At 55.8% G+C, this 57671-nt stretch carries 45 protein-coding genes, 1 tRNA gene and 2 pseudogenes (2 of these 48 only partly in view); 25 read left to right on the top strand and 23 right to left on the bottom strand.

All coding sequences use genetic code 11. The features are described from left to right. A protein-coding gene (hpnE, locus tag M3A44_07000; GenBank protein MEQ6341396.1) for a hydroxysqualene dehydroxylase HpnE crosses the window boundary here: on the top strand, positions 1-714 show its 3' portion. It extends 606 nt beyond the left edge of the window; only the last 714 of its 1320 coding nucleotides appear in the window; the start codon falls outside the window, past its left edge; its stop codon occupies positions 712-714. A 98-nt stretch (positions 715-812) separates the two neighbouring features. Here hpnE and rlmB read toward each other — a convergent pair whose 3' ends face one another. Further along, a complete protein-coding gene (rlmB, locus tag M3A44_06995; GenBank protein MEQ6341395.1) occupies positions 813-1553 on the bottom strand; it encodes a 23S rRNA (guanosine(2251)-2'-O)-methyltransferase RlmB in 741 nt (246 codons plus the stop codon). Next, positions 1553-3847 carry a ribonuclease R gene (rnr, locus tag M3A44_06990; GenBank protein MEQ6341394.1) on the bottom strand — a complete coding sequence of 765 codons (2295 nt, stop codon included), beginning with the start codon at positions 3845-3847 and terminating at the stop codon, positions 1553-1555. The genes rlmB and rnr overlap by 1 nt, the downstream gene beginning before the upstream one ends. 284 nt (positions 3848-4131) lie before the next feature. Between rnr and M3A44_06985 the strand changes: the two genes are divergently transcribed. Further along, positions 4132-4218 (top strand) — tRNA-Leu (locus M3A44_06985). Positions 4219-4470: 252 nt separating this feature from the next. On the opposite strand, the gene M3A44_06980 is transcribed toward M3A44_06985, so the two are convergent. From M3A44_06980 to M3A44_06970, 3 genes are all read right to left on the bottom strand, one after another. Continuing rightward, positions 4471-5592: a Fic family protein gene (locus M3A44_06980; protein ID MEQ6341393.1), complete on the bottom strand. Its 1122-nt coding sequence runs from the start codon at positions 5590-5592 to the stop codon at positions 4471-4473. Between the two features lie 390 nt (positions 5593-5982). Then, positions 5983-6798, bottom strand: a complete 816-nt coding sequence (locus M3A44_06975) for a class I SAM-dependent methyltransferase (GenBank protein MEQ6341392.1) — start codon at positions 6796-6798, stop codon at positions 5983-5985. Between the two features lie 37 nt (positions 6799-6835). Then, positions 6836-7129 carry a hypothetical protein gene (locus M3A44_06970; GenBank protein MEQ6341391.1) on the bottom strand — a complete coding sequence of 98 codons (294 nt, stop codon included), beginning with the start codon at positions 7127-7129 and terminating at the stop codon, positions 6836-6838. A 36-nt stretch (positions 7130-7165) separates the two neighbouring features. Between M3A44_06970 and M3A44_06965 the strand changes: the two genes are divergently transcribed. The 4 genes from M3A44_06965 (at position 7166) to M3A44_06950 (ending at position 13139) form a co-directional block, all read left to right on the top strand. After that, positions 7166-7420 carry a YcgL domain-containing protein gene (locus tag M3A44_06965; protein MEQ6341390.1) on the top strand — a complete coding sequence of 85 codons (255 nt, stop codon included), beginning with the start codon at positions 7166-7168 and terminating at the stop codon, positions 7418-7420. 89 nt (positions 7421-7509) lie between these two features. Continuing rightward, positions 7510-7881: a hypothetical protein gene (locus M3A44_06960; protein MEQ6341389.1), complete on the top strand. Its 372-nt coding sequence runs from the start codon at positions 7510-7512 to the stop codon at positions 7879-7881. 253 nt (positions 7882-8134) lie between these two features. Next, positions 8135-8653 (top strand): hypothetical protein, encoded by a 519-nt coding sequence (locus tag M3A44_06955; protein ID MEQ6341388.1) that lies wholly within the window; start codon positions 8135-8137, stop codon positions 8651-8653. A 52-nt stretch (positions 8654-8705) separates the two neighbouring features. Continuing rightward, on the top strand, positions 8706-13139 hold the full coding sequence (locus M3A44_06950; GenBank protein MEQ6341387.1) for a DEAD/DEAH box helicase: 4434 nt from the start codon (positions 8706-8708) through the stop codon (positions 13137-13139). 153 nt (positions 13140-13292) lie between these two features. On the opposite strand, the pseudogene M3A44_06945 reads toward M3A44_06950, so the two are convergent. The 5 genes and pseudogenes from M3A44_06945 to M3A44_06925 form a co-directional block, all read right to left on the bottom strand. Further along, positions 13293-13487: pseudogene (locus M3A44_06945) on the bottom strand (type II toxin-antitoxin system RelE/ParE family toxin). A gap of 11 nt (positions 13488-13498) precedes the next feature. After that, positions 13499-14626 (bottom strand): hypothetical protein, encoded by a 1128-nt coding sequence (locus M3A44_06940; GenBank protein ID MEQ6341386.1) that lies wholly within the window; start codon positions 14624-14626, stop codon positions 13499-13501. A 136-nt stretch (positions 14627-14762) separates the two neighbouring features. Then, the gene (locus tag M3A44_06935) at positions 14763-15620 is read right to left on the bottom strand and encodes a hypothetical protein (GenBank protein MEQ6341385.1); all 858 of its coding nucleotides are present in this window, start codon (positions 15618-15620) and stop codon (positions 14763-14765) included. Positions 15621-15850: 230 nt separating this feature from the next. Next, positions 15851-16561: a hypothetical protein gene (locus M3A44_06930; GenBank protein ID MEQ6341384.1), complete on the bottom strand. Its 711-nt coding sequence runs from the start codon at positions 16559-16561 to the stop codon at positions 15851-15853. A 10-nt stretch (positions 16562-16571) separates the two neighbouring features. Then, on the bottom strand, positions 16572-18023 hold the full coding sequence (locus tag M3A44_06925) for a helix-hairpin-helix domain-containing protein (GenBank protein MEQ6341383.1): 1452 nt from the start codon (positions 18021-18023) through the stop codon (positions 16572-16574). 220 nt (positions 18024-18243) lie between these two features. Between M3A44_06925 and M3A44_06920 the strand changes: the two genes are divergently transcribed. From M3A44_06920 to M3A44_06880, 9 genes and pseudogenes are all read left to right on the top strand, one after another. Further along, on the top strand, positions 18244-19263 hold the full coding sequence (locus M3A44_06920; GenBank protein ID MEQ6341382.1) for an MBL fold metallo-hydrolase: 1020 nt from the start codon (positions 18244-18246) through the stop codon (positions 19261-19263). Position 19264: 1 nt separating this feature from the next. Then, positions 19265-20554, top strand: coding sequence for a phosphoenolpyruvate-protein phosphotransferase (locus M3A44_06915; GenBank protein MEQ6341381.1), 1290 nt, complete (start codon positions 19265-19267; stop codon positions 20552-20554). Between the two features lie 183 nt (positions 20555-20737). Beyond that, positions 20738-20964, top strand: a pseudogene (locus M3A44_06910) (AbrB/MazE/SpoVT family DNA-binding domain-containing protein). Next, complete coding sequence (locus M3A44_06905; GenBank protein ID MEQ6341380.1) at positions 20954-21385, top strand: type II toxin-antitoxin system VapC family toxin; 432 nt, start codon at positions 20954-20956, stop codon at positions 21383-21385. The pseudogene M3A44_06910 and the gene M3A44_06905 overlap by 11 nt, the downstream one beginning before the upstream one ends. Before the next feature lie 20 nt (positions 21386-21405). After that, positions 21406-22602 (top strand): class I SAM-dependent rRNA methyltransferase, encoded by a 1197-nt coding sequence (locus M3A44_06900; GenBank protein ID MEQ6341379.1) that lies wholly within the window; start codon positions 21406-21408, stop codon positions 22600-22602. 52 nt (positions 22603-22654) lie between these two features. Continuing rightward, the gene (gene lgt, locus M3A44_06895) at positions 22655-23458 is read left to right on the top strand and encodes a prolipoprotein diacylglyceryl transferase (protein ID MEQ6341378.1); all 804 of its coding nucleotides are present in this window, start codon (positions 22655-22657) and stop codon (positions 23456-23458) included. Position 23459: 1 nt separating this feature from the next. Beyond that, complete coding sequence (locus tag M3A44_06890; GenBank protein MEQ6341377.1) at positions 23460-24254, top strand: thymidylate synthase; 795 nt, start codon at positions 23460-23462, stop codon at positions 24252-24254. A gap of 7 nt (positions 24255-24261) precedes the next feature. Beyond that, positions 24262-24780 (top strand): type 3 dihydrofolate reductase, encoded by a 519-nt coding sequence (folA, locus tag M3A44_06885; protein ID MEQ6341376.1) that lies wholly within the window; start codon positions 24262-24264, stop codon positions 24778-24780. A gap of 16 nt (positions 24781-24796) precedes the next feature. Next, positions 24797-25948 carry a polysaccharide deacetylase family protein gene (locus M3A44_06880; protein MEQ6341375.1) on the top strand — a complete coding sequence of 384 codons (1152 nt, stop codon included), beginning with the start codon at positions 24797-24799 and terminating at the stop codon, positions 25946-25948. Here the strand turns inward: M3A44_06880 and M3A44_06875 are convergent. Continuing rightward, a complete protein-coding gene (locus M3A44_06875; protein ID MEQ6341374.1) occupies positions 25845-26897 on the bottom strand; it encodes a glucosaminidase domain-containing protein in 1053 nt (350 codons plus the stop codon). The genes M3A44_06880 and M3A44_06875 overlap by 104 nt on opposite strands. 710 nt (positions 26898-27607) lie before the next feature. Here M3A44_06875 and M3A44_06870 point away from each other — a divergent pair. From M3A44_06870 to M3A44_06845, 6 genes are all read left to right on the top strand, one after another. Beyond that, a complete protein-coding gene (locus M3A44_06870) occupies positions 27608-28945 on the top strand; it encodes a DUF389 domain-containing protein (protein ID MEQ6341373.1) in 1338 nt (445 codons plus the stop codon). A 26-nt stretch (positions 28946-28971) separates the two neighbouring features. Further along, positions 28972-31134 (top strand): HAD-IIB family hydrolase, encoded by a 2163-nt coding sequence (locus M3A44_06865; protein ID MEQ6341372.1) that lies wholly within the window; start codon positions 28972-28974, stop codon positions 31132-31134. Between the two features lie 34 nt (positions 31135-31168). Beyond that, entirely contained in the window at positions 31169-32434 is a 1266-nt protein-coding gene (locus M3A44_06860) for a glycosyl transferase family 2 (GenBank protein MEQ6341371.1), read from the top strand. 44 nt (positions 32435-32478) lie between these two features. Next, positions 32479-33180 carry a hypothetical protein gene (locus M3A44_06855; protein ID MEQ6341370.1) on the top strand — a complete coding sequence of 234 codons (702 nt, stop codon included), beginning with the start codon at positions 32479-32481 and terminating at the stop codon, positions 33178-33180. Between the two features lie 99 nt (positions 33181-33279). Then, complete coding sequence (locus M3A44_06850) at positions 33280-34446, top strand: IS4 family transposase (protein MEQ6341369.1); 1167 nt, start codon at positions 33280-33282, stop codon at positions 34444-34446. Positions 34447-34494: 48 nt separating this feature from the next. After that, on the top strand, positions 34495-35703 hold the full coding sequence (locus tag M3A44_06845; GenBank protein ID MEQ6341368.1) for a glycosyl transferase: 1209 nt from the start codon (positions 34495-34497) through the stop codon (positions 35701-35703). Positions 35704-36006: 303 nt separating this feature from the next. Here M3A44_06845 and purL read toward each other — a convergent pair whose 3' ends face one another. Next, a complete protein-coding gene (gene purL, locus M3A44_06840) occupies positions 36007-39912 on the bottom strand; it encodes a phosphoribosylformylglycinamidine synthase (protein ID MEQ6341367.1) in 3906 nt (1301 codons plus the stop codon). A 199-nt stretch (positions 39913-40111) separates the two neighbouring features. Here purL and M3A44_06835 point away from each other — a divergent pair, with 199 nt between their 5' ends. After that, positions 40112-41383, top strand: coding sequence for an NAD(P)/FAD-dependent oxidoreductase (locus M3A44_06835; protein MEQ6341366.1), 1272 nt, complete (start codon positions 40112-40114; stop codon positions 41381-41383). A 53-nt stretch (positions 41384-41436) separates the two neighbouring features. Next, positions 41437-41679: a transposase gene (locus tag M3A44_06830; GenBank protein MEQ6341365.1), complete on the top strand. Its 243-nt coding sequence runs from the start codon at positions 41437-41439 to the stop codon at positions 41677-41679. A 49-nt stretch (positions 41680-41728) separates the two neighbouring features. Here the strand turns inward: M3A44_06830 and glnA are convergent, their stop codons facing one another. Then, positions 41729-43138, bottom strand: coding sequence for a glutamate--ammonia ligase (gene glnA, locus M3A44_06825; protein ID MEQ6341364.1), 1410 nt, complete (start codon positions 43136-43138; stop codon positions 41729-41731). A gap of 337 nt (positions 43139-43475) precedes the next feature. Further along, on the bottom strand, positions 43476-44063 hold the full coding sequence (locus M3A44_06820) for a hypothetical protein (protein ID MEQ6341363.1): 588 nt from the start codon (positions 44061-44063) through the stop codon (positions 43476-43478). A gap of 98 nt (positions 44064-44161) precedes the next feature. Between M3A44_06820 and M3A44_06815 the strand changes: the two genes are divergently transcribed. Continuing rightward, entirely contained in the window at positions 44162-45160 is a 999-nt protein-coding gene (locus M3A44_06815; GenBank protein ID MEQ6341362.1) for a TonB-dependent receptor, read from the top strand. Between the two features lie 3 nt (positions 45161-45163). Here M3A44_06815 and lysS read toward each other — a convergent pair whose 3' ends face one another. The 8 genes from lysS to M3A44_06775 form a co-directional block, all read right to left on the bottom strand. Continuing rightward, complete coding sequence (gene lysS, locus M3A44_06810) at positions 45164-46663, bottom strand: lysine--tRNA ligase (GenBank protein ID MEQ6341361.1); 1500 nt, start codon at positions 46661-46663, stop codon at positions 45164-45166. A 121-nt stretch (positions 46664-46784) separates the two neighbouring features. Continuing rightward, positions 46785-47883 (bottom strand): peptide chain release factor 2 gene (gene prfB, locus M3A44_06805; protein ID MEQ6341360.1). Its coding sequence is split into 2 segments (ribosomal slippage): positions 46785-47807 and positions 47809-47883, totalling 1098 coding nucleotides; the frame shifts between segments, so codons are not numbered across the junction. Between the two features lie 57 nt (positions 47884-47940). Further along, entirely contained in the window at positions 47941-48411 is a 471-nt protein-coding gene (locus tag M3A44_06800; GenBank protein ID MEQ6341359.1) for a chemotaxis protein CheW, read from the bottom strand. 13 nt (positions 48412-48424) lie between these two features. Continuing rightward, the gene (locus M3A44_06795) at positions 48425-53803 is read right to left on the bottom strand and encodes an Hpt domain-containing protein (GenBank protein MEQ6341358.1); all 5379 of its coding nucleotides are present in this window, start codon (positions 53801-53803) and stop codon (positions 48425-48427) included. A gap of 66 nt (positions 53804-53869) precedes the next feature. After that, the gene (locus M3A44_06790) at positions 53870-55636 is read right to left on the bottom strand and encodes a methyl-accepting chemotaxis protein (protein MEQ6341357.1); all 1767 of its coding nucleotides are present in this window, start codon (positions 55634-55636) and stop codon (positions 53870-53872) included. A 42-nt stretch (positions 55637-55678) separates the two neighbouring features. Then, positions 55679-56230: a chemotaxis protein CheW gene (locus tag M3A44_06785; protein ID MEQ6341356.1), complete on the bottom strand. Its 552-nt coding sequence runs from the start codon at positions 56228-56230 to the stop codon at positions 55679-55681. Between the two features lie 4 nt (positions 56231-56234). Further along, positions 56235-56600: a twitching motility response regulator PilH gene (pilH, locus tag M3A44_06780; protein ID MEQ6341355.1), complete on the bottom strand. Its 366-nt coding sequence runs from the start codon at positions 56598-56600 to the stop codon at positions 56235-56237. 142 nt (positions 56601-56742) lie between these two features. Next, positions 56743-57225 (bottom strand): response regulator, encoded by a 483-nt coding sequence (locus tag M3A44_06775; GenBank protein MEQ6341354.1) that lies wholly within the window; start codon positions 57223-57225, stop codon positions 56743-56745. Between the two features lie 49 nt (positions 57226-57274). Between M3A44_06775 and M3A44_06770 the strand changes: the two genes are divergently transcribed. After that, positions 57275-57532 (top strand): hypothetical protein, encoded by a 258-nt coding sequence (locus tag M3A44_06770; GenBank protein MEQ6341353.1) that lies wholly within the window; start codon positions 57275-57277, stop codon positions 57530-57532. A gap of 84 nt (positions 57533-57616) precedes the next feature. Here the strand turns inward: M3A44_06770 and M3A44_06765 are convergent, their stop codons facing one another. Next, on the bottom strand, positions 57617-57671 hold the final stretch of the coding sequence (locus M3A44_06765; GenBank protein ID MEQ6341352.1) for a TIGR00645 family protein. Its footprint extends 464 nt past the window's final position; 55 of the gene's 519 nt are visible here — the last part of the coding sequence; its start codon lies off the right edge, out of view — the gene reads right to left on this strand; its stop codon occupies positions 57617-57619.

Genomic DNA, 57671 nt, shown 5'->3' with positions numbered 1-57671 from the left:
CTTCTCTTGAGTCGCGTTGATTTGGGAAACACATTTCCCGAGCCCGCGCGGCGTTTTATCGAACAACATGGCGGCACGGTCAAACTCAACCATCGCGTAAAAGAACTAACCGTTCAGAATAACGCTGTCCGCAACGTATCCGTGAATGATCATGAAATAGCCGCCGACCATGTGATACTCGCCATCCCGCCCAATGCCTGCCAGCGGCTGATGGAACCCCATCCCACGCTGCACGGCATAGCACAGCGGTTGGCAGAGATAAGCCATGAGCCAATCTGCACTGTCTACCTACAGTATCCACCACAGACACGCCTTGATATGCCGATGATCGGCCTGTTGGATTCGACCACACAATGGGTCTTCGACCGCGCGCTATACGGACAGCCCGGCCTGATGGCGGTCGTCATCAGCGGCCCTGGGCCGCATATGGAGATGAGTAAGAGTGAATTGAGCGCGCACGTAGCATCGGAACTGGCGCGGATCTTTCCGCACTGGGCCACACCGGAACATGGGCCGAAACACAGCCTGGTCATCCGCGAAAAATACGCCACTTTCGCCTGCCGCCCCGGCATCAATATCCTGCGTCCCGGTGCCGCAACATCAGTGCGCGGCTGCTGGCTGGCGGGCGACCACACGGATACTGGCTATCCCGCCACACTGGAAGGCGCGGTACGCAGCGGCGTGGAATGTGCGCGTCGTATTATTTATTGCTGACGGCTGAGAATTATTTGTAGGGTGCGTTCCACGCACCATTATCATTGGTGCGTGGAACGCACCCTACGTATATTGTGAAATGGAATCACCTCAGAACCCTAAGCCCGTCTGCGCAGCGCCTCGAACAGGCAAATACCCGTCGCTACCGAGACGTTCAGACTCTCGACCGCGCCGCACATGGGAATGCGGATCAGCACATCGCAGTGCTCTCTGGTAAGGCGACGCATGCCCTGCCCCTCTGCGCCCATGATCAAGGCCAGCGGACCGCGCAGATCGACATCAAAAAGATCTTTATCGGTCGCAGCATCCGCGCCCACCGTCCACACGCCCCGCTCCTGAAGCATGCGTAGGGTGCGCGCCAGATTGGTGACTTGGATGAAGGGCACGGCTTCCGCCGCGCCGCTGGCGACTTTGCGCACCACGGGGGTGAGGCCCACGGCGCGATCACGTGGGGCGATCACCGCATGCACGCCAGCGGCGTCGGCGGTGCGCAGGCATGCGCCCAGATTGTGGGGATCCTGCACGCCATCGAGCACCAGCAGGAAGGGTGGTTCGGTGAGGCCATCCAGAATGCGCTCAAGATCGTCCTCCTTCCACGCTGCCCGGACCCGGCAGCGCGCCACCACGCCTTGATGGCGCGCCTCTGGTGCCAGTGCATCAAGCTCCTTGCGCACTACACGCTGAATCTCAACGTGGTGCGTGGCCGCCGCATCGACGATGGCCTGCATGCGCGCATCCTTGCGGCTGGCGTCCAGCAAAATAACGGTTACATGCTCCGCGTCACGTTGTAACGCTGCCTGAACGGCATGGAGACCGTAGATCAACTGATCGCCCGCCATTACGAACTCCGCTTCTTCGCCGAGGATTTCCTTCTGCTCTTGCGTTTTGGTTTCGGCTTTACATCTTCCTGGTCCTTGTCCTTATCTTTGACCTTTTCCTTTGCGGGGCTCTGGTCAACTAGATCAAAGTCGATGCGCCTAGTATCGAGATCAGCGCGCATGACCTTCACGCGCACCGGATCTCCCAGCCGGTACACCTTGCCGGTGCGCTCGCCGCGCAGCCGATGTCCGGCGCTGTCATGGTGGTAGTAGTCATTGCTCAGCGCGGTAATATGCACCAGCCCTTCAACATAGATATCGCTCAGCTCGACGAAGATACCAAACGACGTCACGCTAGTGATGAGACCGTCGAACTCCTCGCCCACCTTGTTCATCATGAATTCGCACTTCAGCCAGTCGACGGCGTCGCGCGTGGCATCGTCGGCACGCCGTTCCGCAGTGGAGCAGTGCTCGCCCAGGGCTTCCATGTCTTCAACAGTGTAGGCAAATCCTTTGACCTTGCCTTCTTTGAGAGCATGACGGATGGCGCGATGCACCAGCAGATCGGGATAGCGTCGAATGGGTGAGGTGAAATGCGTGTATGCCTCGTGGGCCAAGCCGAAATGCCCGACGTTATCCGGGGTGTACTTGGCCTGATTGAGAGAGCGCAGCATAACCGTCTGGATGAGGCGAAAGTCAGGGCGTCCGCGCACGATATTGAGTAGCTCGGCATAGTGCTGCGCCTCGGGGTCTTCGCCGCCGCGCAACTGCAATCCAAACTCGCCCAGGAATGTTCGCAGGTCAGTGATCTTCTCCACTTTTGGTGATTCATGCACACGGTATACCGCGGGAATCTTGCGCTTGAGCAGAAAACGCGCCGCCGCGACATTGGCAGCGATCATGCACTCTTCGATTATCTTGTGGGCATCGTTGCGTACCAGTGGCTCGATGCGCTCTATCTTGCGCCCCTCACCGAACACGATGCGTGTCTCGGTGGTGTCAAAATCAATCGCGCCGCGCCGCTGACGCGCGACAAGCAACGCTTTGTACAGCGCGTGCAACTCCACAAGATGCGGCAGTATCACGGCATGTTTTGCGCTTAGTGCCGGCTCTTGCTCTGCTAGCATCGCCGCCACTTCGTCATAGGTCAGTCGTGCGGCGGAACGCATCACCCCTTCAAAAAAGCGATGACGCGTGATCTCGCCATCGGTATCGATAGACATTTCGCACACCATGCACAGGCGGTCGACGTGGGGATTCAGAGAGCATAATCCGTTGGACAAAATTTCGGGCAGCATGGGAATTACGCGCTGCGGGAAATAGACAGAAGTGCCACGTTCCTGCGCCTCTTCATCCAATGCGGTGCGAGGACTCACATATGATGAGACATCGGCGATGGCCACCAGCAACCGCCAGCCACCTGACTTTTTGCGCTCGCAATACACTGCATCATCAAAATCACGCGCGTCGGCGCCGTCAATAGTCACCAGAGGCACATCACGCAAATCCTCGCGGCCCTCCTTGGCCACCTCGGGCACCTCCGGGGTGAGATGGGCAATCTCGCTTTGCACCGCCACCGGCCATGCCAGGGGGATCTCGTGGGCGCGGATGGCAACCTCGATTTCCAGGCCGGGGGCCATGTGATCCCCCAATATTTCAACGACCCGTCCCAGCGGCTTGGCGTGTTTGCTCGGCTGCTCGATAAGCTCCACCACCACGATTTGATCGCGCCGCGCGCCGCCCTGGTAATCCGCAGGCACCAGGATGTCATGGGTAATGCGTTTATTGTCGGGGGTGACGAAGCCGACACGCCCTTCCTGCTGGTAGAAACGCCCTACCACGTGTTGCGTGTTGCGCTCCAGGATTTCAATCAGCACGCCTTCGCGGCGGCCACGGCGGTCAACCCCGGCGATACGCGCCACAGCCCGGTCACCGTGCATACAGAATCCCATCTGGCGCGGCGTAAGAAAAAGATCCTCCCCCCCCTCATCCGGCACCAGAAAACCGAACCCGTCGGGATGGCCGATGACCCGCCCACGCACCAGATCCATCTTTTCTATCAGGCCATAGCCATCGCGGCGGTTGCGCACCAACTGGCCGTCACGCTCCATGGCGTTCAAGCGGCGGCGCAGCGCCTCCAGACTTTCCTCGTCGTGCAAGTCCAACATGTCGACAAGCTGCTTATAGGTGAGCGGCTCACCCTGCGTCTCCAGGAGCTGCATGATGAATTCGCGGCTGGGGATGGGGTTTTCGTATTTTTCCGCCTCGCGGTCAGCGTGAGGATCTTGGTCGGGGTGGGATGGACGTTTGACCATTAGATTACCGCCCCCTGTTTAACCGGCGCGAGTACAGCCTGTGAGAACACATGAATCAACGAGATATTTTCCAACTAAAAACCCTTTATTAAAAACAAGAACATCCAAAGTGTCTTTGGAGTTTCAAAAATCATATCATATACGAGGACTTCCGATCTTCCCGTGAGTCGCCCGAACACTTAATCGCTCATTGTACCGATAAAAAAATCGCCTGTCCGGTTGACAACAAAACCTGCTCCCGGTACAGTGCGCACCTCTTGGTTAATCGTTAACCGGAAACCCTTGCCGGGGTGGCGGAATTGGTAGACGCGCTGGTTTCAGGTATCAGTGGGGGCAACCCCGTGGAGGTTCAAGTCCTCTCTTCGGCACCATCTCAAGAAATCGTTCCAGACCACCTAAAGACCGAATTATACATTGATTTTCAATGAAATTCGCGAAATTTTCAAGCTTTATTGATAGTCTCCAGCCGCCTGAGATTGCCTGCTCGAAGCGTGGGTAGAGCGCGCGCAACCATCAGTTTCACCTCATTCCTAAGCCGATTTCCATCACCATTTGCAAGGTTCGCTATGGGTCGCTTTGGACCATTCACTTTTATCTCAACTGACCTAAAGAGCAGAATACCTTCACAGGTCCAGCTCATAGCGAGTACTACGCCCACCACCAGGCAATTTTCTAAGACAACTCTTCTCCAATAAATCGGCTAATTCCCTTGTGGCCGTTGCTTTACTCACCTTGGCCATGCTCATGTACTTACGTGCATTGATGCCATCAGGAAATTCTTCCGCCTCGCCCCCTTCTGCTGCGGCGGAATCCAACAGTCGATTGAGAACTTTGATCTGGCGCTCACTCAACACAGTCTGAGCATGACTCCGCCAGAAACGTGTTTTCTGCATTACCCTGACAAGGCGTATCAAACCCTGTTGAAGCGCATCTTCCAGGACACTCAGGAACCATTCCAGCCAGGGTGTGATATCCAGCCCACCTTTCTGTGCCCGCTCCAGTTGCAGGTAATACTCTTTGCGCCTGGCCATGATTGCCGCACTGAGAGAATAGAAGCGAACGCTCTGCTGCTCCGCCTGAGCAAGGGCACGATCTGTCACGGCACGAGCGACACGGCCATTGCCGTCTTCGAACGGATGGAGAGTCACCAGCCATAGATGGGCGATACCGGCACGCAACAGGGCATTAAGATTCTTGGGGGAATGATTGAACCAATGAAGAAACTGTTCAACTTCCTCTTCGAGCCCTGCCCTTGGTGGTGCTTCAAAGTGGATCACGGGGCGGTCGATACGCCCAGACACCACCTGCATTGGCGTATCGCCACGCAGCTGGCCAGGGTTCACCTGATTGAGCACTGATGGTTCTGTGAAGAGTGCTGACTGCCAGTTGAGCAGTGTCCGCAATGTCAACACCTCACTGTAATCTCGTGTCGCCTCCAGCAATAACTCCACCAGGGCATCAGCCTGCCGGGTAGGCGGTCCCATGCCCGCCTTTTCAAGCCCAAGGTGGCGTGCTACCGATGAGCGTACCGATTCCACATCGAGATTCTCGCCTTCGATCTCACTGGTACGAATAGCGCTCTGGACCAAGGCATCCATTTGAGCCTGGCGATCCGTATCCTCTGGCTGACCCTCGCTCTTACCAAGCAACCGCCTTTGCAACAGGCGTACAGCATCCAGCCTCGGCTGTAACGCCGCACCGTCCCACCGAAACCTTGGCCAATCTGTTTGTTGCCAGATATACATAACACTCCTGAGCCGATTATCAATCATATTCGGCTCACATTATGAGCCAAATATAGCATTTAATCGGCTCAGGCAGTAACGGAATTTACAGGGCAAGAAACCAGGATTGAACTCAGATTGTCCATTAGGCGAAATAGAGCGCACAACGCCGCTCGTGGTGAGCTTGTCAAACCATGAACGGCCCTTCGACAGGCTCAGGGCGAACGGTTTTGGGGCTAATGGACAATCTGGGTTGAAAAAACTGGACCCCTGGCCTGGTGGCCTACTATGGCGGTTCCGTGGTGGGCAGCGGCTGCGAAAAATCTACGTCGCCAGATCAGGGCCAAAAGATGGGTACGGCATCCAGCCGCTCGAGCTTGGGGTGACGTCCCCCATCCACGCGCCCCAGCCCTATTGCTTGACGCCAACGGTATACAACACGTCCACATTCAACCAAATCCCCTCGCCTGACGCCAGCTCCTGGACTTCTGTCAAATGCTCTTTCTTGAATCTTTCCATGTCGGAAGGAGAAAGCAGGTTAACCAGGCCACGAAAACCCGCAAACCATATAACATCCCACCATTCATCCGCATTTTTCAGGTAGTAGCCGATGTTTTTGCGGTCAACACAAATATCTTGAAGCCCCGCGCTTTGATAAAGTGAGGTGACCTTCTCTTCCGTGCCGATGCGTTTCCATGATAGCGGAGGCCTCTCAATACCATACTGCTGAATGCGATCAAAAAAGATTTCAATGACCGGCAAAAAGGCACTGTCACAAAACCCGCAAATGGCGACCTTACCACCAGGTTTTACCTTGTCCGAGATATGCTTGAGCTGCTGCCCCATGTTTTCAACAAAGAAAATGCCAAAGCCACAAACAGCAGTGTCGAAGTGATTATCAGGGAATTCCAGCACCTGCATATCACATTCAAGAAAATGGACATTGCTGATATTATTAGCTGCTGCTTTGGCCCTGGCCTGAACAAGCATGCCTGTTGAAAAATCAACGCCGGTAACTCGGCCACGAGGCACCTCTTGGCAAACCGCAAGCGCGACATATCCTGTGCCTGTAGCAACATCAAGCACATGTTCGTCGCCCTTGAGATTCAAACATGCAGCCATAATCTTTGCGCTCTCCGAAAAATAGCGCAGCGCATGATTATCGTAACCCGCAGCAACGGTATTGAACGTCTCTTTAATCATCTTCTTGCGTTCATGTTCATTCATGGCTTGTGTTCACCTGTACGCTCAATACGTGACCCGATTATAAACCATCGGGCAACGTGACAAGTGGCGCACTTACCCAATGAAGCTGGTTAAATTCTCGCTGCTGTTCTTGCCCCTCCTGTATTTGATCTTCGGGATAATGTTGCTCACATTGGCGTGCGTTGCGCTCTATGGATGGGCGATGAGCTGGAAACATGATTAATCCTTTTTTTCCTGTAATAACAAAGTGATGAATACAAAATAACCGCTTATGCAGGCCACGTTTTAGTTTACACTCAGGAGATCCAAACCTATCATGTGGCGTTGCCCATCGCTCATTTGCAGCGGCCAAGCTTCTTTCCACAACCCTCAATGAGATCTGCCACCTATGAAATGCGCCATCTACAAGTCGCTGAAAAAAATGGACACGTATTTGTACATGGAACGGGAAGACGACTTTTCCCGCGTTCCAGAGACACTATTGAAATTGCTGGGGCAACTACAGCTTGTGATGAATATTGAATTAACACCTGAGCGGAACCTGGCACAGGCGAATCCCGAAGAGGTCCGCCAACAATTGCAGGCGCAGGGATACTATCTGCAATTGCCGCCAATTGAACCTATGCTGAATGTCAGGCACTAAGTCGTCATAGTCATAGTAAAGATTACCCTTTACCCAGATATATGAACGTGACAAAAGAACGGGTCTGCTGGAAATGTGGCGCTTCGGTTATGGAGCTACCTATACCCTTGAGTCGCCTTGCGGAATGCCCGGCGTGCCGTGCCGATCTGCACGTCTGTCGTCTCTGCGCATTTTACGACCCGCGTGTAAGCAACAGCTGCCGCGAACCTGTTGCAGACGCCGTGAAAGACAAAGAGCGGGCAAATTTTTGTGGCTATTTTCAGGCCCAGTCCGGCGCATATAACCCACGCGCGGATGAGAAGGCCTCAACTGCCAAGGCGCAGCTTGAAGCGATATTCGGATCGGCCTCGCTGGATAGTGGAGAACCCTCCATGAGTAAGGTTGGACAACGCTCGGAGGCAGAAGCTGCGAGGGAACAGCTTGAGCGGCTGTTTGGCTTGGATAACAAGCACAAAGAATGACATGGCATAATAAATATGGCCTTTCATGGTGTTTTATATTTTCTTAAAAAATATGCACATTTTGATATAGATCAAAATGATATTATTAAATTTATGTATTCTGACTATGGAGTGGGTTTACATCTGAGCCGAAAGAATCCCTTGGCGACAATGAGGAATTCTATTTTCAACTATGAGCTTCCGCCATGGATAAGATTTCACATAAAAGCGAGTGAATATATAGCATCGCTACCGCATTACAGGAGATGATACAATGGAAGCTTCCTATGAAGAAATCCTCAAATGCACCGAGCACGACATCTACAAAGAAATATTCGACCGCATAGAATATCATATCAAAATAACGCGTAGACAATGCAGAGTCTACTGGGCTTTGTCCGTGGGCCTTCAATGGTTAATCCCTATCCTTTCGGCAACGCTTGGAATACTTCCCAGCCAAAAAATCATACCTAATAATACACTTGAACTTTTGTCGTTCTTGATAGGCGGCACCGTCGCCATTTTTTCGGTAGTAAACTCGGCAGTTCAACCTTCTAAAAGATTCGCCTTTGCAAAAACCTATGCCAATAAGCTATGGGAATTTCGCATTAATTTAAAATTGAATATGGAAAAAATGCTGGACGATGAATCAAAAAGTAACCAAGAAAGAAAAATAGCCATTAATCGCCTCCTACATGAAAAAAACAAAGAAATAGCCAAGCTAATCGACGAATTCAATAAAGGTCCAGAGCTGAATTTGGTCACAGGGCAATCTCCAGAGACTCAAAGATAAATATAGGGCAGAAACCTCCATTTGAAGGCTTAGCTTTGTGCAAAAAGCACTCATGCATTCAAAATGGCAATTGCCAGATAATCTCATGACCCTCAACCGCTTCCACCCCGCCGTTGCAAACTGGTTCCGCAAGACCTTCCCCGCCCCCACTGCGCCACAGGTGCAGGCCTGGCCGGAGATCCTGGCGGGGCGGCATACCCTGATTGCGGCACCCACCGGTTCGGGCAAGACGCTGGCGGCGTTTCTCGCCGCGATTGATGCGCTATTGCGACAAGGTCTGGCGGGGCAGCTCACGGACCAGACGCAGGTGGTGTATGTTTCGCCGCTCAAGGCGCTCAGCAACGACATCCACAAGAATTTGGAGATCCCGCTCAGCGGCATCCGCGCCGAACTCGAAGCCCTTGGCTTGCCGGACGTTGAGATCCGCACGCTGGTGCGCACCGGTGACACCCCGACGAGCGAACGCCTGGCGATGCGGCGCCGTCCGCCGCATATCGCGGTGACCACGCCGGAATCGCTGTATGTCCTGCTCACCAGCGAGAGTGGGCGCGACATGCTGAAGAGCGTGCACACTGTGATCGTGGACGAGATCCACGCCCTGGCGGCCAATAAACGTGGCGCGCACCTCGCCCTGTCGCTGGAGCGTCTCGAGGCGCTTACGGCCAGGCGGCTCACCCGCATTGGATTATCCGCGACTCAGCGGCCCATCGAGGAAGTGGCGCGTTTTCTGACCGGCGCAAGCGGTATTGCGGCCGATGACGCGCCCGACTGCGCGATCATCGATTCCGGCCATATCCGGCAGCGCGATCTTGCACTGGAAGTGCCGGGATCTCCGCTGGAGGCGGTGATGTCCGGCGAGGTGTGGCAGCAAGTCTATGACCGGCTCGCCGCGTTGAGCCAGGCGCACCGTACCACGCTGATTTTTGTTAATACCCGGCGCATGGCGGAACGCGTCACCCGGCATCTGTCCGAACGGTTGGGCGAGGAGCATGTCGCCTCTCACCACGGCAGCCTGTCGCGTGAGCAACGCCTGGACGCCGAACAGCGCCTCAAGCAGGGGGCGTTGCGCGTGCTGGTGGCCACCGCATCGCTGGAGCTGGGAATCGACATCGGCGATGTGGACCTGGTCTGCCAGCTCGCCTCGCCACGCTCCATCGCGGCCTTTTTACAGCGCGTGGGACGCTCCGGCCACAGTCTGGACGCCATCCCCAAGGGCAGGCTGTTTCCGCTGAGCCGCGATGATCTAGTGGAGTGCGCGGCACTGCTCGATTCGGTACGGCGCGGCGAACTGGACAGTCTGATCATGCCGGAAAAACCGCTCGACGTGCTGGCGCAGCAGATCGTTGCCGAGGTTGCCAGCCGCGAATGGCAGGAAGATGAACTCTATGAATGCCTGCGTCGCGCATGGCCCTACCACGATCTGTCGCGCGCGGACTTCGATGCCCTGATCCACATGCTGGCGGAGGGATTCAGCACCCGCCACGGACGCAGATCCGCCTACCTGCACCGTGACAGTGTAAACCGGCAACTGCGCGCCCGGCGCGGCGCACGGCTGACGGCCCTCACCTCGGGCGGCACGATTCCTGATAACGCCGATTATCAGGTGATCCTCGAGCCGGAGGGTCATTTCATCGGCACGCTCAATGAAGACTTCGCCGTGGAGAGCATGGCGGGCGACATCTTCCAGCTCGGCAATCATTCCTACCGCATCCTGCGCATCGAGGCCGGACGAGTGCGGGTGGAGGATGCCCACGGGCAGCCGCCCACCATCCCGTTCTGGATCGGCGAGGCGCCGAGCCGCAGCGATCAGCTGTCGCTTGCCGTTTCGCGCCTGCGCAACGAGATGGCACAGCGGCTCACGATATCTACGGATGACGCCCTACGCTGGCTGGCGCAAGAAGTGGAGATTACGGGTGCGGCCGCCGCGCAACTCGTCGAATACCTCGCCTCCGCCCAGGCGGCGCTGGGCGTGTTACCGAGCCAGGATACTGTAGTGCTGGAGCGCTTTTTCGATGAATCCGGCGGCATGCAGCTGATTGTGCATTCGCCGTTCGGCAGCCGCATCAATCGCGCCTGGGGGCTCGCTTTGCGCAAGCGCTTTTGCCGTACCTTCAATTTCGAACTGCAGGCCGCCGCCACCGAAGACGCCATTGTGCTTTCGCTGACCGCCACCCACAGCTTTGCGCTCGACGAGGTGGCCCGACACCTGAACGCCAAGACAGTGCGGCCGCTGCTGGTGCAGGCGCTGCTCGATGCCCCGATGTTCACCACGCGCTGGCGCTGGGACGCCTCCATCGCCCTGGCCCTGCCGCGCTTTCGCGGCGGAAAGAAAACACCACCGCAGTTGCAGCGCATGATCGCCGAAGATCTGATCGCGCTGGTGTTCCCCGATCAGCGCGCCTGCTTGGAGAACATCGTCGGCGACCGCGAGATCCCCGATCACCCGCTGGTGCGTCAGACCATCCACGACTGCCTGCACGAGGCCATGGACATTGAAGGGCTGGAGCGGCTGCTCGCCGCGCTGGAACGCGGCGATATCCGCGCCGTGGCGCGTGACCTCGCTGGGCCTTCACCCCTGGCACAGGAAATCCTCACCGCACGCCCTTACGCCTATCTCGACGATGCACCTCTGGAAGAGCGGCGCACTCAGGCCGTCATGGCGCGCCGCTGGCTCGATCCCGAAACCGCTTCCGATCTGGGCCGTCTCGACCCCGAGGCTATCCAGCGGGTGCGCGATGAGGTATGGCCAGAAGCGGCAAGCGCCGATGAACTGCATGACGCGCTGGTGACATTGGGCTTTGTGACCGCACAAGAAGGCATGAGCGGCAGCGCGGACTGGCGGCCGTATCTCGCAGACTTGTCCAAAGCCGGGCGGGCCACCGTGGTCCATACAGCGCCGGATCAACCCGCGCTGTGGATCGCGGTTGAGCGGCTGCCCCAGTTCCAGGCCATCTATAACGAACCGCGCCTGACACTGGAGATCACCCCGCCATCTGAATACCTCACGCACACCTGGAGCCGCGAATCCGCGCTGGTTGAGATTGTGCGCGGGCGGCTCGAAGGACTTGGGCCGGTCACCGTGGCCCAACTCGCACAGCCGCTGGGGTTGCCTGTCCGCGATATTGAAGCCGCACTGCTGGCCCTCGAAGGCGAGGGTTTTGTATTACGCGGAAGCTTCACGTCCAGAATAGGCGATACTGCGAATGATACTGAATGGTGCGAACGCCGTCTGCTCGCGCGCATCCATCGCTACACCCTCAAGCGTCTGCGTCAGGAAATCGAGCCGGTCAGCAGCGCGGATTTCATGCGCTTTCTGTTCCACTGGCAGCGCGTCATTCCCGAACTGCGCGGCGAAGGGGGCGAGGCCTTGTCGGCCATCATCGAACAACTGGAAGGATTCGAGGCGCAAGCGGCAGCGTGGGAAGGCGACATCCTGCCAGCCCGCATAAACAGCTATGAATCATCATTCATAGACAGCTTATGCCTGTCTGGCCGTATCGTCTGGGCAAGGCTCACCCCGCCGCGCACCATGACAGACAAAACCGCAGGAAGTGGGCCGGTGCGCACCACACCCATCGCCCTGCTCAGCCGCCACAATCTTGCAGTCTGGAATGCGCTGGCGTCAGAGTCACCGGATAAACCAACCAACCTCTCGGCATCGGCGCACAAGGTGGCGGATTATCTTACCGCGCATGGCGCATCGTTCTTCGATGACCTTGCGGGCCACGCGGGGCTGCTGCAATCGCAACTGGAAGAAGCCCTTGGCGAACTAGTGGCGGCAGGTCAGGTGAGCGCCGACAGCTTCAGCGGACTGCGCGCCCTGCTCACACCCGCCGATCGCCGCCGCCCGCTCGCGGGAGGCAGACGCCATCATCGCGGCACTCCCTTTGGTCTTGCTGAGGCCGGGCGCTGGGGCTTGCTCAAACGCAACGGCACGGCACGCGTGCCCGAACCGGCAGGGGCGCAACCACGTCCATGGAGCGGCGGCCAGCACGATCCCGAAACCGTCGAATTCATCGCACACACCCTGTTGCGCCGCTACGGTATCGTGTTCCGGCGCGTGATCGAGCGCGAGGCTGGCTGGCTACCACCCTGGCGTGAACTGCTGTGGGTATACCGGCGCCTGGAGGCGCGCGGCGAGATCCGCGGCGGACGCTTCGTGGCCGGATTCTCCGGCGAACAATATGCACTGCCCGAAGCGGTGGGTTCGCTGCGCGACATCCGCCGCCAGGCCAAGGATGGCGCCACCATCGCCCTGTGCGGCGCCGACCCGCTGAATCTCGCCGGCATCATCACCCCCGGCCCCAAGATCCCCGCACTCGCCGCCAACCGCGTGCTGTACCGTGACGGCGTGCCGGTCGCCATTCAAATTGCGGGTGAAGTGCGTTTCATGGATACTGTAAATGCAAACGAGCAATGGGATCTGAAGAATACCTTGCTCAAATGCCGTGTCACACCCAGATTGGGCGGTTATTCAGCACGCTGAGAATATGGTTCTGCCGCAAAGTTTGCGATTCCGCCGAGGCTGGGTATCCCACCAGGCAACAAATCGAGGCCCTGTTTTCTATGGTGTTTGACAAATAACGTAATTACGAAAGCCTTGCCCCCGTTTTCGCGTTCACTCCCGGAAGCCGATACGCTACACGCCAAGCATTCTGCGCGATAACAGCGCCTGCATATCGCGCCTGCCGTCTGCAATCATGTAGATAAGCGCTAATTGCCCAATCACCCGATAGATGATCCGGTAAGGTTTGAAGTGCGCCTGGCGATATTCGCGGATACCAAGCACGAGCAGCTCTTTTAGATAGGAGCCGCGCACCCATCGGGAGGGGGCCATATTCTCGCCTAAATTTCTTTACCTTGCCCCAAGTAAAAATTGTAGAACTTTTCCACTGACCACTTTGGTTTGCCCGGAACGATCCCATGCGATTTTTGCAGCAAGATCAGGTTACTGCTCGGGTGCAGCTTAGCGATGAAACGCTCCTTGTGCTCCAGGCCCTCGAGGTTGTAAGCGACTGCGTCCTTCGCCACAAAGTTGGTATGCTCCCACACGAAATACACTTCATTCAGACCCAGTATATCCTCGCCTTTGAGCCACTCCTCGGGCGCAAGCAATTTCCATAGGTACCCGGAATATAGGTCAGTCTTCGCGCCTTTCGGTCGCGAAATCTTGTGTTGCGGTTTGGCGTCCTCAACTGAGATGTAATAGTCGTGAGAATCTCGCTTAACGTTTTTCGGCAGCTTCTTATCGAATTGGTATCGGTGACCCAGCCGTCCAACAATTACGGCCTCGAACCCGCCCCAGCTATCCTGAAATTCGTCTCTCAGTTTTTGCGCCTTTTCAGTCCCGATGATTACCGGCAATGAATCGGCTTCATCGCCTTCGGTAAGTTGTGCAATGTAGTAGCGCTTCTCATCGTGTTTCGGGTCCGCGGCGCCCCAGCAGATGTCCCAGGATGGTGCCCAGAGATCGAAACCTCTGAACAGCCATTCCTGGAGGGGATTTTTCCATTCGATCTTGAGCGACGCCGTTTCCTGTTGCTTTCGCTCCCACCATCCTTCCGTGAGCAGTGCCGCAGGAAAAAGCGTTCCTCGCACCTTTATGAGCACCGGCTTCTCTAATGTCGCCCCCTCCTTGAGCTTCTCTCGAAGCTCTTTGATGGTTCCTACCGACTCCGGTGATGTGTTCTCGGTGTGAGTCGATGTAATCAGGAACTTCTTCAGATGCTCCAATCTGCCGCCGAGGTAGTCTTTCGTGCCGCTTTGCACTTTGTCGAGCAGTTGCTTGAGCGCGCTCATCAACTTCTCGTCTCTGCGCTGCTGTAATAGCTTGACCACCTCATGGGCGCGTGTGGCGATCATTTTTTGGCTAATAAATTCAGCCGGCAAGTGCAGGTGCTGTTCGATATAGCTGAGCTGGCCCTCGTTACAATCGCACAACCGCTCATACAGCTCTTCCCATGTCACGGCCACTGTCATGCTCCTACTTGCGAATGAGGATCGCCGTCCGACGTCCTGGTGAGGGTGCCCCCTATGCGAGCCTCGGGCGGGGCGCGACCCGTGATCAGATTGTTCATGTGACTTGCCATGTCACGGACCGGCATTCGTGTTACGCCAGCAACTTGTCGAGCTGATCGCGGAACTGACGTTTCAGATGCTCGACGTTGTCGTAACGGGTAAAAAAATGCCCGAGGGTCGCGAGTTTTTTCTGGAATACCCATAGCGATTGCATGTCTTCCTCTCGCGTGCTGCCGGTTTTGATCTCTGCATTCTTGAAGAATGTGTAAATGAGCGGGCGACCGGTCTCCTTGAACTGGCGGTGCGCGGTATCAAACTCTTCCTCGGTGAACTTGCCGGTTTTGGTGAAAAATAGGCTGACAAACACATCGCAGTCGCGCACTGCCTTGTTGTACTCGTCCTGCGAGCGCGTTCCGGACATCGCGTCGAGAAAGTTCTCCCAGCGATTGATTTCCAGATAGAAGCCTCTCTTGCGGAACTGATCGTTCTGCTGCCGGAAGTACAGCTCGAATTCGTCACGTTCTTGGCGCAGCTCCTCTGACGATGCCAGAAAGATCCGGATGGTCCGGAGCTGGGTCGTGTGCCCTCCGGGGACTAACCACGGATCCATCGTTCGTTCGGCGCTCGAGGGTGGAACGGCGTTCGGCTTGGCGGACAACACGGTCTGGAGGTGCGACTTGGCCGGCTTCGAGACTTTGTCCGTGTCGCGCTTCTGTTTGGTCTTCGGCGCCGGTTTTAGGCCTAATGCCGCGGTAAGGGTTTTTTCCAAAGCGGTGAAGCCTCTCACACCTCGCGGCTTGATCAACTTTAGCATGGCGCTCGCCCGCGTGGCCACCGACTCGCCGGATCCAGGCAAAAACGCGTCATTCAGTTGCAACTTGACCGTGATGTAGTCCAACTGAGAAGGGTTACATCGAGTCAACAAATCGTAGAGATCTTCCTCATTCATAGGCCTGCCCGTGGACCTGCTTAAGACCGGCTGGCAGATTCAAGGCCCCACCTGGAGCAGGTTGGCGTAAGTAGCAACGAGCCGTAACGATTAATGAGGTCAGATACGATTTAGCGCACAAGCTTGTCCCTTGTCGCTCCATCACATTACACCTTATCCATGTGCGAATAATCTTCAGTAACGCACCAAACATAGCCTTACTCCTACTTACGATCAGCCCTCACTCCTGCCTACTGCCCGACCTGATACCGTTCAATCTTCTTCTCCCCCGCACTGGGCGAGACATAGACGATGGCATCATCCTCGCGCTTGAGTTCGCCGTCGGGGACGATGAGCTTGTGCCAGCCGGTGGACTCGCGTTCCGGCAGGCACTCGATGAGCGTGGTCGTCTGGCCCTTTTTCACCTTGAGTACGGGTGTGGTGAGGCGTTCGGCCTTGCCGGCCTTGATCTCCTCTTTGGCGGGCGGTTCGCCGAGGGTATGGTCGAGGCGTTGCGCGATGGCACTGACATCCACGGTCTTGTCGCCCACGCTGCTGATGGTGATCGAGACATTGCCCAGACTGAAGACGAGGCTGGCGACGCGCGTGCCGCCCGGCTCCTGGCCAGCGTAGTTGACGTCGCCGACCGCGGCGAGCTTGCCGGCGCCACGGGGGATATCGGGGCGCATGCTGTGGCGCAGTTGCTCGTGCAGTTGAGATTGGGCGGCGCGCCAGTCGTCGGCCTCGGCGATGCCGATGCGCACCAGCTCCTGGCCGTCGCTGCCCTTCTTTTCCCAGAGGTAGACGGTTTCGTGGTGTCTCGGTGTGTTCTCCATCGGGACGACGTTGATGAGTTCCCAGCCGCGCAGTTCGTCGCCGCTCATGCGGTAGTTGTAGTTGTAGAGGCGGCGCCCGCGGGTGGTGGCGTCGGCCCAGGCTTGGAGATCGTAGGGGGTGTCCATGGCGCGCGTCCTAGAGGATGGGCCGGCGCTGACGCGTCGTGGCCGGTTGCGGTTGGCAGGCGGCGCAGCCGCTGGCGGTAGGCGGACAGAGCCGCAGCCGGTAGTTCAGGGTGGTGCAGTCGCCGAACAGCATGTTGGTCGGCAGCAGAGGGGTGTGCTGCGCATCGGCGGCGGTGGGGTCGACGTCGCCGTCGACCTTGAGGCAGCCGTCGAACACGTTGTCGTTGGCGGTGCACGCCCCCTTCCACGCCACCTCGTGGTAGCTGAAGCCGCCATTGAAGGGCACGGCCCAGGTGGTGTAGCCGATGGCGATGAGGGGGTTGAGATCGAAGTACCAACCCATCCGCGACTGCCACAGGTCGCAGCCGACGAGATTGGCCAGCGTCGAGACGGTGTTGGCGCTGTCGGTGCAATTGACCTTGCCGCCCAGACCGGGGCCGCCATTGAGACGGTTGAGCATCTGGGTGAGTTGATAGCTGACAAAGCCATAGAAGGTGGCGCCCGACACGATGTCGTAGGAGACCCGGCCGCAGCCGTTGTAGTGTTCGGTGATCTTGGCGGCGGCGGTATCTTTATCGGTGGCGCCGTTCGCCCAGGTGCAGGCGATCTCGAGGGCATCGGTCCAGGGCAGAGAGGTGCTGCCCGTCGTCTGCACCCACGGCAAGGTGGGGGCGCGCAGGATCACGAACAGGCGATGGCGGGTGAGCATGAGTTCTCGCCAGGGATCAGTGCTCTGGCGTCGCCACTGCCAGCGCCACAGGATGTTATAGGCATTGACGCCGTGGGCATGGAAGCTGGGGTTGGTGAGGGGGAAGGTCTCCAGGCCAGAGAGGCCGGCGCTGTCGAAGCTGACCCACTTCTCCCCTACCCCGCCCAGGCGCCCGCCGCCGATGGCGCGCACATAGGCGCCGCTCAGGCCATTGGCCTTGAGGCGCACACGGATGCCAAGTGGGTTGCCTTGCGTCTCTTTGATGGCGTAGGCAGCGGGCGAATCGGTATAGGTATGGGACAGGCCCTTGCGCCAGGAGGGTGATGGCGCGGCGGTGGTAGCGTTCTTGCGGAGGTTGAGGGCGTCGTTGCTGATTGATGCGTGGTGGTAATTGAAATCGATGCTCGATATCTCATGGACCGTGGTGGTGAACGCGTACAGCAGGTCGTTGAACTTGTCCGGGCCGAGGCCGGTGATATGGCCGAGCTGGGTGAGGCTGGTGTAACTGCCGATGCTGGCGCGCTTGGTGAGGATGCGCTGCGCGACCGTGATGCCGATGTCGTAGTCGCGGATCTGATCACCCCAGCCGTAGGCGGGGTCATCGACGATCGGCCCTTCCACCGGCTCTACCCCGGCGAGTGCAGTGGCATCCGGCACGGTGTTGAGGAAGTCGAGGATGATGGCCTTGGTCGCAGCGGTGGTGCCTGTGGCCGCGAGCTTGGCGAGGATGTACGAGGAAGTGAGGCCGCTCATGGTCTTGCTGTCCTTGTCCTGAGTGAAATGCTGCCCTTGCAAATTCACATTACGCCTCGCGCTGGAGTGGTGTCAAGGCGCGGCAACCCCTATTTACAGCAATAAAATACCGCGCCCCGATTGATGATCAAACAAATCCAAGGGGCTTGCCGTTGACATAGGGCTCGCCGCATCTTAAGAATGGTAATCTGCTGAAATCCGACGGGTACTCACAACAGCCATGAAACCTCTCTTCCTTCCCCAGTTGGTCAATAATCCTTTCGGAGACCCAGGGCTTTACGTGGAATATCTGTTCGAGAAGCGGTCTTTTCTCTTTGACCTGGGAGACCTGCAAGCGCTTGCATCGCGCAAGATTCTGCGCATCAGCGATATCTTTGTCTCCCACACCCATATGGACCATTTCGTGGGATTCGACCAATTATTGCGGATCAGCCTGGGCAGGGAGAAAAACCTGCGCCTGTTCGGGCCGCCGGAGTTTGTCGCCCAGGTGGAACACAAACTGGCGGCGTACACCTGGAACCTGGTGCGGAACTACCCCACCGACTTCACCATCGAAGCCATCGAGATACATCCCGGTGGCGCGGCCACAAAAGCCCGTTTCCGCTGCCAGAAGGCTTTCCGGCGCGAGGGCGAGAAAACCATTTCTTTCCCCGATGGGGTGCTCCTCAACGAAGAGACTTTCAGGGTGCGCAGCGTCTTCCTTGACCATAAGATTCCCTGCCTTGCGTTCACACTGGAGGAGAAAATCCATGTCAATGTCTGGAAAAACCGGCTGGCGGAGATGGGGTTCCCCATCGGACCCTGGCTGCGGGAATTAAAGCAGGCGGTGCTGCGCGGAGAAGAAGAGGATAGCCCCTTTCGCGTGTGGTGGCGCGAGGAAGGGATGATCCACGAAAAATACGTCCCATTGGGAGTGCTGAAGGCCGGAATTCTGCACATCGTGCCCGGCCAGAAGATCACCTATGTGACCGATGTGGTTTACCATGAGGAGAATGCGCGCAAGATCATCGAGCTGGCGCGCGAATCGGATTTGCTGTTCATCGAGTCCACCTTTCTTCATGCGGATGCCCGACGTGCAGCGGAAAAGTTTCATCTCACGGCTTATCAGGCCGGCGTGATCGCCCGTGAGGCGGGCGTCAAAAGAGTGATTCCATTTCACTTTTCACCCAAATATGCCGAGCAAGAAGAATGTTTGCGGCAGGAGCTTGAAGAGGCTTTTTCAGGAATGAGACAAAGCTGAAATGAGGCAAATCCAGACCGTTCCTTACATCCCAGGCCGCGCCCGCGGCATGCTGCGCTATCGCCTGGAGGATTGCACCCCCGGCTGCATCCTGGTACTCAATCAGGAGGCGCTCGTCTCGAACAACCTGGAGCGGGTGAAATCTGCCGCAGGGCTGGTCGTTGCAGGTGCGGCGCGCTTCTCCCATGCGCTGGCGCGCCTTTTCACCTTGGGCACTCCTGCCGTGCTGATAAGACCTGATCAGCTTGCGCTGCTGCCGGAAGGAATGGCGGCGCTGATAGACGGGAACACCGGATTGATCACCCTCAACCCACCTCTTACAGAAATATGGCAAGAGCAAATTCCACCAGCCGTAATAAACGGGATGGTGCGCAGCATGGATGGCATTCCAGTAGAGCTTCGCGCCGGTGTACCAAGCGCCAATGCGGCACTACAGGCGGTTAGACAAGGCGCCAGCCGCATTGGCCTGCTGCGCTCGGAGTTCCTGGAACCGCTGGGGGGGCGTATCCCAGACCAACAATTCTATCTGGCCGCGCTACGCGAGGTTTTTGAGGCGGCTCGGCCTCTGGGTGTCACCGTCCGGCTGCTGGATATCGCACCCGACAAATGTCCCGCCTGGCTGCACAATGGGCCTGCCACCCCATTAGGGCTGCAAGGCTGCCGCCTTTATGACCGTGAGCCGGTAAAAAGCGTCTTTCGCGCCCAGGTAGCGGCAATTTCGGAACTTGCAGCGGAATATGAGCTGGCCCTGCTGCTTCCCTATGTTACACATCCCTGGGAATTCGCCCACTGGCGGGGTGAAATCGACGCGATCACCGGCGGACGCTTACCGGTAGGCGTCATGCTGGAGACGCCCGCCAGCGCCCTGTGCGTAAGCGAGTGGCGAGCACTGGCGGATTTCGCAGCCATAGGGAGCAACGACCTGATGCAGACCCTCTGTGCCGCCGACCGGCGCTTGCCTGAGATGGCCGACTGGCTTGACCCTTGCTCACCCGCCCTGTTGCGCTTCCTCCGGCAGCTGGCTGATGATCTTGATGCCTATACCCTCCCCACCCAATTCTGCGGTCAGATGCCCCTTTACCCGGGGATGCTTCCCGTGCTGCTCGGCTTGGGTTTCCGCATTTTTTCGGTAGAACCCCTTGCGATTCCGCATCTGGCACAAATAATAGCCAATACGGATATCAGCACTCTTCATGAACTATCCATCCAAGCCTGCAAATCACCGGATGCGCGCGCTGTGCAACGGTTATTGGGCCTTACCCAGCGAGATAGCCTGGACGGGATGGAGTGAAGTGAAATCCGAGATTGTCTGTTGCCTGAACCGGCGCTGTCCTCGATTACGCCATGCTTCATCGAGGCTACACGGCGTCGCCTCCAGATCGGGTGGTTATTCGGCACGCTGACAAACACCCGCGCCAGTAAAGGTAAGGAGTCTTGACGCCACGCCCATCAACTCCTACTCTTAGATGCAACCATGCACATCACCAGCAAAGGCCAGGTCACCATTCCCATTGAAATTCGCAATAAATTAGGTCTATTGCCTGACACTGAAGTAGAATTCAGCATTGAAAACAATGCGGTGGTGCTGCGCAAGGCGGGCAAAACCTCCGTACGCGGCAAACGATTGATTCAGGCCTGCGCGGCAAAGCCACCACGCGCATGAGCACAGATGAGATCATGGCGCTGACGCGTGAACGCTAAGCAACACACGAGCAACACTCATGAGGTGCTGGTAGACAGCAATATTATTCTTGATATCGTGACCCATGACGTACAATGGTACGATTGGTCTGCTGGTCAATTAGAAACCTTGACCGAGGATCACATCATGATCATTAACCCGATCATCTACTGCGAAGTCTCTATCGGTTTTGACCGGATTGAAGATCTGGATGAGGCGTTGCCCACGGAATTTTTTCGCCGTGAGGATTTACCGTGGGAAGCGGGCTTTCTGGCGGGTAAATGTTTTATCAAATATCGTAAATCTGGCGGTACGCGACGCTCACCCTTGCCGGACTTTTACATTGGCGCCCATGCGGCGATACGCAGCATTCCGCTCATAACACGCGACACGCAGCGTTACAGCAGCTATTTTCCAAAGTTAACGCTGATTTCACCCTAATCATAACCAGGCCTTTCATCATGACTCTCCCCCCTCTCCGCCTCAAAAAAAACGAAGACCGTCGCCTGCGCGCCGGTCATTTATGGGTATTTAGCAACGAGGTGGACACCGCTAAAACACCGCTCACCGCCTTCGAAGCAGGCCACAAAATTGAAATCCAGGATTACCGGGGCGAGGTGATCGGCAACGGTTATGTGAATCCGCATTCACTGATCTGCGCGCGACTGGTTAGCCGTGATCCGGAACGGGTATTGAACAAGTCACTGCTGGTGCATCGCCTCAATATGGCGCTATCACTGCGCGAGGCGTTGTTCGACAAACCCTATTATCGCCTGGCATTCGGTGACAGCGATGGCCTCCCCGGCTTGGTGGTGGATCGCTTTGGCGACGTACTGGTAGCGCAGATCACCACGGCGGGCATGGAGCGGTGCAAAGACGAAATCGTGGCGGCGTTGGATCAGGTGATCAAACCTTCGTGCATCGTGCTGCGCAACGACACCAGCAGCCGCGCCATGGAGGGATTGGACAGCTATGTGGAAACGGTCCTGGGCACCGCTCCCGAAACGGTGACATTGGAGGAAAATGGCGTGCAATTCGTTGCACCGCTGCTCGCGGGGCAAAAGACAGGCTGGTTCTACGATCACCGCCTCAACCGCGCGCGCATGCAGCAGTATGTGCGCGGCAAGCGCGTGCTTGACGTATTTAGCTATATCGGTGGCTGGGGCGTGCAAGCCGCGGCAGCGGGCGCCAGCGAGGTGACATGCGTCGACAGCTCCGAGGCAGCACTTGCTGCCGCGCAGCACAATGCCGCACTCAACGGTGCCGCCGAACGTGTCAAAGGTATGCATGGCGACGCCTTCGAGGTACTTAAAGCCCTGCGTGCTGAGCGTGAGAAATTCGATGTCGTTATTCTCGACCCACCCGCGTTCATCAAACGAAAAAAGGACATGCGTGCCGGCCTTGAGGCCTATCAGCGCATCAACCAGCAAGCGATGCAAGTGCTCGGCAAGGATGGCATCATCATCTCGGCCTCCTGCTCATTTCACCTGCCGCGCCCTGCCTTGATGGACGCCATGTTACGTGCCTCGCGTCATATCGACCGTAACCTGCAAATCATCGAACAAGGGCATCAGGGACCAGATCATCCCGTGCATCCGGCAATCCCGGAAACCAATTACCTCAAGATGTTTATTGGGCGGGTATTGCCGAGCGCGTGAAGAAGATCATTCGCGGTCAACCGCCGCTCTCAGAATGGTATAATTGTTCCCTATGCTAACGTATCCAAACATCGACCCCATCGCCATCCAGCTCGGCCCGCTCAAGGTCCACTGGTATGGCCTGATGTATCTGCTGGGTTTCGGCGCGGCCTGGTGGCTGGGCCGGTTGCGCGCCAGCCGCCCCGGCTCGGGATGGACTGCCGAACAGGTCAGCGACATGGTGTTTTATGGGGCGCTGGGCGCGGTGCTGGGCGGGCGTATCGGCTATATCCTGTTTTATGATCTACCCGTCTATCTTGATGCCCCGCTGAAAATGCTCAAGGTTTGGGAAGGCGGCATGTCGTTTCACGGCGGGATGCTAGGCGTATTTGTGGCGATGTGGCTATTGGGCCGCAAAACCGGCAAAACCTTTTTCCAGGTGACCGATTTTCTCGCGCCGCTGGTGCCCATCGGCCTGGGCGCAGGGCGCATTGGCAACTTCATCAACGGCGAGCTGTGGGGCAAGGTCAGCGATGCGCCGTGGGCCATGGTCTTCCCCTTTGGCGGGCCGCTGCCGCGCCATCCTTCCCAGCTTTATCAGGCCTTCCTCGAAGGCATAGTGCTATTCCTGATTTTATGGTTTTTCTCCCGAAAGCCCCGTCCGGCAATGGCTGTCTCCGGGATGTTTCTGGTCTTTTACGGCCTGTTCCGCTTTCTAGCAGAATTCGTGCGCGAACCCGACGCGCAACTGGGCTACCTCGCCTTCGGCTGGTTGACGATGGGGCAAGTGCTATCCACCCCCATGATTCTGGCGGGCATCGGCCTGCTGTGGTGGGCCTATACCAAAAACCTGAAACTTCAAAGCAAGGGCTTGTGACATGCGGCAATACCTGGACCTCATGCGCCATGTAAAAACATACGGGGTACGCAAGGAAGACCGCACCGGCACCGGCACACTGAGTGTTTTCGGCCATCAAATGCGCTTCGACCTGAGCCACGATTTCCCGGTGGTAACCACCAAAAAGCTCCACCTGAAATCCATCATCCACGAACTGCTGTGGTTTCTGCGCGGCGAGACCAACATCCACTATCTCAAAGAAAATGGTGTGAGCATCTGGAATGAGTGGGCTGATGAAAATGGCGAGCTAGGCCCCATCTATGGTTATCAATGGCGATCCTGGCCCACGCCCGATGGCCGCCATATCGACCAGATCAGCCAGGTCATCGAACAGATCAAGGCCAAGCCGGATTCGCGCCGCCTCATCGTCAGCGCCTGGAACGTAGGCGAGATCGACAACATGGCCCTACCGCCCTGCCACGCCTTTTTCCAGTTTTACGTCGCCGAAGGCCGCTTGTCGTGCCAACTTTATCAACGTAGCGCCGATATCTTTTTGGGCGTGCCGTTCAACATCGCCTCCTATGCCCTGCTCACCCTGATGGTCGCGCAGGTCACCGGCTTGCAACCCGGTGAATTCATCTGGACGGGCGGGGACTGCCATCTCTACTCGAACCACCTCGAACAGGTGGACCTGCAACTCGCACGCGAACCTTATCCCCTGCCGCAGATGAAGCTCAATCCCGAGGTCACCTCGATTTTCGATTTCAAGTATGAGGACTTCGAATTAGTGGGCTACCAGTCGCACGCCGCCATCAAGGCACCCGTGGCGGTCTGAGCGGATGATCATTTCTCTCATTGCCGCGATGGGCAACAACCGTGTCATCGGTATCAACAACACCCTGCCGTGGCGCCTGCCCGCCGACCTAAAACATTTCAAGAAGATCACGATGGGCAAACCGATTCTCATGGGCCGCAAAACCTATGAGTCCATCGGCAAACCGCTGCCTGGGCGTACTAACATCATCGTCACCAATGACCGCGATTATCAGGCACCGGGCTGTGTCGTCACCCACACCGTCGACGAGGCCCTCGCCGCCGCGCAAGGGCGCGCAGGAACAACTGCGACGAACGGCGAGGAAATCATGGTGATCGGCGGCGCGTCATTCTATGAGCAACTGCTGCCAAGGGCGCAACGGCTCTATCTAACACTGATTCATGAAGACTTTGCCGGAGACGCCTGGTTTCCGGCGTTTAACCACGCAGAATGGAGCGAAGTCGAACATACCGATTGTGAACCGGATGAGGCAAACCCCTATCATTACAGCTTTGTGGTACTGGAAAGAAAGCACCCTGTCCGATAGGAACAAGACAACTTCAATGAAACGGTGGCTGACAAGCTCTCTGCTGTTGCTATGTGCCTCCGCCACACTCGCCGCGCAGGGACGCGCAGAAACGGCCGCTGCGCCGTTACCCTCGGAATCCCACGCGGCGGTTTTTATGTACAATCATTTCGGTGTATCAAAGTACCCCGACACCAACGTGCGCCTGGAGCAATTCGATGCGCACCTGGATTTTCTGGCGCGGGCCGGGTATCAAGTGTGGCCGCTGGAGCGGATTGTCGAGCATCTGCGCACCGCCAAGCCTATCCCGGATAAAACGGTGGCCATCACTATAGACGACGGCCCCATTTCCACCTACACGCAGGCCTATCCGCGCCTGCGCAAGCGTGGCTGGCCGTTTACCGTGTTTATTTACACCAACGCAATAGACCAGCGCCTGCCCGCCTATATCAGCTGGAATCAAATGCGCGAAATGCAAAAGCACGGCGGCAGCTTCGCCAATCAATCGACCCGGCACGATCACATGATCCGCAAACACAAGGGAGAAAACGCAGGGGCTTGGGAGGCGCGTATGCGCGCGGATATCGTTCATGCGCAGCGGCGCATCGAAAAGGAACTGGGCGCGGCACCCATGCTCTTTTCCTATCCCTATGGTGAGTACAACACGGCCCTTGCAGAGATCGTAAAAGACCTCAGCTATGCGGGCATCGGGGAACAGTCAGGGCCGGTGGGGACATATTCCGATCTGCGCGTGCTGCCGCGCTATCCGGTCTCCGAGACCCATGCAGACATCGAGGAATTCCGCACCAAGGCGGCGAGCCTGGCATTACCGGTAAGCGAGGTGGAACCGTGGGATCCGGTATTAGGCACGGATGACCGGCCCCGCATGGTGGCGACGCTCGCGCCAAGCGATGCGCGCTTGGAGAAACTCGCCTGTTTTGTCAGTGGACAGGGCGAAGCAAAGATAGAATGGATAGATAAAAGCGCGCGGCGCTTTGCGGTGCGCGCGGCACGCCCATTAGGCGCAGGGCGCAACCGCTACAACTGCTCGGCGCCGGCCATGGAAGCTGGCCGGCACTACTGGTTCAGCCATCTTTGGATTGGTGGCGCTTCCCTGAAGCAGCCACCAGCTCAGCGGCATCGGCCAACTTCAGCTCAGGGCGCAGATCAACATGGCGCAACAAAGTAGTTAACCGGTTGTTGCGGATAATAGTGCGGATATCATCGATATAATCCTGCCCACGCACCGAATAACTCATTAGCCCTGCCGCGAGCGGCATCGGGTCGAGGAATGAAGCGGTAACCCGCATGCGCTCACGCAAACGCCACAGCTCGCTGTAGACGCGGCTGGTGTTGAGATTGCTCACGTAGGCACGCACCGACTCTCTCACTGTGGGAAAGGTGCGCATCGCATGGGTCAACCCCTCAGGGCGCGCCGTTGGCACCATGCCCTTGCTTGCATTCGAGGTGACATGGCCAAACAGGTTATTCCCCTGCTGCGCGAAGCGCGACATGCCCCAGCCGCTTTCGCTGGCGGCCTGGGCCAATGCCAGCGAGGTTGGCACAACATCGAGCCGTTGCAGCAGCTGATCGCGCACCGCCTTGTGTTCAAGCGAACCACGGATACGGTAACGCGTTAGACGCTCATCCAGCCATTCCCGTCGGGGTGTGCCAGCCTCGGGCACGCCATTCTCCAGCAAGTGTAGGGCGTAATCGCGCTCCTGGCGGACATGATCGTTTTCCGCCAGCACAATCGGCAAAAGAGCACGGAAGAAAAGCGACTTTTTCTGGCGTGAATCGCCAACACGATCCAAATCGGCGGGAAACGCCTCAACAGCGATGCGCGGCACGGTCTTGCCCGCCTGCGGCGGCCAAGTATAATCGAGCGAATCGAACAGGCGCTCCAGCTCAGCGGCGCTGGAAACCTTGACCTTCTGCAGCTCAATCCGTGATGGCTGAGCCATTTGGGGAACTACTGCTGTAGTTGATCCAGCGGACTGGGTGGCCTGGACAGGATATTTAGCGCCTGAATCATTCCACTGTGCGAGCCAGATCGCAGTTGCAATCAGCATGGCTGCGGTAACGGCCGGAAAAAACATTGAACCAGTGCTGAAAAACGGACGAGTATCCCGCTTCATACTGTTTACCTCTCAAAAAACCCTTCGGATGCGGCATAGGGTGTACCGCAAAAAAATCGTGTGCAAAAGGCACGTCGATTTTCGGAGAAAAGACAAAATCGCGTTTTGTCTTTTCGTTCTGAAGAACCTTACTAATGCGGTTCTTCAGAGGTTCCCCGGATAAAACCATATCAGACCTATGGGGCCTCCTTGCAGGCTATAAGGGCGTATTGTACCGGAAAAGGGGGGCGACAGGAACCCCAGCGCCTGAAAAGGGGTGGGTGGCACATCATAACTGATGCTAATTTCCATCAATTTCGGCTAATTTACATTATTTGCAGCGATCTACAGTTATTCAGAAATAGTAGTAATGGACGAGACCAAACCCTCTATTTCCGGAACTTAGGGTTCTCTCAATATCGGACATGGCCGCATCAAGCAATATCGACCATGCTGTCGGACGGTCTTGATCAAGCACGTGCGCCAGGCGTTCGCGGTGATTGCCAAGGATGATATGATTGATTACAGACGGCATTTGGCCTAAAACATGAAGATTTTCGCGAGGAATTTTCTGCCTATCTGACGACATTGATATGCAAAGCATTGACAGCATGCCGCAAGCTGCCACGACATACCCTGATATACCATTCTGAGGCATACGAAAACCCGCCGTGACCCGAGAACACCTTTTTTTACTCGAATTCCGTAAGCTCTTTGATCTGCGCGAGGACATGGATGAGCCGGGCGACATCGAGGCCAGCATCCGTCAGGGTGTCAAAACTCGTGGAACCAACCTGTGGATTCTTATGTTCGCCATCCTGATAGCATCCATAGGACTTAACGTTAACTCCACAGCTGTCATCATTGGCGCCATGCTCATCTCCCCCCTGATGGGTCCCATCATGGGGATAGGATATGGAGCCGGTGTGCATGATTTCCAACTGATTCGACAGTCGGTTCGCAGCTTGGGGATATTCATTTTCCTCAGCCTGCTGACCTCTACCCTCTATTTTCTGCTTACCCCCCTGACTCAGGCGCAATCAGAATTACTTGCCCGCACCGCGCCCAACCTGTGGGATGTATTAATTGCGCTGTTTGGCGGTATGGCCGGAATTATCGCCGTGACCCGCCGGGAAAAAAGTACCGTCATTCCCGGCGTGGCCATCGCGACGGCCCTGATGCCGCCGCTATGCACCGCCGGCTATGGCATTGCCACAGGCCAGCCCATGTTCTTTCTGGGGGCATTTTATCTGTTCACCATCAATGCCGTCTATATTGCACTGTCGGCGCTGATTTTTACAAAGTTGCTGCGATTGCCGCAGCACAGTTTTCCTTCGTCTGCCAGCCAGAAACAGGCGCGGCTGATTATCACCGCAGCCATCATGATCACTATCATTCCCAGCGTTTATCTGGCCTACCAGCTAGTGCAGCATGAAGTATTCAAAACCGAGGCAAACCATTATCTGGAAGCAATAAGACACACAGAAAGAAATCTGTTCGTTATAGAAAAAAACATCAATCCAGTCAGCCAGGAAATCACCCTGACACTCGCCGGAACAGCGTTGGACAAGGGTACGCTGGAGCGTCTCAATGCCAAGCTTGGGCAATATTCTCTGGGCTCCGCGAAATTGAAAGTACATACCTTTCAACAGAAAAACGATGTAGTGGATTTAAGCCTGATAAAAACTGAAATGCAGCAAGATCTTTACCGCAACAGCCTGCTTTTGCTGGAAAGCAAGAATGCAAAAATTCAGCAACTGGAAGACATCATCCGCAAAGAAAAGGATCAACAGAACAAACAAACAGAACGACTGAGCGAGTACGATCAGGTACGTGAAGAGTTGCGCGCTCAATACCCGGAATTTATAAATGCGCTTATCACTCACGGAAAAAAGATGCCGGTGGGAAATGAAGCTTCCGCCACAGCAGAAGCAGTGCCTGATGACACTTTAATTGTTTATCTGGAAGCACGAGAGACCATCTCTCACACAACTCAAAATCGTATTCGCGATTGGCTTAAAGCCCGCTTCAAACTGGAGTATGTTTATGTCGTCAGCAAGCGAGTTTAAGCCGGTGGAAAATATCAGGGAGGAAAATGAAGAAAACACTCGTATTTAGTGACCTGGACGGAACCTTGCTCGATCCAACGGGGTATTCCTTCAATGACGCGCTACCTGCCTTAAGCCTGATCCAGACTCTCGACGTTCCGCTGGTTCTCTGTTCCAGCAAAACGCGCGCTGAAATCGAAGCTTGTCGCCAGCGAATGCACAATTTCCACCCTTTCATTACTGAAAACGGTGGCGGAATCTTCATTCCCCAGGGCTACTTCTCCGCGCCGATTGACCAAGTGGACAGCTATCAGCGCATAACGCTCGGCACGCCCTATGCTGAGATCAGGCGCCACTTCGTTGCTCTCCGTGAACAGCTTGGGGCAAGCGTACGCGGCTTTGCTGACATGACGACAGAAGAGGTCGCCGAGTTGACCGGCCTCTCTTGCGATGACGCGATTCTGGCCATGCAGCGTGATTTCGACGAACCTTTCGTATTCGATGGCGCACCTGACGCGCGTTTTCTGCAAGCCATAAAAGATGCCGGCCTGCACTGGACCCAGGGGCGGATTTTTCACATTATGGGCGAACACGATAAGGGCCTTGCAGTAAAAACCCTAAAAGCTCTCTACGAGCGCGAATATGGTGCTGTCGCAAGTATCGGGCTAGGTGACAGCCTTAACGACCTGCCATTGCTCCAGGCCGTGGACCGTCCGGTGCTGATCCGGCACGAGGACGGAAGTTTTGATTCCCGCATAGCCATAGCCGGGCTAATGAAGACGCAACACCCCGGCCCCCAGGGCTGGAACGAAGCGGTGATTCAACTGCTATCAGCCGGGAACGTCAGAGAACAAGCACTACCATCTATTCTAGCCAGTATTTTTAGCGCCGCCCTTGCCGCAGTCGACCCATATGATGCAGTACTCAGCGCCGCAAAACTTGAAAATGACTGCCTGAGTGTTGCGGATACCACGTATAAGCTGGAAGATTTTAGCCGCATTGTCGTGGTCGGCGCAGGAAAGGCCACGGCGCGCATGGCATTGGCCATGGAAGAATTACTCCGGGACCGAATTTCCGCCGGGCTGATTATCGTAAAAGAAGCTCATACAGAAAAACTTGGTATGATTGAACAGATAGAGGCTTCCCACCCTGTACCAAACGAGTCCGGGGTAATGGGTGCACAGAAAATATTGGAAATGGTGCGGGTCTCTGACGAGAGGACGTTGATTATCTGTCTGCTTTCGGGCGGAGCATCAGCTCTATTGGTCGCGCCTGTCGCTGGTGTGACTCTGCAAGACAAGCAAGGTGTGACATCCTTGCTGCTGAAAGCGGGCGCGACCATCGGCGAACTGAATGCCGTACGCAAGCATCTTTCCGCCGTTAAGGGCGGCAGACTGGCGCAGGCAGCATACCCGGCGAGGATGGTGACGATGATCCTTTCCGACGTTATCGGTGACCGGCTCGATGTCATAGCGTCTGGGCCAACCGCACCAGATAAAACAAACTTTGCCGATGCCTGGGATGTAATCGAAAAATACGGGCTGAAGGAGCTGATACCCTTACGCGTCGCGAATTATCTGCAACGAGGTATCGCTGGACTAGAGCCCGAAACAGTCAAAGACAGGGAGCCCTGCTTGCTCGGAACCCTAAACGTGGTTATTGGCGGAATCAGCAGGGCTCTGGTGGCAGCGGCTGAGGCATGCCAACATCTCGGATTTGCCGCAAAGCTCATAACCACAGAACTTCAGGGTGAAGCGCGTGATGCCGCAAGCTTCCTGGCGCATACCGCACAAATGACACAATCAGGTTTGAAAGCAGGTGAACGTTGCTGCCTGCTCTTTGGCGGCGAAACTACAGTCACCGTCAGAGGAACGGGAAAAGGGGGCAGAAACCAGGAGCTTGCCTTGGCTTTTGCCCTGGAGATTGACGGGCAGGAAGGGATATCCCTACTTTCCGCTGGCACAGACGGAAACGATGGGCCGACCGATGCCGCTGGCGCGCTTGTCGACGGCAACACGGTTGGGCGGGCACGCCGGCTTGGAATAGAGCCTGCCGCATACCTTGGCAACAACGATTCCTATGGATTTTTTCAGCTACTTGATGTCTTATCAGGAGAACGCAGCCATTTCATGACAGGGCCGACGGGAACGAACGTCATGGACATCCAGATCATTCTATTGGAAAAAACGACATACGCGCCCCGACCGTAAACAATGCAAAAAAACGAGGGGGACTTTCCGGCCCATGAATGTCTTTTCTTTTAGAGGCGACGTAGACGAGCAGATCAAGAAGATTGGAGCTGCCGACATAATTGTTGGCATCCCAAGCTTCAATAATGCCCGAACTATCGGTCATGTCGTTCGTGCGGCACAGGCGGGGTTGGCAAAATACTTCCCCTCTCACCGTGCAGTGATCGTGAATTCCGATGGCGGCTCAAACGACGGCGCCAGTGATGCGGTACTGAATATTTCTGCAGTAGATTTTAACACCATTCTTCTTCACCACCGTGTGGAACCCATATCCAAGATAGTGTTCCCCTATTCAGGAATCCCCGGCAAGGGGAGCGCCCTTCGAAGCATATTCGAAATTGCCCAGGCGCTGGATGCGAAGGCCTGCGTAGTCGTTGATTCGGATCTTAGAAGCATCACTCCAGAGTGGATCGAGCTTCTCGTGAAGCCGGTATTACACGGTGGCTTTGACTATGTTGCCCCGCTCTACCACCGGCACAAGTTCGACGGGACGATCACCAACAGCATCGTCTACCCTCTGACCCGGACGCTCTATGGTAAGCGCGTGCGGCAGCCCATAGGCGGGGATTTCGGCTTTTCCGGAAAACTCGCACAGTTCTATCTAAGCAAGGACGTCTGGCAATCGGATGTTGCGCGCTTCGGCATCGACATCTGGATGACCACAACAGCGATCGCGAATGGATTCAAAATCGCCCAATCTTTTCTTGGCGCAAAAATCCATGACGCCAAGGATCCTGGCGCAGATCTGAGCAGTATGCTCTACCAGGTAGTGAGCGCCACCTTCGACCTGACGGAGGGCTATGCTGACGTATGGAATCCCATCCGAGGGTCAGAGGCCGTAACAACCTTCGGCTTCGAATATACAGTCGGACTAGAACACGTCAACGTCAATGCCGCAAGGATGTTGAACCTGTTTCGGGAAGGCCTTAAAAACCTGCGTGAGATTTGGCTCAACATCCTTGGTGCCGGTGACTTCATGGAAGTAGAACGATTGGGCGCCTTGGCCGATAACGAGTTTTGCTTCCCCATAGGATTGTGGACACGGGTCATATACGATTACACCATCGCTTTCCACAAAAAGAAACTGCCCGCAGAGCACCTGATAAAGTCCCTCACACCACTTTACGTAGGGAAAACCGCATCGTTCATCCTGGCAGCGGAACACATGGATGGAACTGAAGTGGAGACCGAGATAGAAAAACTTTGCATCGAATTTGAAAACAACAAGGATTACCTCGTAACTCGCTGGAAACAATACTAAGGAGATAAGCCATGACAGATTTTTTGAGTCTGATACGCGACCCCTTGCAAGATGTTTTTTCAAAGTTCGAGGTTTTTTTGCCCAACCTTCTCGCCATGCTTGTGATCCTGATATCGGGAATTGTTCTGGCCCGGGTCGTCAGGTTCATGGTCGTAAAATCCCTTACAGCCATCAACTTCGACAGGTGGTCTGACCGGACGGGCTTTACCACGCTTATGCGCAAAGGGGGCATCTGGGCCAAACCTTCGGCCACACTCGGCACGATCATTTTCTGGTTGCTGATAATCATCACGCTGATGATTGGCCTGAGCGCCCTCAATACACGGACAATCGACAATCTGGTTGAGCAGTTCTTCGGTTATATGCCTCGCGTTTTTTCTGCTGCCATGATCCTGATTTTCGGCTATGTACTTGCCGGATTCATCAGCCAAGGGATATTGATTGCCGCTGTAAATAGTGGTTATCACTATGCCAAACTCCTTGCTCAGGCCATACGCACCTTGCTGATTGTTTTGATTCTGGCCATGCCCATGGAACAGCTCCAGATTGCACCCAGTATCGTGCACGCCGCCTTTTCGATCATCTTCGGCGGCATTGTGATCGCTCTCGCGATTTCTTTCGGTGTAGGTGGCATTGATGCGGCAAGACGGATGATAGAAAGGGAGTCCACAGAAAAGCGGGCTGAGGAAAAAAAGAATGGTATCGAACCAGAAGTGTCCGGCAATTTCGCAAAGACGGCTATATAACATGATGATGTTGAATAGGAAAGTGTGTGTTTAGGGGTGTCACCGACTTGAACGTGAATTTTTTGGGAAACTGGGGCTTTCCCCCCAGGAGTTTCCGTCATGTATTCAGGCCAGTTGGTGTTCGCACAACTCATGGAGCATTTGCCCCTTCACACATTCCGTCGCTGCGTGCAGCGCTACCCTTCCAAATATCCCACCAAGACTTTTTCGCATCTCGATCAATTTCTCTGCATGGCGTTCGCGCAGCTGACTTACCGCGAAAGCCTGCGCGACATCGAAACCTGTCTGCGCGCCCACCAAGCCAAGCTCTATCACTTGGGCATACGAGGCAACATCGCCAAGAGCACGCTGGCCGATGCCAACGAGCAACGCGACCGTCGCATCTACGCGGATTTCGCGATGAGCTTAATCCAGACCGCCAGAAAGCTTTACGCCAGCGACAGCTTTGCGGTCGAACTGGAACAGACGGTCTACGCACTCGATACCACGACCATCGACCTGTGCTTGAGCGTCTTTCCGTGGGCACGCTTCCGCTCCACCAAAGCTGCCGTCAAGATGCATACGCTGCTCGACCTGCGCGGCAACATTCCAACCTTCATCCACATCAGCGATGGCAAGATGCACGAGGTCAATGTGCTCGATATCCTGATACCCGAAGCCGGCAGCTTTTACATCATGGATCGTGGCTTCACCGACTTCGCTCGCTGGTTCACCCTGCATCAAGCACAGGCGTTCTTTGTCATCCGTGGCAAATCCAATCTGCTCTTTCGTCGCGTCTACTCTCGCACCGTGGACAAGTCCACTGGACTGCGCTGCGACCAGACCATTGCATTGACTGCTCGCAAGGCCAGCAAGGATTACCCGCAGCACCTGCGACGCATCAAGTTCTACGATGCCGAACACGACAGGTTTCTGGTCTTTCTGACCAACAACTTCGACCTGCCTGCGCTGACCATCGCTCAGCTTTATCGTTGCCGCTGGCAGGTCGAGCTATTCTTCAAGTGGATCAAACAGCATCTTCGAATCAAGCGGTTCTATGGCACCACCGAGAATGCAGTCAAGACGCAAATATGGATCGCCATCGCGGTTTACGTCTTGGTCGCCATCGTGAAAAAGCGGCTCAATACCGAGGCTTCGCTTTACACAATCCTACAGATTTTGAGCCTGACTCTTTTCGAGAAAACGCCACTCGATCAATTACTTAAAAATGCGGAGACGCAAATGAGCATGCAGAAAGACAATAACCAATTGAATCTATTCAATTAAATTACCGGACACTTCTGGTATCGAACATATTTAACGAGAGGATCAACTATGTCTGATTTTTACCAGTCAGGCATCATTACAACACTCCATCAGCTTGGAAAACCCTCCTTAGAGAGGCTGGAGTCTGAACTGTATGGATTTTCGAAAACTAGGCCTGTGGCCCTGGTCTTGCCGTCGCTTTATTCGGAGTTTGAAGGGCCGGCCATGCCCGGGATAGTCCAGGAACTTACCAAGGTAAAATATTTGAATGAAATTGTGCTTATCTTGGATAAAGCCTCAGTGAAAGATTTTCAGCGAGTCCGTGAGTTCATGTCGCCGATATCAACGGAAGTCAAGATCATCCACAATGACGGCAATAAGATAAGCGAAATATATAAGACATTCGCCAGGAACGGGTTTGACGTGGGGGAGCGCGGCAAGGGGCGTTCCGCCTGGTTGGCCTATGGATATGTGCTCGCCCGCGGGAGGTCTGATGTCATTGCCCTGCATGATTGCGATATCGTCACATACAGCCGCGAACTACTTGCACGATTGTGCTACCCCGTGGTTAATCCCAACCTGGACTATGTGTTCTGCAAGGGCTATTACAGCCGAGTCTCAAACAAAATTCACGGACGGGTCACCCGGCTATTGGTCACACCCCTGATTCGATCTCTCCAGCAGCTCGTTGGGCCGCATGGGTTTCTCACTTTCCTCGACAGCTTCCGTTACCCCCTGGCAGGGGAGTTCTGCATGACCACGGACTTGGCACGGGTGAACAGAATTCCATGGGACTGGGGGCTAGAGGTTGGCTCCCTTGCCGAGGTGTACCGGAACTATTCGCCACGGCGTGTTTGTCAGGTGGATATCGCCGCCAATTACGAACACAAGCACCAAGCTCTCTCTGCCGATGACGCGGGGAAAGGATTAATGCGGATGACTGTTGATATCTGCAAATCCATCTTCAGAACTTTGGCATCGGAGGGAGTCATACTTTCTGACAGCTTATTCAAGTCCCTGCTCGTATCCTATTTGCGGCAAGCCGAAGACACCATCATGAAATACGAGGCTGATGCTGCAATCAACGGGCTCAAATTTGACAGACACGAGGAGGCAATGGCGGTAGAAGCATTTACCAGAGCCATTGCCATGGCAACCCAGGCGTTTATAGAAAATCCAATGACCACGCCACTCATCCCGAACTGGAACCGAGTGACCTCAGCCATTCCGGATATTTTTGAGATGCTAAAAATGGCCGTGGACGCGGATAACGCTTAACCCGAATGTTTCATAAATTTGCGTGATGATCGCGCCGGATTTTGATTGATAGGGGAATTTTGTGAAGGAGCGCCGTAGTGATTCATACGGTCGACTGAGCAAAATTATCATAGCGATCAAAAGACCAGCGAGGGCACGTGTAATTTATGAAATATTCGGGTTAATACAACCTAGAAAGATGTCGATGTGCTGATGAACACCACATACCACCCCAACGTCTGATCATAAAGTGCAATTGAGCGCCACACTATTTGCGCTGGCCCACAACCTGATGCGCATGGCCGGCCGAGATGGCTCTCAAAACTATCCCACCCACTTGCGCGCATTACGGAACAACCGCAACCAGGCGCCCTCCTCGCCCCACGCCTCGGGATGCCAGGAATTTTGAACAGTACGGAATACACGTTCCGGATGGGGCATCAAGATAGTGAAGCGGCCATCAGGGGTGGTTAGGCCCGTGATGCCCAAAGGGGAGCCGTTGGGATTGGCGGGGTAGGTTTCGGCAGGTCGGCCATAATTATCGACATAGCGCAGCGCTACCAGACCCAGATCGAGGGCCTGCTGAGGACTGGCGCCGTCGCGGAATTCGGTGCGGCCCTCGCCGTGGGCAACGGTGATGGGCAGACGCGAACCGGCCATGCCCTGGAAGAACAGCGAAGGCGACTCGGGCACCTCCACCAGCGCGAAGCGCGCCTCGAACTGTTCCGAAGTGTTACGCTCAAAACGCGGCCACAGTGCGGCGCCGGTGATGAGATCGTGAAGGTGGGACATCATCTGGCAGCCGTTGCACACCCCCAATCCGAAGCTGTCCATCCTTCCAAAAAAGGCGGCGAATTCGTCGCGGGCGCGCGCATTATAAAGGATGGACTTCGCCCAACCCGCGCCCGCGCCCAGCACGTCGCCGTAGGAAAATCCGCCGCACGCCGCGATGCCCTGAAAATCGCGCAGACTGACATCGCCGCTGATGATGTCGCTCATGTGTACATCGAAGGCAGCGAAACCGGCATGATCGAAAGCGGCAGCCATCTCTACCTGGCCGTTGACGCCCTGCTCACGCAGGATCGCCACACGCGGTCTGGCGCCACGCTTTATATAAGGGGCGGCAATATTCTCCTCGGGGTCAAAGGTAAGCACCGCATTCAGGCCGGGGTCGTTTTCATCCAGAAGGCGGTCGTATTCCTGCTGCGCGCAGCGGGGATTGTCACGTAGCGTCTGCATGCGCCAGGTGGTCTCGGACCAGGCGCGCTGGAAATCGACACGACGCCCGACCAGCACCTCGCGGCGGTCATGGGTGAAGACGATGCGGTCATCGTCGCGCAACTCGCCGATGACGTGGCTGTGTTTGCCCAGACCTGCGCCGTGCAGCCAGTCGAGCACGGTATCCGTATCGCTGTGCCGGACTTGCAGCACAGCGCCCAGCTCTTCGCAGAACAGGGCGGCTGCAATGTCATCCCCCAAGTCGTCCAAGGCTATGGTGACGCCTGTATGCCCGGCAAACGCCATCTCGCACACGGTGGCAAACAGGCCACCGTCGGAGCGATCGTGGTAAGCCAGGATCAGCCCTTCCTCGTTGAACGCTTGCACTGCCGCGAAAAATGCCTTGAATGCCTGCGGATCGTCAAGATCCGGGGCATGGTGACCCACTTGCTTGTAGACCTGCGTCAGCGCCGAGCCACCGAGGCGGTTGCGCCCCTTGCCGAGGTCGATAAGGATCAGGTCGGTATCGCCCTGATCCGTGCGCAGTTGCGGGGTAAGCGTCTTGCGGCAGTCCGATACACGCGCAAAGGCGCTAATGATGAGGGACAGCGGCGCAGTCATGCGCTGCTCCTGCCCCTGTTCGTCTCGCCACACGGTCTTCATGGACAAAGAATCCTTGCCCACCGGAATGGCGATACCCAACGCCGGGCACAGCTCCATGCCCACCGCCTTGACGGTATCGTACAGCCCGGCATCCTCACCGGGGTGGCCGGAGGCGGCCATCCAGTTGGCCGACAACTTGATCTCACTGATATCATCAATGCGTGCGGCGGCGATATTGGTGAGCGCCTCGCCGATGGCCAAGCGCCCCGATGCGGCGTGGTCTATCAGCGCGACAGGGGAACGCTCTCCCATCGCCATTGCTTCACCGGTGTAGCCAACAAAGCCGCTGGTGGTGACGGCTACATCGGCCACCGGCACCTGCCATGGGCCGACCATCTGATCGCGCGTCACCAGTCCAGTGACACTGCGGTCGCCAATGGTGATAAGAAAGGTTTTGTCCGCCACGGCGGGCAGGCGCAGGATGCGTAGCGCGGCCTCGTGCAGATCAATGCCGTGCGTGTCGAACTCCGGCTTACTGAAGGGATGATGCCGGACATCGCGGAACATTTTGGGCGGCTTACCGAGCAGCAGCGCCATGGGCATATCGACCGGCGTGTTATCGAAGTGGGCGTCCCCCACGATCAGTTGCGGATCTTCGTTGGTGGCCTCACCAATTACGGCATAGGGGCAGCGTTCGCGCTCACAGATCGCCTGGAACAAATCGAGATGCTCGGGCTGTATCGCCAGCACATAACGCTCCTGCGCCTCGTTGCACCAGATCTGCATCGGCGACATGCCGGGGTCGTCATTGGGGATGGCGCGCAGCTCGACACGTGCGCCACGGCCACTCTCGTTCACCAGTTCCGGCAGGGCGTTGGACAGCCCGCCCGCGCCGACATCGTGGATCGAAACGATGGGGTTTGCATCGCCCATCTGCCAGCAACAGTCAATAACTTCCTGGCAGCGCCGCTCCATTTCAGGATTGCCACGCTGCACAGAGGCAAAATCCAGCGCTTCCGTGCTCTCTCCACTGGCTACTGAGGAAGCTGCGCTACCACCCAGACCGATCAGCATCGCCGGCCCGCCCAGCACAACGAGTTGCGCACCCACCGGGATCACATTTTTCTCGACATGGCCGGGGCGGATCGAGCCAACGCCACCGGCGATCATGATCGGCTTGTGATATCCGCGCAATTCCTTCCCCTGCGGGCCGGGCACACGCTCTTCATAGGTGCGGAAATAACCGCACAGCACGGGGCGGCCGAATTCATTGTTGAATGCCGCCGCCCCGAGCGGACCTTCGATCATGATATCCAGCGCCGAAGCGATGCGCGCAGGTTTGCCGTGATCAGCTTCCCAAGGCTGCACCGCACCCGGCAAGCGCAGATTCGAAACCGAGAAGCCGCTCAAGCCAGCCTTGGGCTTGGAGCCGCGCCCGGTCGCACCCTCGTCACGGATCTCCCCGCCCGAGCCGGTGGCCGCGCCGGGGAAAGGAGAAATCGCAGTGGGGTGGTTGTGCGTTTCAACCTTCATGAGGATGTGGGCATCTTCATGCAGGGATGTGTATTCGCGTGTCACATGATCGGGGAAGAAACGGGTGGTGGCGTGGCCCTCAATGACCGAGGAGTTGTCCTTGTAGACTGACAGCAAACCTTCAGGGCTTTGCTTGGCGGTGTTGCGGATCATGGCGAACAGGCTATGCGCCTGCGGGTGACCGTCGATGGCCCAGTCCGCGTTGAAAATCTTGTGGCGGCAGTGCTCGGAGTTGGCCTGCGCAAACATCATCAGATCGACATCGCTAGGGTTGCGCCGCAGCGCCGTAAAGCTCTCCAGCAGGTAATCAATCTCGTCAGCGCTCAGTGCCAAGCCCATCGTGCGATCCGCCGCAACCAATGCCTCCCTGCCGCCTCCCAGCACGTCCACCATAACCAGCGGCGCAGGCTGGGCCTGCAAAAACAGGCCCTCGGCATCGTCCATACTGGTCAGCACGGTCTCGGTCATACGGTCATAAATCAAGGCCGCCAGCCCCGCACGCTCATCGAAGGTCAAAGCCGCGCCATTGGCCTTGGCAAAATAATAGGCAACGCCGCGCTCCACACGCCCCACCGATTGCAGTCCGCAATTATGGACAATATCAGTGGCCTTGCTCGACCAGGGTGAGAGTGTACCCATCCGAGGCACAACCAGCATCAGCTCCCCCTGCGGCAGTGTCGCCTCGCGTTGCGCGTCATAATCGAGGATCTTCGCCAGCAGATCGAGTTCAACAGGTGTCAGCGTCCTTTCCAGATCGGCGAAATGGACATATTCGGTCTGAATATTGGCAATTTCGGGTACGCACTCACGTGCAGCGGCCATCAATTTTTCGAGGCGGAACGGGGAAAGGGCAACGGTGCCGCGCAGTCGGAGCATGGGTGTCTCTCAGGTGAGTTTGAATAATGGCACATTTTAACACTGCACACCCCGGCAGGATATCCGCCACCGTACTATTGGTATATCGTAGGATCTCCGTAAAGGTATCTGTTTGCATGACCGTCGATAATTATATTAATATTTTCTAATATTTAAGGCGTAGCTTTTTCACTCTGATCAAACATGGAGGAGTACTATCATGGCACACATCGTTATCATCGGCGCCAGTACCGGCGGGCTACCCGCCGCCTATGAGATCAAGGAAGCCGTGGGGCCACAACACCGCGTCACGGTCATCTCCAATACCGACACCTTCCACTTCGTACCCTCCAATCCCTGGGTCGCCGTCGGCTGGCGCTCACGCAAGGACACTGCCTTCGCACTGGCGCCCCCACTCCGCAAAAAGGGCATTGAATTCATTGCCGTGGGTGCACAGGAGATCAAACCCGCCGACAACAAGATCGTGCTCGCTGATGGACAGATTGTCGATTACGACTACCTGGTGATCGCCACTGGGCCGAAGCTGGCCTTCGATGAGGTGCCGGGGCTGGGGCCCAACGGCTTTACACACTCGGTATGTACCATCGGTCATGCCGAGGAGGCCTATGAACGCTGGAAGCATTTCCTGGCAGACCCCGGGCCGATTGTTGTGGGTGCGGCACAGGGTGCATCATGCTTCGGCCCAGCCTACGAATTTGCCTTTATCATGGACACCGACCTGCGGCGCAAAAAATTGCGCAACCGCGTGCCCATGACCTTTGTCACCTCAGAGCCCTACATCGGCCATCTTGGCCTGGGTGGTGTAGGCGACTCCAAAGGCCTGCTGGAACACGAGCTGCGCCAGCATGACATCAAATGGATCACCAATGCCAAAACCACCAAAGTGGAAGATGGCGTAATGTTTGTAACTGAACACAACGACAAGGGCGAACCGATCAAGGAACATCAGTTGCCCTTCAAGTTCTCGATGATGCTCCCCGCCTTCAAGGGCGTCGATGCCGTGGCGGCACTGGGTGAGCAGATGGTGAATCCACGCGGCTTCGTCAAGGTCGATAAATACCAGCGCAGCCCCGCCTGGCCCAACATCTATTCCGTAGGCGTGTGCATCGCCATCCCGCCGGTGGAGGCCACCCCCGTACCGACCGGCGCACCCAAGACCGGCTACATGATCGAATCCATGGTCACCGCCACAACCCACAACATCAGGGACGCTATTGCGGGCATCGAACCCAGCCACGAGGCCACCTGGAACGCCATCTGCCTTGCCGACATGGGCGACACCGGCGCCGCCTTCGTCGCCATGCCACAGATCCCGCCCCGTAACGTGGCATGGATGAAGAAGGGCAAGTGGGTGCATCTGGCCAAGGTCGCATTCGAAAAGTACTTCATCGGCAAAATGAAGAAAGGATCAACAGAACCGATTTATGAAAAATATATTCTTAAATCGCTGGGGATAGAGAAATTGAAGTAAGGGTGGGCCTTGCGCCTGTGCATTAACCAGATCTCACCCATAAACGTAACAATTTGATATTTTTAATAAAAGAGCGCAAGCGCCACATCATCGTTGATACGCTGGGGAATTTACTGCACGTCATGGCCCATGACGCCAACACGCATGGCACGAAAGCAGCGCCCACGGCATTCGAGCGGGTTTCGGAAAAATATGATGCCATAACGGCGTTCTCGGGCGATGCGGGTTACCGGGGAACCGCTGGGACGTTTGTAAAAAACACATTAGGGCTGGAATTACATATAAAAAACCCCTGAATGCCAAAGCATACAGGGGCGAAAAGACAGATGAGGTAAAAAAAACGTATTACAGGCTGTAATACATGTCGTACTCAACCGGATGGGTGGTCATGCGGAAGCGTGTGACTTCCTTCATCTTCAGGTCAATATAGGCGTCGATCATCTCGTTAGAGAACACGCCACCTGCGGTGAGGAAGGCACGGTCGTTGTCGAGCGCGTCCAGGGCCATGTCCAGCGAATGGCACACGGTGGGGATCTTCTTCGCCTCTTCTGCCGGCAGATCGTACAAATCCTTGTCCATAGCCTCACCGGGATGGATCTTGTTTTGAATACCATCAAGACCCGCCATCATCATTGCAGCAAAGGCCAGGTAAGGATTGCTGCTGGCGTCCGGGAAGCGCAGCTCAATACGACGTGCTTTCGGGCTGGGCACGTACGGAATACGCACCGAAGCGGAGCGGTTGCGGGCCGAGTAGGCGAGCATGGTCGGCGCCTCGAAGCCCGGCACCAAGCGCTTGTAGCTGTTGGTGGTGGAATTGGTGATGGCGTTCAACGCGCGGGCGTGCTTGAAGATACCGCCGATGTAGAAAAGCGCCATCTCGGACAGGCCACCGTACAGATTGCCGCCGAACAGATTATCACCACCCTTGGAAAGCGACTGGTGCACGTGCATACCGCTGCCGTTGTCGCCGACGATGGGCTTGGGCATGAAGGTGACTGTCTTGCCATAGGCGTGCGCTACGTTCTGGATGACGTATTTGAGGATCTGAACCTCATCAGCCTTTTTAACCAGGGTGCTGAAGCGGGTGCCGATTTCGCACTGGCCGGCGGTTGCCACTTCGTGGTGATGGGTTTCAACGGACAACCCCATATCTTCCAGCGCCAGGCACATGGCGGAACGAAGATCCTGGAACTGATCCACCGGCGGCACGGGGAAATAGCCGCCCTTCACGCCGGGGCGATGCCCCATGTTGCCATCCGGGTATACCTTCTCGGAGTTCCACGCAGCCGCTTCCGAGTCGATCTTGCAGAACGAGCCGCTCATGTCCGCGCCCCAACGCACGTCGTCGAAGATAAAGAATTCAGGCTCCGGGCCAAAAAACGCGGTGTCGGCAATGCCGGTGGACTGCAGATAGGCCTCAGCACGCTTCGCCAGCGAACGTGGGTCACGGTCGTAACCCTTCATGGTATGGGGTTCCAGAATGTCGCAACGCAGAATCAGTGTGCTCTCGTCGAAGAACGGATCCATCACTGCGGTATCGGCATCAGGCATCAGAATCATGTCGGACTCTTCAATGCCCTTCCAGCCAGCAATGGAAGATCCGTCGAACATCTTGCCCTCACTAAAAGCATCGGCATCAAGCGTGGAAGCCGGCACGGATACATGCTGCTCTTTTCCACGAGTATCGGTGAAACGGAAATCAACGAATTTCACTTCGTTGTCTGTAATCATTTTGAGAACTGTTTCTGCGGACATTTAAACTCCCCTCCAAAGGGCAATCTGGGTTTAGTTATGAGCTAATCTAGGTCGGCAAAAGCACGAAGCATGCCATAAAAAATTAATTAGTTACTTCAGCAGGTTGAAAGCCGCAACAGCCATAAGCAAGCTATCGAACGCACCATTAATGTGCACACTTAAACAGAAAATGCACCGTAATAGAGCAAATTATCGCGGCCTTTATTTATATCAGGACTTGAAGTGTGCTGCCGACTAACAAAAAATTACGGGGTGTCGCCATAAGAACTCCCGGATCGGCGAAGATTACCGCTGGAAGAGTACCGCTGGCAAGAGTTTTGATGATATTTTTGTGAGATTAGTGAGACTTTTGTTTTCCGCCGCCCCCGCTCGTCTTCACTGGCAATGCACTAGCGCCATCACACATGGACCTGTAAATATGGCGAGCACCGGTGTCATTCCACAGGTCATAGGCGGCCAAAGGGCCGAGCAACGAGGTACTATTACCGCCGAGAGTGCGCATATTCTGCAGCACATCCATCAATGCTATAAAATCCTGCGCAAGATGAACATAGGTGTCCGCCGCGCTATTATGCAGATACCCGGCAAGCTGCAAGTAAGCACTACGCCCAAGATCAACAAAATAGCTCACTGCAACGCGGCGGCGCTCCGCCTGCACTGGAAACAGACCGGCATGGATCAGACACAGATCGCCAATATCTCGCAATTTTCCCTGCCGGACGCGGCCCATCTCATTCATGGCGTGCAAATAGTCCAGCGCAAGAACTTTTTTTGCCGCCCCTGCCTCACCCATAAAACGCATCAGCAGAAAGACCAGATAGCTTTCCGTCTCCTCATTGAGTCGACGATCTGCGGCGGACTCAGCCTCAAGAACCAATGCTTGCCACTGCGCTGTAGCTGTTGGATGTATCACCAGGGGTTCCATAAACGCATCCTTTTTTCATCTATTACTAAAGCTATCGGCAGAATGTCCGATGTTTTTAGCAGGAAGATTAAGGAAAACGGTCTGTCAGGAAGCGCACCATGAAAATTTACTACCGTAGGGCGGCATGCATTGCCGCATTCGCAGCTAGCCTGCCCCAAGCACAAGCGGAACCAATGAAACAAGACCTGCAATATGCACTGCTTTTAGGGCTCGCCGCCGCGCCGCCCGCCGTACACGCATCCCCTAACGTACAAATGGAAGGCTCGCTAAGCGCGGGCTACCGTCAAGACAGGCTCAATTGGAGTATTGCCGGCACATCAGTGGGAACAAACCCCAACATCCTGTCTGAACTTAGCTGGGACAACCTGAACATTGCCCAGCTACGGGCGGGCGGCAAAATAACCTACAAGAACGATTGGGTCATGCGCGGGGCAGCAAGCTACGGAGAAATCATCACAGGCCGAAATCAGGACTCAGATTATCTGGGCGACAACCGCACCATGGAGTTTTCCCGCTCCAACAACAAGGCGGGTGGTAATGTGCGCGATGCAAGCTTGGGCGTGGGACATACCTTCCGTTTTTTTGATAAAACGGTCGGAAAATTTATCAATCTCACCCCGCTGGCGGGTTATTCTCTCAACCAGCAAAACTTGATCATGACCGACGGTTACCAGACTTGGCCGCCCACCGGCGCCTTTCCCGGTCTGAACACCACATACAACGCCGAGTGGAAAGGCCCCTGGGTGGGTATGGACGCCTGGCTACAGGCGGGGCCGAAACTGGCCGTCATCGCCAGCCTCGAATACCACTGGGTGGATTACTCCGCCGAAGCCAACTGGAATTTGCGGGACGAATTCGCCCGTCCCTTGAGCTTTACCCATTATGCGCGAGGCAATGGCTATACCGCATCACTGGGGGGATCGTATTCCATCGCCAGGAGTTTTCTACTCAATGTCACACTGGAGCACCGCAAATGGACTACCGATCCAGGCAAGGACGTGACCTACTTTGCTGATGGCAAAATAGGTCACACACAGTTCAATCAGGCAAATTGGGAGTCGATGGCTGCGATGGTAGAGGCGGTGGTTCGGTTTTAAAAACTATCCCTCCGGCCGCATATGCGGAAACAGCAGCACGTCGCGGATTGACGGCGCGTCGGCAAACAGCATAGTCAATCTATCAATACCGATGCCCTCGCCTGCGGTGGGCGGCATGCCATGTTCCAGGGCGCAGATGTAGTCGGCGTCGAAATGCATGGCTTCGTCATCGCCCGCATCTTTTTCCTGCACCTGTTTGCGAAAACGTTCAGCCTGATCCTCGGCGTCGTTCAACTCCGAAAAGCCATTGGCGATCTCGCGCCCGCCAACAAAGAATTCGAAGCGATCGGTGATGGACGGGTCATCATCGTTACGGCGCGCCAGCGGCGAAACCTCGGTGGGATAGGCGGTGATGAAAGTCGGGTTTTTCAGGCGGTGTTCGACGGTCTTTTCAAAGATCTCCACTTGCACCTTGCCCAGGCCATAGCTGTCCTTGAGCGGGATTTTGAGGTCTTGCGCAACGGCGCGGGCCGTACCCAGATCTTCCAGCGCCGATGGCGTGATCTCCGGGTTGAAATGCAGGATGGAATCCTTCAGGGTCATGCGCACAAACGGCTTACCGAACTCGTATTGTTCGCCCTGATAAGTGATTATTGTTGTACCCAGCAGTGTTTGCGCCATACCACGCAGCAGTTCTTCGGTGAGGTCCATCAGATCGCGGTAATCCGCGTAAGCCTCATAAAACTCCAGCATGGTGAATTCGGGATTGTGGCGCGTGGACAGACCTTCGTTGCGGAAATTGCGATTGATCTCGTAGACCTTCTCGAAACCGCCGACCACTAGGCGTTTCAGGTATAACTCCGGCGCAATACGCAAAAATAACTGCATGTCCAGCGCATGGTGATGAGTAGTGAAGGGGCGCGCCGTTGCTCCACCGGGAATCACCTGCATCATCGGCGTTTCCACTTCGAGAAAATCACGCTGATTCAGGAAGGCGCGAATATAATCGACAATCGCCGTGCGCATGCGAAAAGTGTTGCGTGTTACCTCGTTGACGATCAGGTCGAGGTAACGCTGACGGTAACGGGTTTCCTGATCGGCCAGGCCGTGGAATTTCTCCGGCAATGGGCGCAACGCCTTGGTCAGTAGGCGGATCTCTTCGACTTTTACGGAAAGCTCGCCCGTCTTGGTGCGGAACAACACACCCTCGGTGCCGAGGATATCGCCGACATCCCATGCCTTGAACTCTTCGTAAACACCTTCGGGCAGAGTGTCGCGCTGCAGAAACAATTGGATGCGGCCAGACATGTCCTGCAATTGGGTAAAGCTCGCCTTGCCCATGAGCCGCTTGGCCATCATGCGCCCGGCAACTTTCACACGTACCGGCTGCGCTTCAAAAAAGTCATTGTCCTTATCGCCATACTTGGCGTGCAGTTCACCCGCCACGACGTTGCGCCGAAAATCGGTGGGGAAGGCAATGCCTTTTTCACGCAATACGGCCAGTTTGGCGCGGCGGTTTGCGATGAGCTGGTGTTCGTCTTGTATTGGGTCTTGATCAGTCATTCTTGTAATTCCGGGTTCGAGTTGTAGGGTGCGTCTCACGCACCACGTTCAGGACGTTTCTTTAGCGCTCAATTCTCATAATTAATGTGGTGCGTGTAACGCACCCTACACTGACCTTTTTTCACAGGCCGCTTTTTAAGCTGGCCTCGATGAAATCATCCAGATCGCCATCCAGCACTGCCTGGGTATTGCCGGTTTCGACGCCGGTGCGCAGATCCTTGATGCGCGACTGGTCGAGCACATAGGAGCGAATCTGGCTGCCCCAGCCGATATCGGACTTGCTATCCTCCAGTATCTGCTGGGTTGCGCGGCGCTTTTGCATCTCCATCTCATACAGCTTGGCTTGCAACTGCTTCATGGCGGTGGAACGGTTCTTGTGCTGGGAACGGTCGCTCTGACACGCCACAACAATGCCGCTAGGCATATGTGTGATGCGGATCGCGGATTCTGTGCGGTTGACGTGCTGCCCACCCGCGCCACTGGCACGGTAGGTGTCAACCCTAAGATCGGCTGGATTGATGTCGATCTCGATACTGTCATCAACCTCGGGCGAGACAAACACCGAAGAGAACGAGGTATGGCGACGGTTGCCGGAGTCAAACGGCGATTTGCGCACCAGGCGGTGCACGCCGGTCTCGGTGCGCAGCCAGCCGTAAGCGTATTCGCCCTCAAAACGGATCGTGGCGCTCTTGATGCCCGCGACTTCGGCAGGCGACACTTCAATCAGCTCGGTGACAAATCCACGCCGTTCGCCCCAGCGCAAATACATGCGCAGCAGCATGTTGGCCCAATCCTGCGCCTCTGTGCCGCCGGAGCCGGACTGGATTTCAAGGAAGGCGTTGTTGTGATCCATCTCACCGGAGAACATGCGACGAAATTCCAGTTCGGCGAGTTTTTTTTCCAACTTGTCTAGATCGGCGACCACCGCATCGACTGTGGCCTGATCGTCCTCTTCGCCCGCCATCTCGACCAGCGCCTGCGCGTCCGTCAGGCTCTCGCCCAGACCACTCAGTGTGTCGACGATCTGGAGCAACTGGACACGCTCACGCCCCAGCTCCTGGGCGCGTTCGGGGTTGTTCCAGATGGCGGGATTTTCGAGCTCGCGCTCAACCTCGGTCAGGCGTTCTTTTTTGACATCATAGTCAAAGATACCCCCTCAGAGCATCGGAACGCCCCTGCATATCTTTGATGTGTTTTACGACTGGATTGATTTCGAGCATGGATATTCTGCTTTGTGTGCTAAAAGCGGAATTTTACTACATACTCGTACAGTATCGCTAATTATTAACCGTATGCAGCGCTGCTTTAATCGCGTTTTCCAGGGCATCAAGATTGGGGAGGTATGCAGCTTGCCCGTTGATATGAATATGTTTCAGGATCAGCGGAACGGATGACTCATCGGCCTCGGCGCTCAAGGCATCCGCGTCCACCTTGATGGCACGCGGCAGACCTTGCATCACCAGGGCGATGAATGGCAGATCAGGGTCTTCACCCAAGGTTTTCAACACAACGATCTTTTGCTCAGCGGGCGCGGCGACGGGCAAGGAATCTCCGCAAGCCCCCTCAAAAAACACCAGAGGGATGCGCGCGCCCCGCCAGGACAGCATGCCTGCCAGCCAGACTGGAGCATGCGGCACCGGTTCAGCGGCACTATAGGGAACGACTTCCGCAACTGTGGCGTGCGGCAGCAGCATTTTTCCATGTACCGGCAGCAACAGGCTGTGAATCATATTTAATGTTGTAGCCATCCGTCCTCTCCTTTTAGACTGCCATGCTCAAGTCGTTATTCGCTGCCTGGCCGCCGGCCAGTGCGCGAATATGATCGAGCAATTCATTTTCCTGGTAGGGCTTGCCCAGATACTCGTTCACGCCGATGCGCCTGGCGTGCTCGCGATGTTTTTCGCCGGTACGCGAGGTGATCATGATAATGGGGATGTGTTTGAGGCGTTCATCATTGCGAATCACCGAGGCCAGCTCATAACCATCCATGCGCGGCATTTCGATATCCAACAGCATGACATCGGGTATCTGATGCTGTAGCGATTCCAGCGCATCCACCCCGTCTTTGGCGGTGAACACCCGCATCTGATTGCGTTCCAGCAGGCGCGAGGTAACTTTGCGCACGGTAATTGAATCGTCCACCACCATGACGTTGATAATCCCGCTTCCCGATGGCGGCGCGGCGCCTTGTATCGCAACTTTCGTCTCTGGCGTCAACCCCTGTGACTGCTCGGCAATCAAACCCAGACGCAGCAATACGGGGATATCCAGAATCAATACCACACCACCATCACCCATGATGGTAGCGCCCATGATACCGCGCACCGTACTCAACTGCGGCCCCAAGGATTTGACCACGATTTCGCGATTTTCCATGACCGAATTCACCCACAACGCAGCGCGCTGGCCGCTGCCATGCACCATCAACAACAGATGCCGGGCCTCTTTTTCAGGAAGGGGAGACACGCCACCGCTCAACAGCCCGCTTAACGATTGCAGTGCGTAATGGGCACCGCCGTATTCAAATGTGGAAGCACCACGCTCATGTGCCTGCATGAGCATTTCGTAGCTGACGCGCATTACACCATCGATACTGGAGTGAGGGATGGCGTACATGTGCTCGCCTGCTCCGACGATCAGCGCCTGGGTGATGGACAACGCCACAGGCAGGCGTACTGTGAACCGGCTGCCACTGCCCGCGACGGATTCAATCTGCAGGCTGCCGCCAAGCTGTTTGATCTCGTTATTCACCACATCCATACCCACACCGCGCCCGGAAATCTGCGTAACTTGCGCGGCAGTGCTGAAGCCTGATTCGAGCACGAACTGCATCAGATTGTAGTCATCAATCACCGTGTTTTCGCCCAGCAGACCACGTTCAATGGCCTTGCGGCGGATTGCCGCCAGATCCAGGCCGCGCCCGTCGTCAGCCAGCAGTAGCACCATTTCTGTGCCTTCCTTGGCAAGTTGCAGGGTAATCACGCCCATCTCGGGCTTGCCCTGAGCGCGCCGGGTGGCTGCATCTTCAACACCGTGGTCGACAGCGTTGCGTACCATGTGCTCCAGGGGACCCGCCATTCTATCGAGCACGGTGCGGTCCATTTCAAGGTCTTCACCGACGACCTGCAATTCAATCGGCTTTCCCACCTCTCGCGCCGTTTGCCGCACTACCCGACGCAGGCGTGATGCCATGCCCGCGAAGGGTAACATGCGGGTGCGCATCATGCCTTCCTGCAACTCGGTATTGAGACGCGCCTGTTGCAGCAGCACGGTTTCCGAATCGCCAGCCTGCTTTTCCAGTTGATCCTGAATACTGGCAAGGTCGGCGGTTGATTCCATCATGCTGCGCGACAACTGTTGCAACATCGAGAAACGATCAAATTCCAGCGGATCGAAATCCTGGCCCTGAAATCCTGCTTCCTGGTGACGGAACAGAATTTGCGCCTCGGTTTCCATATCGAGCTTGCGCAGTTGATCACGCAAGCGGACAACCGTCTGCTTCATTTCCGTCAAGCCCGTGTGGAAGCCATTAATCTGTTGCTCCAGGCGAGAACGGGAAATGCTCAACTCTCCTGCCTGGTTCACCAGATTGTCCAGCAGATCGGCACGCACACGGATTTGTTCGGTGGATGGCTTGGGGATCAGCCATGCCGGCTCTGCCGGGGTGCCATCCGGCGCAGTAGTAGCATCTGCCAAGGGTTCTTCTGTCACCATTGAGGCGGGGATATCTATCGAATCTGCAACAGGCAACGGGGCATCGTCCTCTGGAGCAGGATCGAAAACTGCCTCTGCCTGCGCACCGCCGGTAACTGCTTCCGGCATTGCAGAGGAAAGAATAATGCTCTCGTCTTCATCCCCCGCCAGCGATAAATCATGCGATTGAGCCGGCTCAATGCTTTCATGCCTGGCCAATGCTTCCATCCTGGCAATCAGATCGGGAGCCGCAGCCACCGGCAAGTGCAACAGCGCCGGTTCCAGCATCGTTTGCAGCCGGTCATGGGCTTGCTCGAATGTCTGGAAAATCTCATCAGTAGCGGCAACATCACCGGCCACGATGGCGCTCAGTAAAGATTCGAAGCTATGGCTAAGATCACCCATGGCGCTGATTCCCGCCATGCGTGCGCCGCCTTTAAAGGTATGCAGTTCGCGCTCCAGCCTCGCAACCGGCCCGAGCACGTCGGGCGCGTGAATCCAGCTTTGCAGCAGGGATTCCGTATTACCCAGAATTTCCGCCGCCTCTTCGAGAAAAATCTCGCGCACTTCATCGTTGTCATTGCCCGATATACCATCATTCAAGGCATTATGCGCATCGGTGTCCATAGAAGTGCCGGTTTCGATAACAGCAGCATCAAGGAAGTGCTGTACGCGGCGCGTCAGGAAAGAAATTTTCTCCAGTGCCGCTGTCTTTTCCGGGGACTCCGCGAGCGGATTCTCCAAGTGCAGCATGTCATGGAACACTTCGCTAAAATCACCTAAAGCGAGTAACTCCGCCTCCGCCACCTCACCGTGATTACGGTGAATCGCATTGACCAGCTTTTCGAACAAGCTACCGAGATCGCCGATATCCTTAAAGCCCGCCATATGCGCGCTGCCTTGCAGGGTATGCAAATTGCGCATCAGCGGTTCCGTCACCTGACCTTTTTTGGACTGGCCGCAGACATCAATAAACCGCCGCACCTCCTCCAAGCGCCCCTTGGATTCAGCCCTGAAGATCTCCAGCAGCACAGGGTCAATCACTGCCTCCTGCTCCACGGAAGGGGCAGCTGCAGCGGCCTCCTGCTGTATTGCCATCGCCGCATCGGGAGCGCTATTAACATGCTCTTTAAGACTCGCAGCGGGGGAAGTTAGCGCCTGTGCCTGGTCTATCAATGCCTGGATATCCGTGTCGATATCCATCTTTGTTTTAATACGCTGAAATTGTTGCAGCAGCCCAGGCATAACCGCTTGGGCTTGCTCCACCACATCGAACAGTGGCGGCGTGACGGGGACTTCGCCATCAATCACTTTATTCAACAAATGCTCAATGGCCCAGGCAACCTCGCCAATCACATTCGCACCCACCAGCCTACCGCTGCCTTTCAGAGTATGGAATGAGCGGCGAATATTCTTGAGCGGCTCATTATTGTTCGTATCCTGCTTCCACCGAGGATAATGTTGTGCGATAGAAGTCAGCTCCTCGCCTACTTCCTCGATAAAAACCTCCATCACCTCGTCTGCGTCTTCTTCCTCCTGTGTGCGCGCGACAGGTAATAGTTGAACTGTCTCGATAGCACCAGCCATAACGGGATTTTCAGCTAGATCGGCCCTGTCCATGTCCAGGACGATACTGTCTGGATCCGGTTGCTGCGAGATAACCTCATCAGCGCTTTCTGCCAAAGAAATGATTTCAACAATAGTAGGTTCAGCTGGCGCCGCAACTTTGATCGCAGCCTCCAGCGGGTAGTCATCCACTTCATCAACCGGATAACCTAAAGTAACCGCATTGTTTTCAGCCAGATCCAGCAGGGAATCAAGATTCATCTGACTTTCGGCCAGGGTATCCAGGTAAAATTCGATGCCGGTCAACATGTCGGCCAAGGTATCTAGCGCCTCAAGGGATGGCGAGATCTTGCGCTCGATCAACTCGCGCCGGATATAGTGATAACCTGCTTTCAACAAGTCCGCCGGGCGCTTCAGGGACAGCATCGTCAAACTACCAACAATACGATGCAGCACGGCGGGCGCGGAACTGATCAACTCATGCTGATCGGACGCTTTGGCAAGGGCAATGATGTCGTCCTTCACCTTACCCATATCAACCATTACCTCGCGGATAACAGCGCGGCACAAATCGTGGTACTCCGCGGTCACGGCTTTTACAGCTCCCGGGTTGCCCGCGGGCTTGCCGGAGGCGCTTTCAGAAACCGCCGCATCCGGCATCTGGACATCGCGCAACAGCGATTCCACATATAGCAAGGCGTTGGCCACTTCCATAAGGCGGGGGTCGTTGAGGATAGCGCCCCCTTCCAGCATCGCATCGAGCACGCCAGTCTGCTGCCGCACGCGCTGACGCAGCTCCCAGCGGCCCAGCATATCCAGGGTATTTGACACCCTGGCCAAGACGCCGGCTATAACACGCAATTCTTGCGGGGTATGACGTCCACCGGCACGCGCGAAGCTGTCCAACTTGGTCTTGGCCCATGCCAGTTCATCCTTGACTGCACCTGCGGCAATTTCCAGCAAGCCGGGGTTGGCAACGTTCGCTCCATCGCGAGTATTCTGTAACATATCGGTACCGGCAGAAACAGCCATACCTCTGGTCTGCTCGCTTTGCGTGTCGGCATAGGCAATATAAAAGAGCAGGTTTTTTATAAGGTCAGCGGGTGGGTGATCGCGCAACTCCTCCGCTCCCGCTGCCATGACCCGTCCGATCTGGCGCTCCACTTGTCCCAGCAGCAACTTGATGGCATTGTTGGGTTCAAGTGTTTCAGCCAGCAACCGTTCAATCAACGCCTCGGCTACTCTCCACAGGCCTTCTTCAGGACACACTTGCTGCAACTGCACAGCCACCTGCAATAGCCGCCGCAATGCCGCTTTATTGCCGGTATCACGGTACCACACCAGCAAGCCCGCCTGATACACCGGACGTAGCTGATGGGCCAACGCCTTGACATCCCGCGCCAGCGTGTCTTGCATGTCGGGGCTGTGTGGAGAAACAGTAGGGATAACCGCCGGACCAAACACCATGCTCTCGGAGAGCACCGAGGCACCGGTGGCGACCCGCAAATCGTTGATCAACGGCAAAAAGACCTGAGGGCGATCTGCCTGAGCTTCTTGCAGCCCCGTCAGATAGAGTGGCAATTCTGACATGGCGCGCATCAGGGTGCTATAGACCCAGCCCTTGCGCCGGTCTGCATCCTTGGCAAGAACTCGAACTGCCTGCTCCATTTCCCTGGCGAGAGCAAATGCCTCTGTAAGATCCAGCATTTGCAGCGCGCCACATACCTGATGCAACAAGGTGATACACAAGTCGATCTGTGCGGCCTCGGCAGGATGTTCCTGGAATACCTCCAACGCCTGTTGCGCCTGTTGCAGGTTTACCTCAATCTCACCCTTTACCCACTTCAGGGCGCCATAATCCATATGCTCCGCCGATATCATGCCGCTCACCTTTTTGTAATCAAGTATGCCCTAACTCCAGAGGCAGGACACTGCACCCGGCCGAGATCACGTGGGCAGTTTGAAACCGGCCACCGATTTCCGCAATTCGCCCGCCATCCCTGTCAACTCACCGATGGATGCTGCGGCCTGCTTGGTACCTTGCGATGTCTGCGTGGTCACTTCCTGAATCATCTTCATGGTGCTGGATACCGTGCTCGCCATCATGGTCTGCTGATTGGCTGCTTCAGCAATGTCTCCAATCAAGCGGGAAAGGTTCCCGGACACGCCCTCAATCTCTTCGAGCGCCTTACCTGCACCCTGTGCCAGCTGTGTACCGGCCACCACGCCGGAGGTGCTCTTTTCCATGGAAATCACCGCCTCATTGGTATCGGTTTGAATGGTTTTCACCAAGGTTGCAATCTGCTTGGTGGAGTTGGCCACGCGCTCGGACAGGCGTTGCACCTCATCCGCCACCACCGAAAAGCCGCGCCCCGCCTCGCCTGCCATAGCCGCCTGAATGGAGGCATTCAAGGCAAGAATATTGGTCTGATCGGCAATGTCATTGATCAGGCCCACGATCTCACCGATCTCCTGGGAGCTTTCACCTAGACGCTTGATACGTTTCGAAGTTTCCTGAATCTGTTCGCGAATGGATTCCATACCCTGAATGGTGCCCTGCACTGTCTCCGCACCCTTCTTTGCAATATCCACAGACTGTTGCGCCACCGCGGTTGACTGCGCGGCATTCGCCGAGACGCGCTCACTGGATTTCGTCATTTCGTAAATGGCCACGCCTGCAGTCTCAATTTCCTGCGCCTGCTGGTCGCTGGCCTCTGTGAGACGCAGCGCAGTCGATTGTGTTTCCGTTGCGGCGGAAGCCACCTTCACCGCCGTGGTGTTGATAGATCCCACCAGCCCGCGCAGCGTGTCAATAGCGTAGCCCAATGAGTCAGCGATAGCGCCGGTGAAATCCTCCGTCACTAATGGCTTTTTGGTCAGATCGCCGTCGGCAAGATCAGCCACCTCATCCAGCAAGCGCAAAATAGCGTCCTGATTGCGGCGATTCTGCTGTTCTGCGTCGGCAAGCAGGGTATTCACTTTATTGATGGCCTGGTTGACGCCCTTTCTGATAGGGAAGGCGAGAGCGAACGTCAACACCAATGCCAGAATCACCACCGCGATAAAAGTTACACGGCTGCTATTGAATGATTCTTGTGCGTCTTTTCTATTACCCTCAAGACGCTGAGGAATGTATGCGTCTATTTTATTGTTGAGGACATCCATCTTCTCCCACGTGGCATCGAACAAACCATGAATAGAATCATCCACCGTGTGAGCGGTTTCAAAAGGACGAGAGGGGTCATAGCTCTTCAGTGCCTCACGATATGCCGCAATTTGTTCCTCATGCTTCTTTAGCACTGCGTCAACCAGCGCAACATCCAGCCCGGCACGATTCGCCATCAGTTGCTTTGCCGCTTTCAGTTTTGAGTCTGCCTGGGCTCCTTCCTTCTCAAAAATCCCCAAATATCTTTTATAATCCTCGGACTTCTCACCTCTGAGCAGGATATTCTTCCATGCCTCCAGCTCTTTATTCAGCGAGATGGCTGCTTCCTGCACCAGATCGAGCATCTTGATATCGAATTCGCCTTCATCCACCGTTTCCACGGCAAACACCTGCTCTTTGTAAGTGCTGTAAAACCCGAACGCCCCAATGCTCACCACCGCCAACGACATCAACCCCACCAGCAACCACAACAAGGCGTTTACACCCATGTTCTTGAGCATGCTTATATTCATAAGCCCGCTTGCGTTCTTGAACCCGCTTATCTTCATACCAAAATCCTCTACGATTAAAAAATCCCCGGGAACGCCCGATTACTCTGCCGCCTGCAGAAACTGCTGTGATGCCACTAATTTATGCATATCAAACACCAACCAAACGTCACCGTCCTTGTGATAAGCAGAGGGCCGCACATAGTCCATTACACCCCCCGCTTCCAGCGTCGGTAGCGGGCAGCGGTCTTCGTCCAGAAAATGCCGTTGCCCCAGCACTTCATCAACCAACAGCCCCGCCGACAATACCCCGTATTGCACAATCAAAATCCGGTTGCTGCCACGCAACGGCGTTGCACCGCCGCCCAGGTAGACATTCAGGTCAATGACCGGCAGCAAACGCCCACGCACATTGGCAACACCCCGCAACCAACTTTTGGTTCGCGGCACCATCGTGAGCGGTGGACAATCCAGCACTTCCTGAACATCATGCAGCGGTGCCAGAAGCAGGTTACGATCCAAGACAAAAGCCACCCCGTTCCATGTCGCTTTACGTTTCTCTTCCTTGGGCAACTCAGCATCCAACGCAAGACTGCGCCGCTCAATCTCGCGCAGCATTTCATAGGGGGTGTAACTGGCGACTAGCGGCAACATGAGATCACCCCCCCATCGCCGCCTTGATTTTTACGATCAGCGCAGACTCATCCACCGGTTTGGTAAGATAATCCTTCGCACCCTGGCGCAGCCCCCACACCTTATCGGTTTCCTGATCTTTAGTTGTGACGATAATGACTGGAATAGAGGCGGTTTCAGGATCCTTGGTAATCTGGCGCGTGGCCTGAAAACCATTGGTGCCAGGCATGACGACGTCCATCAAAATAAGATCCGGTTTTTCCGATTTTGACTTGGCGATACCCTCTTCCGCATTACTGGCACCCAGCGTCTGGTGGCCATTCTTTTCCAGCATGGTTTTCAGCACATGCATTTCCGTCGGTGAATCATCCACAATCAATATACGAGCCATATCAAATCTCCTGTCACACGCTGTTGGATAGTTCTAAAAAATAATCCTTGAATTTTCAAAGCACCCGTAATCACCGTAATGCCCGTGAAGAGCACAATGAGATGACGATCAGGAATTGCACCCTTTTACGGGTGGCACAATGTCACATTACCCCTTTCACGGGGAGCACGACCTGTTCGTTTTCAAAAGGAATATCCCCATCGAACGCACTACTCTCCGTATTTTTCCGACGCACATGACGCTTAATAGCACCCAACAATTCGTCGCTGGTAAAAGGCTTGGTTACATATTCTTCCGCGCCAACGATGCGTCCCCGCGCCTTGTCAAACAGGCCATCCTTACTGGATAGCATGATGACCGGTGTATTTTGAAAGACGAGGTTATGCTTGATGAGCGCGCAGGTCTGATAACCATCCAGACGCGGCATCATGATGTCAACAAAGATGATGTCCGGCTTGTGATCGGCAATCAGCGCTAGCGACTCAAAACCATCTGTCGCGGTGAAGACCTCGCACCCGGCTTTTTGCAAAATAATTTCCGCTGTGCGGCGTATTGTTTTGCTGTCATCAATCACCATCACCTTGATGCCAGAACAATCGTGTTCCACGATGCCATTTCCCGCCATATCTTTATACCCTCATCTACTCACTCTTATAGTTCTGGGACGCCATCCAGTGTTTAACCTTTCCCGCAAAGACCTTGAACCTGGAAACGTACACAGTTTCTCTGGTGACTGTATCGGCAGAAAAAAAATAGACTTTAAGGAAGGCCGGGAAATGAAATGGCAATTGGGGAAAAGCGCTTTTTCAGAGAATTGGGAGAGATTTGAAAGCGCCAATAATTATGTGGGGGCGTGGGACGCCCCCTACGATTCCACTATTGCTTCAGAATGGAATAAGCGCAAAATACGCCTGAAATCGGGGCAGGACTAAAAGCAGGGGGAGAAAAAAGTCGTTTTTAGGGTTATCGCCAAGTAGCGCCATCCCAGGCGTCTTGGCTATGAGTAACGACAGCTGCTAGTGCGCCGGCTTCTGCATCAATTTGTCGGTATACGCCATTGCCACGGCGGAG

It is taken from the genome of Gammaproteobacteria bacterium (genome assembly GCA_040183005.1).
GTDB lineage: Bacteria > Pseudomonadota > Gammaproteobacteria.
Note: the sequence above shows the minus strand (reverse complement) of the source record. Positions and strands in the feature narration are given on the sequence as shown.

Coding starts and splice junctions, on each gene's coding strand:
- rlmB (MEQ6341395.1), bottom strand. CDS start 1,553: ATGGCGGGCGATCAGTTGATCTACGGTCTCCATGCCGTTCAGGCAGCG.
- rnr (MEQ6341394.1), bottom strand. CDS start 3,847: ATGGTCAAACGTCCATCCCACCCCGACCAAGATCCTCACGCTGACCGC.
- M3A44_06980 (MEQ6341393.1), bottom strand. CDS start 5,592: ATGTATATCTGGCAACAAACAGATTGGCCAAGGTTTCGGTGGGACGGT.
- M3A44_06975 (MEQ6341392.1), bottom strand. CDS start 6,798: ATGAATGAACATGAACGCAAGAAGATGATTAAAGAGACGTTCAATACC.
- M3A44_06965 (MEQ6341390.1), top strand. CDS start 7,166: ATGAAATGCGCCATCTACAAGTCGCTGAAAAAAATGGACACGTATTTG.
- M3A44_06960 (MEQ6341389.1), top strand. CDS start 7,510: ATGGAGCTACCTATACCCTTGAGTCGCCTTGCGGAATGCCCGGCGTGC.
- M3A44_06955 (MEQ6341388.1), top strand. CDS start 8,135: ATGGAAGCTTCCTATGAAGAAATCCTCAAATGCACCGAGCACGACATC.
- M3A44_06950 (MEQ6341387.1), top strand. CDS start 8,706: ATGCATTCAAAATGGCAATTGCCAGATAATCTCATGACCCTCAACCGC.
- M3A44_06935 (MEQ6341385.1), bottom strand. CDS start 15,620: ATGAATGAGGAAGATCTCTACGATTTGTTGACTCGATGTAACCCTTCT.
- M3A44_06930 (MEQ6341384.1), bottom strand. CDS start 16,561: ATGGACACCCCCTACGATCTCCAAGCCTGGGCCGACGCCACCACCCGC.
- M3A44_06925 (MEQ6341383.1), bottom strand. CDS start 18,023: ATGAGCGGCCTCACTTCCTCGTACATCCTCGCCAAGCTCGCGGCCACA.
- M3A44_06920 (MEQ6341382.1), top strand. CDS start 18,244: ATGAAACCTCTCTTCCTTCCCCAGTTGGTCAATAATCCTTTCGGAGAC.
- M3A44_06915 (MEQ6341381.1), top strand. CDS start 19,265: ATGAGGCAAATCCAGACCGTTCCTTACATCCCAGGCCGCGCCCGCGGC.
- M3A44_06900 (MEQ6341379.1), top strand. CDS start 21,406: ATGACTCTCCCCCCTCTCCGCCTCAAAAAAAACGAAGACCGTCGCCTG.
- lgt (MEQ6341378.1), top strand. CDS start 22,655: ATGCTAACGTATCCAAACATCGACCCCATCGCCATCCAGCTCGGCCCG.
- M3A44_06890 (MEQ6341377.1), top strand. CDS start 23,460: ATGCGGCAATACCTGGACCTCATGCGCCATGTAAAAACATACGGGGTA.
- M3A44_06880 (MEQ6341375.1), top strand. CDS start 24,797: ATGAAACGGTGGCTGACAAGCTCTCTGCTGTTGCTATGTGCCTCCGCC.
- M3A44_06875 (MEQ6341374.1), bottom strand. CDS start 26,897: ATGAAGCGGGATACTCGTCCGTTTTTCAGCACTGGTTCAATGTTTTTT.
- M3A44_06870 (MEQ6341373.1), top strand. CDS start 27,608: ATGGATGAGCCGGGCGACATCGAGGCCAGCATCCGTCAGGGTGTCAAA.
- M3A44_06865 (MEQ6341372.1), top strand. CDS start 28,972: ATGAAGAAAACACTCGTATTTAGTGACCTGGACGGAACCTTGCTCGAT.
- M3A44_06860 (MEQ6341371.1), top strand. CDS start 31,169: ATGAATGTCTTTTCTTTTAGAGGCGACGTAGACGAGCAGATCAAGAAG.
- M3A44_06850 (MEQ6341369.1), top strand. CDS start 33,280: ATGTATTCAGGCCAGTTGGTGTTCGCACAACTCATGGAGCATTTGCCC.
- M3A44_06845 (MEQ6341368.1), top strand. CDS start 34,495: ATGTCTGATTTTTACCAGTCAGGCATCATTACAACACTCCATCAGCTT.
- purL (MEQ6341367.1), bottom strand. CDS start 39,912: ATGCTCCGACTGCGCGGCACCGTTGCCCTTTCCCCGTTCCGCCTCGAA.
- M3A44_06835 (MEQ6341366.1), top strand. CDS start 40,112: ATGGCACACATCGTTATCATCGGCGCCAGTACCGGCGGGCTACCCGCC.
- glnA (MEQ6341364.1), bottom strand. CDS start 43,138: ATGTCCGCAGAAACAGTTCTCAAAATGATTACAGACAACGAAGTGAAA.
- M3A44_06820 (MEQ6341363.1), bottom strand. CDS start 44,063: ATGGAACCCCTGGTGATACATCCAACAGCTACAGCGCAGTGGCAAGCA.
- M3A44_06815 (MEQ6341362.1), top strand. CDS start 44,162: ATGAAAATTTACTACCGTAGGGCGGCATGCATTGCCGCATTCGCAGCT.
- lysS (MEQ6341361.1), bottom strand. CDS start 46,663: ATGACTGATCAAGACCCAATACAAGACGAACACCAGCTCATCGCAAAC.
- M3A44_06800 (MEQ6341359.1), bottom strand. CDS start 48,411: ATGGCTACAACATTAAATATGATTCACAGCCTGTTGCTGCCGGTACAT.
- M3A44_06795 (MEQ6341358.1), bottom strand. CDS start 53,803: ATGATATCGGCGGAGCATATGGATTATGGCGCCCTGAAGTGGGTAAAG.
- M3A44_06790 (MEQ6341357.1), bottom strand. CDS start 55,636: ATGAAGATAAGCGGGTTCAAGAACGCAAGCGGGCTTATGAATATAAGC.
- M3A44_06785 (MEQ6341356.1), bottom strand. CDS start 56,230: ATGTTGCCGCTAGTCGCCAGTTACACCCCCTATGAAATGCTGCGCGAG.
- pilH (MEQ6341355.1), bottom strand. CDS start 56,600: ATGGCTCGTATATTGATTGTGGATGATTCACCGACGGAAATGCATGTG.
- M3A44_06775 (MEQ6341354.1), bottom strand. CDS start 57,225: ATGGCGGGAAATGGCATCGTGGAACACGATTGTTCTGGCATCAAGGTG.